General features: G+C 72.3%; 39 protein-coding genes. 20 read left to right on the forward strand and 19 right to left on the reverse strand.

The window, feature by feature from the left end:
- The coding region (locus tag IE200_RS19380; protein WP_308433035.1) for a 3'-5' exonuclease at positions 1-1,102 on the forward strand (1,102 nt) is incomplete at its 5' end.
- A gap of 153 nt (positions 1,103-1,255) precedes the next feature.
- On the opposite strand, the gene IE200_RS19385 is transcribed toward IE200_RS19380, so the two are convergent.
- From IE200_RS19385 to glnA, 3 genes are all read right to left on the reverse strand, one after another.
- Positions 1,256-2,389 (reverse strand): site-specific integrase, encoded by a 1,134-nt coding sequence (locus tag IE200_RS19385; RefSeq protein WP_229856846.1) that lies wholly within the window; start codon positions 2,387-2,389, stop codon positions 1,256-1,258.
- Positions 2,390-2,548: 159 nt separating this feature from the next.
- On the reverse strand, positions 2,549-2,824 hold the full coding sequence (locus tag IE200_RS19390; RefSeq protein WP_229856847.1) for a helix-turn-helix transcriptional regulator: 276 nt from the start codon (positions 2,822-2,824) through the stop codon (positions 2,549-2,551).
- Between the two features lie 380 nt (positions 2,825-3,204).
- A complete protein-coding gene (glnA, locus tag IE200_RS19395; protein WP_191281135.1) occupies positions 3,205-4,626 on the reverse strand; it encodes a type I glutamate--ammonia ligase in 1,422 nt (473 codons plus the stop codon).
- A 190-nt stretch (positions 4,627-4,816) separates the two neighbouring features.
- Here glnA and IE200_RS19400 point away from each other — a divergent pair, with 190 nt between their 5' ends.
- Positions 4,817-5,197, forward strand: a complete 381-nt coding sequence (locus IE200_RS19400) for an RDD family protein (RefSeq protein ID WP_191281136.1) — start codon at positions 4,817-4,819, stop codon at positions 5,195-5,197.
- Positions 5,198-5,259: 62 nt separating this feature from the next.
- On the opposite strand, the gene IE200_RS19405 is transcribed toward IE200_RS19400, so the two are convergent.
- The 5 genes from IE200_RS19405 to lipB all read right to left on the reverse strand — a co-directional run bounded on the left by IE200_RS19405 (position 5,260) and on the right by lipB (position 9,813).
- Entirely contained in the window at positions 5,260-5,967 is a 708-nt protein-coding gene (locus tag IE200_RS19405) for a DUF4191 domain-containing protein (RefSeq protein WP_191281137.1), read from the reverse strand.
- Positions 5,968-6,014: 47 nt separating this feature from the next.
- Entirely contained in the window at positions 6,015-6,959 is a 945-nt protein-coding gene (gene lipA / locus IE200_RS19410; RefSeq protein WP_191281138.1) for a lipoyl synthase, read from the reverse strand.
- A 58-nt stretch (positions 6,960-7,017) separates the two neighbouring features.
- Entirely contained in the window at positions 7,018-7,998 is a 981-nt protein-coding gene (locus IE200_RS19415; RefSeq protein WP_191281139.1) for a hypothetical protein, read from the reverse strand.
- Entirely contained in the window at positions 7,995-8,972 is a 978-nt protein-coding gene (locus tag IE200_RS19420; RefSeq protein ID WP_229856848.1) for an ABC transporter ATP-binding protein, read from the reverse strand. Before IE200_RS19420 ends, IE200_RS19415 begins: the two co-directional genes overlap by 4 nt.
- Positions 8,973-9,060: 88 nt before the next feature.
- Positions 9,061-9,813, reverse strand: coding sequence for a lipoyl(octanoyl) transferase LipB (gene lipB / locus IE200_RS19425; RefSeq protein WP_191281140.1), 753 nt, complete (start codon positions 9,811-9,813; stop codon positions 9,061-9,063).
- A 180-nt stretch (positions 9,814-9,993) separates the two neighbouring features.
- Between lipB and IE200_RS19430 the strand changes: the two genes are divergently transcribed.
- A complete protein-coding gene (locus tag IE200_RS19430; RefSeq protein ID WP_191281141.1) occupies positions 9,994-10,566 on the forward strand; it encodes a hypothetical protein in 573 nt (190 codons plus the stop codon).
- On the opposite strand, the gene IE200_RS19435 is transcribed toward IE200_RS19430, so the two are convergent.
- The 4 genes from IE200_RS19435 to lpdA form a co-directional block, all read right to left on the reverse strand.
- Positions 10,512-11,402, reverse strand: coding sequence for a TIGR01777 family oxidoreductase (locus IE200_RS19435; protein WP_191281142.1), 891 nt, complete (start codon positions 11,400-11,402; stop codon positions 10,512-10,514). The two genes, IE200_RS19430 and IE200_RS19435, sit on opposite strands and share 55 nt — an antisense overlap.
- A 49-nt stretch (positions 11,403-11,451) precedes the next feature.
- Positions 11,452-14,961, reverse strand: coding sequence for an ATP-binding cassette domain-containing protein (locus IE200_RS19440; protein WP_229856850.1), 3,510 nt, complete (start codon positions 14,959-14,961; stop codon positions 11,452-11,454).
- A 134-nt stretch (positions 14,962-15,095) separates the two neighbouring features.
- Positions 15,096-17,015, reverse strand: a complete 1,920-nt coding sequence (gene sucB / locus IE200_RS19445; RefSeq protein WP_191281144.1) for a 2-oxoglutarate dehydrogenase, E2 component, dihydrolipoamide succinyltransferase — start codon at positions 17,013-17,015, stop codon at positions 15,096-15,098.
- 35 nt (positions 17,016-17,050) lie between these two features.
- Entirely contained in the window at positions 17,051-18,442 is a 1,392-nt protein-coding gene (lpdA, locus tag IE200_RS19450; RefSeq protein ID WP_191281145.1) for a dihydrolipoyl dehydrogenase, read from the reverse strand.
- A 131-nt stretch (positions 18,443-18,573) separates the two neighbouring features.
- Here lpdA and IE200_RS19455 point away from each other — a divergent pair, with 131 nt between their 5' ends.
- Entirely contained in the window at positions 18,574-18,933 is a 360-nt protein-coding gene (locus IE200_RS19455; RefSeq protein ID WP_191281146.1) for a hypothetical protein, read from the forward strand.
- A 4-nt stretch (positions 18,934-18,937) separates the two neighbouring features.
- Here IE200_RS19455 and IE200_RS19460 read toward each other — a convergent pair whose 3' ends face one another.
- Positions 18,938-20,446: a leucyl aminopeptidase gene (locus IE200_RS19460; protein ID WP_191281147.1), complete on the reverse strand. Its 1,509-nt coding sequence runs from the start codon at positions 20,444-20,446 to the stop codon at positions 18,938-18,940.
- A 54-nt stretch (positions 20,447-20,500) separates the two neighbouring features.
- On the opposite strand from IE200_RS19460, the gene gcvT reads away from it, so the two are divergent.
- The 7 genes from gcvT to IE200_RS19495 all read left to right on the forward strand — a co-directional run bounded on the left by gcvT (position 20,501) and on the right by IE200_RS19495 (position 25,287).
- Positions 20,501-21,610, forward strand: coding sequence for a glycine cleavage system aminomethyltransferase GcvT (gene gcvT, locus IE200_RS19465; RefSeq protein WP_191281148.1), 1,110 nt, complete (start codon positions 20,501-20,503; stop codon positions 21,608-21,610).
- 1 nt (position 21,611) lies between these two features.
- Positions 21,612-21,863, forward strand: coding sequence for a hypothetical protein (locus IE200_RS19470; protein ID WP_229856852.1), 252 nt, complete (start codon positions 21,612-21,614; stop codon positions 21,861-21,863).
- Between the two features lie 79 nt (positions 21,864-21,942).
- Positions 21,943-22,800 carry a hypothetical protein gene (locus IE200_RS19475; protein WP_191281149.1) on the forward strand — a complete coding sequence of 286 codons (858 nt, stop codon included), beginning with the start codon at positions 21,943-21,945 and terminating at the stop codon, positions 22,798-22,800.
- Between the two features lie 30 nt (positions 22,801-22,830).
- On the forward strand, positions 22,831-23,610 hold the full coding sequence (locus tag IE200_RS19480) for a class I SAM-dependent methyltransferase (protein ID WP_191281150.1): 780 nt from the start codon (positions 22,831-22,833) through the stop codon (positions 23,608-23,610).
- Positions 23,611-23,629: 19 nt separating this feature from the next.
- The gene (locus IE200_RS19485) at positions 23,630-24,439 is read left to right on the forward strand and encodes a thymidylate synthase (RefSeq protein ID WP_191281151.1); all 810 of its coding nucleotides are present in this window, start codon (positions 23,630-23,632) and stop codon (positions 24,437-24,439) included.
- Positions 24,440-24,448: 9 nt separating this feature from the next.
- Positions 24,449-24,943 (forward strand): dihydrofolate reductase, encoded by a 495-nt coding sequence (locus tag IE200_RS19490; protein WP_191281152.1) that lies wholly within the window; start codon positions 24,449-24,451, stop codon positions 24,941-24,943.
- Complete coding sequence (locus IE200_RS19495) at positions 24,940-25,287, forward strand: GntR family transcriptional regulator (RefSeq protein ID WP_191281153.1); 348 nt, start codon at positions 24,940-24,942, stop codon at positions 25,285-25,287. The genes IE200_RS19490 and IE200_RS19495 overlap by 4 nt, the downstream gene beginning before the upstream one ends.
- A gap of 11 nt (positions 25,288-25,298) precedes the next feature.
- On the opposite strand, the gene IE200_RS19500 is transcribed toward IE200_RS19495, so the two are convergent.
- The gene (locus tag IE200_RS19500; RefSeq protein WP_191281154.1) at positions 25,299-25,775 is read right to left on the reverse strand and encodes a hypothetical protein; all 477 of its coding nucleotides are present in this window, start codon (positions 25,773-25,775) and stop codon (positions 25,299-25,301) included.
- 67 nt (positions 25,776-25,842) lie between these two features.
- Between IE200_RS19500 and IE200_RS19505 the strand changes: the two genes are divergently transcribed.
- A complete protein-coding gene (locus IE200_RS19505) occupies positions 25,843-26,259 on the forward strand; it encodes an NUDIX hydrolase (RefSeq protein WP_191281155.1) in 417 nt (138 codons plus the stop codon).
- Here IE200_RS19505 and IE200_RS19510 read toward each other — a convergent pair.
- The gene (locus IE200_RS19510; protein ID WP_191281156.1) at positions 26,246-27,055 is read right to left on the reverse strand and encodes a nucleotidyltransferase domain-containing protein; all 810 of its coding nucleotides are present in this window, start codon (positions 27,053-27,055) and stop codon (positions 26,246-26,248) included. The two genes, IE200_RS19505 and IE200_RS19510, sit on opposite strands and share 14 nt — an antisense overlap.
- Positions 27,056-27,087: 32 nt before the next feature.
- Between IE200_RS19510 and dapA the strand changes: the two genes are divergently transcribed.
- From dapA to IE200_RS19525, 3 genes are all read left to right on the forward strand, one after another.
- Positions 27,088-28,008: a 4-hydroxy-tetrahydrodipicolinate synthase gene (gene dapA / locus IE200_RS19515; RefSeq protein WP_191281157.1), complete on the forward strand. Its 921-nt coding sequence runs from the start codon at positions 27,088-27,090 to the stop codon at positions 28,006-28,008.
- Between the two features lie 31 nt (positions 28,009-28,039).
- Positions 28,040-29,725 carry a ribonuclease J gene (locus IE200_RS19520; RefSeq protein ID WP_191281158.1) on the forward strand — a complete coding sequence of 562 codons (1,686 nt, stop codon included), beginning with the start codon at positions 28,040-28,042 and terminating at the stop codon, positions 29,723-29,725.
- Between the two features lie 62 nt (positions 29,726-29,787).
- Complete coding sequence (locus IE200_RS19525) at positions 29,788-31,572, forward strand: GAF domain-containing sensor histidine kinase (RefSeq protein WP_191281159.1); 1,785 nt, start codon at positions 29,788-29,790, stop codon at positions 31,570-31,572.
- Here IE200_RS19525 and cydD read toward each other — a convergent pair.
- From cydD to IE200_RS19540, 3 genes are read right to left on the reverse strand one after another with little or no spacing between them, the layout of a single operon-like run.
- A complete protein-coding gene (cydD, locus tag IE200_RS19530) occupies positions 31,532-34,921 on the reverse strand; it encodes a thiol reductant ABC exporter subunit CydD (protein WP_191281160.1) in 3,390 nt (1,129 codons plus the stop codon). The genes IE200_RS19525 and cydD overlap by 41 nt on opposite strands.
- Positions 34,918-35,940, reverse strand: coding sequence for a cytochrome d ubiquinol oxidase subunit II (gene cydB / locus IE200_RS19535; protein WP_191281161.1), 1,023 nt, complete (start codon positions 35,938-35,940; stop codon positions 34,918-34,920). Before cydB ends, cydD begins: the two co-directional genes overlap by 4 nt.
- Positions 35,941-35,980: 40 nt before the next feature.
- Positions 35,981-37,426 carry a cytochrome ubiquinol oxidase subunit I gene (locus IE200_RS19540; RefSeq protein ID WP_191281162.1) on the reverse strand — a complete coding sequence of 482 codons (1,446 nt, stop codon included), beginning with the start codon at positions 37,424-37,426 and terminating at the stop codon, positions 35,981-35,983.
- 107 nt (positions 37,427-37,533) lie between these two features.
- Between IE200_RS19540 and IE200_RS19545 the strand changes: the two genes are divergently transcribed.
- From IE200_RS19545 to IE200_RS19565, 5 genes are all read left to right on the forward strand, one after another.
- Entirely contained in the window at positions 37,534-37,896 is a 363-nt protein-coding gene (locus IE200_RS19545) for a BlaI/MecI/CopY family transcriptional regulator (RefSeq protein ID WP_191281163.1), read from the forward strand.
- Positions 37,897-37,915: 19 nt separating this feature from the next.
- A complete protein-coding gene (locus IE200_RS19550) occupies positions 37,916-38,785 on the forward strand; it encodes a M56 family metallopeptidase (RefSeq protein WP_229856853.1) in 870 nt (289 codons plus the stop codon).
- A gap of 64 nt (positions 38,786-38,849) precedes the next feature.
- Positions 38,850-41,489, forward strand: coding sequence for an FtsK/SpoIIIE family DNA translocase (locus tag IE200_RS19555; protein WP_191281164.1), 2,640 nt, complete (start codon positions 38,850-38,852; stop codon positions 41,487-41,489).
- Positions 41,489-43,132: a helix-turn-helix domain-containing protein gene (locus tag IE200_RS19560; protein ID WP_191281165.1), complete on the forward strand. Its 1,644-nt coding sequence runs from the start codon at positions 41,489-41,491 to the stop codon at positions 43,130-43,132. The genes IE200_RS19555 and IE200_RS19560 overlap by 1 nt, the downstream gene beginning before the upstream one ends.
- A 42-nt stretch (positions 43,133-43,174) precedes the next feature.
- Positions 43,175-44,278 (forward strand): serine hydrolase domain-containing protein, encoded by a 1,104-nt coding sequence (locus tag IE200_RS19565; RefSeq protein WP_191281166.1) that lies wholly within the window; start codon positions 43,175-43,177, stop codon positions 44,276-44,278.
- Positions 44,279-44,421: 143 nt separating this feature from the next.
- Here IE200_RS19565 and IE200_RS20965 read toward each other — a convergent pair.
- On the reverse strand, positions 44,422-44,625 hold a 204-nt coding region (locus IE200_RS20965), incomplete at its 5' end, for a hypothetical protein (protein ID WP_229856855.1).

Raw genomic sequence — 44,625 nt, forward strand, 5'->3', positions numbered from 1 at the left:
GTTCCTCGCGACACGGACCACGTCGTCGCGGAACTCCTGGGGGTACGGCTTCGGCACAGTGCACATCCTTCCAGCGGCACCTCTCGGCACCACAGATCAGATGTCACCTATCCGTGCAGCAGTCCCCACCTTCGTGGGCGACCCACTTCAGGGCATCTACTCCTGGGCTGGTGCTGAGCCCGCCAAGGTGGAGGCCGAACTTCGAGAGATCTGCGGCGATCCGATTCCACTCACGGTCTCGTACCGCTCGTCGCCGGCCGTCCTAGCCATGTTGAACGGCGTCTCCGGTCGGCTTGGGGGAGGTGAACTGCAGGCCGCGAGTCCCGAGGACTGGCCCGGCGGTGGTGCCGCGTCTGTCTTCAAGCTGCCCTCGACCACCGATGAGGCCTCGTTCATCGCTGCAATCAGCGAACAGATCGTGAAGGCAGACCCGACCGCATCGGTGGGCGTCATCGCTCGGTCTGGATGGAGACGTGGCGAGATCGATCAGGCCTTCGCTGGCATGGCAGATGTCCCGTGCCGTAGGTGGGATCTTGCCATCGAGGACCCTGCAATCCTCGATCGCCTCCGGGCGGCCGTGGCTGGGATGCCCAAGGGGATCTCGTTCGAGGACGCACTCGCGCGGGTGATAGCGACGACCGACCCCAGCGATGTCGACACCCTCGAGCAGGTGCAAGACGCATTCGAACAACTCGAGGCGGTCGGCGCGGCGGGCGTCCGGTCCGCTCTGCAGCAGTTCCGACTCCGCCAGGATGATGCACCGATCGAACCGGGCGTTCATCTCTTGAACGCGCACACCGGCAAGGGACAACAGTTCGACTGGGTGTTCATCCCGGGTCTGGAGGAGCGCCACCTGCCTGATCGACGCTCCAGCAGCGGCGCGGCTTTGGCCGAGGAGGAGCGCGTGCTACTCGTCATGCTCTCTCGGGCAAAGCATGGCGTCGTGGTGACGTACGCACAGACGCTATCCGGGATGTACGGGCCCTATGCCTCCAAGCCGAGCCGATGGCTGTCCGGGCTCGCAGCTACCGCGACCATGAACTGGGAGCAGTTGGAGGCTCATCTGAATGAGCTCTATCCCAAGCAGGAAGCTGCCAAGTGAACTTCACCCGCAGGAACGTCGAGGCACTGGGGAGCCCGGTTTGCGGCAATGTCGGATCGGTCGATTCCGTGCCCGGCGAAGGGCCGCCTTCCGGCCGCGGTCAGGACATCGCTGCGTCGGTCCAGCCAACTTGTCTTGCCGGACTGGCGCCCGCTAGCTGCGGCACGGTTGCTCGAGTTCTCTGGAGGCTCCTTCTCCTGCGTGGCGCCCGGCTGCAAAGGCGGCATCCACTGCTGCACGGGTTCGCTCGGTGCTGCTGGGCATGAGATGGGTATAGGTGCGCAAAGTGAAGCCGGGGTCGCTGTGGCCGAGGTACTCGGACACGGCGCGAATCGATTCGCCGGCGTCTAGGAGCACGGAGGCGTACCAGTGGCGTAGGGCGTGCATGCCGTTGTCACGGGATTGCTCGATGCCCACATGGGCTTGGCCGGGCTTCCAGAGCCGTGTGTTGAAGTAGTTTCGGTTGAGGGCAGAGCGCTCGCGTGTGGTGAGTATGAGTCCTGCGCTCAAATTGGTGTTCGCCTGGGGAGTTCCCCACGGGAGTGTGACGCTACGTCGCGGGTAGGTGGCGAGGTGGCTACTGAGTTCCGTTGCGACGCTCTCGGGCAGGGGGACGGTGCGGGTCTTCTCGCCCTTCGGCAGGCCAAAGACGAGGCGGTTACCTCCGAACACCTTGACTTGTCGCCTGACCTCGACGACCCCGCGGAGGAAGTCGATGTCCTCGACCGCGAGCCCGAATACCTCGCCTTGGCGTAGTCCCAGCCCCGAACCTAACGTGACTGCGATCCTGTATTGGGGCGGAAGCGCGTCGTGCATGGAGGAGACCCATTCTGACGGCCAAGGCACCACCTTGCGACGCGAAGTTGCTGGCCTTGTCACTGAACTGGCCTTGCATGGATTCTTGGCAATCATGTCGTCGTCGACCGCAGCCGAGAAGATCGCAGACACGTTGGAGAAGATGACGCGCCGGTAGGTCTCGGCCATCTCCATCGAACGCAGGAGCTTCTGAATCGTCGACGGCTTAATCTGTCGCAGTTCGAGGTGTCCCAGCGTCGGGAACACGTGGAGCCTGAGTCGCAACTCAGTCGCCTCATAGGTCAGTGGACTGAAGGTCCGGCTGTCGAGCCACTCCTCGGCATAGGCCCGAAACGAGATCCTGCCGGCGTCGACATCAAGGTAGGTTCCACGGAGCTTGTCCGCCTCAACCGTGTTGCGGAATGCGACCGCCTCGGCTTTGCGTCTGAAGGTCTTGCGGCGCTGCCGCCCCTCGGGATCTCGATAGTTCACAACGTAACGAGGGCTCCCGTCGTCCGCTGGCCTACCGGGACTAATGCTGGCCATGGCTGTCCTTGGCAGAGTCCGACCGGGTGACCAGCAAGGCTGACGAACATCTGCGGCGTGGTGGCGCTAGAACCGATTCCGGCTGAGGCTGATGGCCTCTCGGTGTCACTGATTCTCCTCGAGTTGCACCGTCCAATTGATCACGGTTGCTGCCCGCCAGCGCAGGTGCTTTCCGACACGGAAGCCGGCCGGGCCGTAGCCCGTCGTCCGCCAGGAGTAGATGGTCTGCTTGGTCACGCCAAGGTAGGACGCGACATCGTCGATGTCCCACAGCTCTTCGGCGTCGACCAGCCTGGGTGCCCGGCTGCCGCGGCCTCCGCGCCGCCGCGGCCCAAAGATTCCCGGTTCCATAGCCGGCACGTTCGAGTTCGTTGCCATCATCAAGCCCCTCCTCGCGGCGTTGACGGACATTTGGTCTACGGGCACCTATGTCCGACGGCCGCATGGGAGCGATCACGTCGGAGGAAACGATGTGACGGCAAGATGACTCGGGCATCGCGGCGGTGGTCGCCAAACTGTGCGATGCCAGGCTGGTGGCTCGGGCAACCGACCCGGGCCGCGACCTACCCGAACAGGCCCCTGAGGACCGCGTGGCAGGAGATAGCGCTACCCAAATTTGTACCGGATTTGTAACAGACGAGCGGCTACCAACAGCAAACGCCGCCGAACGACCAAAAGGTCGCTCGGCGGCGTTTATGCAGGTCAGCGGCTGTTCTTTGCGGTCGTTCGGCGTTGCTGAATGACCGCAGCCGGAGGCCCGGTTAGATGTCGTAGTAGAGCTCGAACTCGTGCGGGTGGGGCCGCAGCTGGACCGGGGCGATCTCCTGGGTCCGCTTGAAGTGGATCCAGGTCTCGATCAGGTCGTCGGTGAACACGCCACCGGCCGTCAGGTACTCGTGGTCGGCCTCGAGCGCGTCGAGCACGGCGTTGAGGCTGGTCGGCACCTGGTCGATCTCGGCCATCTCGTCCGGCGGCAGCTCGTAGATGTCCTTGTCGATCGGGGCCGCGGGCTCCGTCTTGTTCTGGACGCCGTCGAGGCCGGCGAGCATGAGCGCGGCGAAGGCGAGGTAGGGGTTCGCCGACGGGTCGGGGAAGCGGGTCTCGACGCGCTTGGCCTTGGGGTTGGCGCCCGTGATCGGGATGCGGACCGAGGCGGAGCGGTTGCGCGAGGAGTAGACCAGCGAGATCGGCGCCTCGAAGCCGGGCACCAGGCGGTGGTAGGAGTTCACCGTCGGGTTGGTGAAGGCCAGCAGCGACGGGGCGTGGGCAAGGATGCCGCCGATGTACCAGCGGGCGGTGTCGGACAGCCCGGCGTACCCGGTCTCGTCGAAGAACAGCGGCTCGCCGTTCTTCCACAGCGACTGGTGCACGTGCATGCCGGAGCCGTTGTCGCCGAAGATGGGCTTCGGCATGAAGGTGACCGACTTGCCCTGCTCCCAGGCCGTGTTCTTGATGAGGTACTTGAACTTCATCACGTCGTCGGCGGCCTTGAGCAGCGTGTCGAAGCGGTAGTTGATCTCCGCCTGGCCGGCGGTGCCGACCTCGTGGTGGGCGCGCTCGACGAGCAGGCCGCTGGCCTCGAGGTTCTTGACCATGTCGGCGCGCAGGTCGCTGTAGTGGTCGTACGGCTCGACGGGGAAGTAGCCGCCCTTGAGGCGCGTCTTGTAGCCCTTGTTCTGGCCGTCGTCCTTGCCGGAGTTCCACCAGCCCTCGACGGAGTCGATGTGGTAGTAGCCCTCGTTGACGCCCGTGCTGTAGCGGACGTTGTCGAAGATGTAGAACTCGGCCTCGGGGGCGAAGTAGGCGGTGTCCGCGATGCCCGTCGAGTCGAGGTAGGCCAGCGCCTTGCGCGCGATGTTGCGCGGGTCGCGGCTGTAGGCCTCGCCGGTGATCGGGTCGTGGATGAAGAAGTTGACGTTCAGCGTCTTGGACTTGCGGAACGGGTCGAGGTACGCCGTGGTGGGGTCCGGGAACAGCGACATGTCGGACTCGTTGATGGCCTGGAAGCCGCGGATCGAGGAGCCGTCGAAGCCGAGGCCGTCGTCGAAGACGCTCTGGTCGAAGGAGGAGGCCGGGACCGTGAAGTGCTGCATCACGCCGGGCAGGTCGCAGAAGCGGACGTCGATCATCTCGACGCCCTCGTCCTTGATGAACTTCAGGAGCTCATCGGAGTTGTTGAACATTCGGTTCCTCCTTGACGGCGGCGCGCGCACGTCCAGTTTGCAGCGTTCGGGAGCGGAGCCTCGTTGCACCGTGCCGCCACGCTAGGTCGGAGCAGTTTCCAGACCGTATCCCGTTTGTTTCGCCCGTGTTACAGGTGCCCGGCGGATGGGCCGCCCCGGAGGCCCTCGGAGCGCCTCCTAGGCTGGGTGCGTGACCAGCGCTGTAACACCGGAGCTCGAGGCGGCCACCTGGGGCCGCCGCGTCCTGGCCCTCTTCGTCGACTGGGTGGCCTGCCTGGCCGTGGTCGAGGGGTTGGTGGCGGCCGGCGTGCTCTCCGGCAACCCCAACGGCCTCGGCACGCTGGCGCTGTTCGTCGTCGAGTCGACGTTGTTCACCGCGGTGGCCGGCGGCTCCTTCGGCAAGCTGGCCACGCGGCTGCGGGTCGTGCGCCGCGACGGTGGCGGACCGGTGTCGCTGGCGCGGGCGCTCGTACGCTCCGTGCTCGTCGCGCTGCTGCTGCCGCCGCTCCTGACCTTCGACGGGCGTGGTCTGCACGACGTGGCAGCGGGGACGCGGACGGTCACGGTCTGACCACTTCCCGCCGGGGTCTCGTGACGGTCGCTGCGCGACCTCCTCGACCAGCGGGTGGTGGTTCAGCGGCCGCGCTGCTGCGAGCGCATGCCCTTCATCGACGTCGGGATCGGTCCCTTGGGCAGCGGCAGCTTGCCGCGCTGGGCGTCGAGCGCCTTGAGCCGCTGGAGGATGTCGGTCATCTCGGCCGGCTTCACGTTGCGGCCCAGCTTCTGCACGTGGCGCACCAGCTTGGGCAGCGGCACCTCGCCGTCGCCGCGACCGCAGACGACCTCGTGGATCGGCACCCCGTAGGCGACGCGCTCGTGCTTCTTGCGCTCGGTGACCAGCAGCTGCCGGACCCGCGCGTTGCTGGAGCCCTCGCCCACCAGGACGATGCCGGGCGGGCCGACGACGCGGTGCACGACGTCCTGCTGCTTGGTGAACCCGACGACCGGGTCGACCTTCCAGCCACGGCGCAGCATCTGCAGCGCGCCGGCGCCCGCGGCGGGCTGGCCCTCCATCTGCGTGTACGCCGCGCGCTGGGCGCGGCGACCGAAGACGAGCAGCGCGCACAGCAGGCCGATCATCAGCGCACCGACCACCGAGATGATCCAGCCGAGGAGACCGTCGCCGGGCAGCACCCACATCAGCGCGAAGCCGAGGGCGGCGCCGAGCACGAAGACGCCCATCACGATCAGGCCGATGCGCGGGTCGCTCCGCTTGGCCATCTGGTAGGTCTGCATGATCTGCCCGCGGCGGGAGCTGGGCGTGGAGGCGGGGGTCGACATGAGGTGGCCTTGTCCGGTCAGGGGTTGAACAGGTTCGTGGGTGCAGGTCAGGCGGTCGCGGCGGCGGCGCGCGCGTCCATGGCCTGACCGTACAGCCGGCCGGCGCGGTAGGACGAGCGGACCAGCGGGCCGGACAGGGCGCCGGCGAAGCCGATCTCGTCGGCCTCTGCCTTGAGCTCGACGAACTCCTCGGGCTTGACCCACCGCTCGACGGGGTGGTGGCGCGGCGAGGGGCGCAGGTACTGGGTGATGGTGATGAGCTCGCAGCCGGCCTCGTGCAGGTCGCGCAGCGCCTGGGAGACCTCCTCGCGCGTCTCGCCCATGCCGAGGATCAGGTTGGACTTCGTCACCAGCCCGAAGTCACGGGCCTGGGTGATCACGTCGAGGGACCGGTCGTAGCGGAAGGCCGGCCGGATCCGCTTGAAGATCCGCGGCACCGTCTCCACGTTGTGGGCGAGCACCTCGGGACGGGACTCGAAGACCTCCTGCAGCAGGTCGGGCTTGCCGTTGAAGTCGGGGATGAGGTTCTCCACGCCCGTGTCGGGGTTGAGCTCGTGGATCGCGCGCACCGTCTCGGCGTACAGCCAGGCGCCGCCGTCGGGCAGGTCGTCGCGGGCGACGCCGGTGATCGTGGCGTAGCGCAGCTGCATCTTCTGCACCGACTCCGCCACGCGGCGCGGCTCGTCGCGGTCGAGGGCCTGCGGCTTGCCGGTGTCGATCTGGCAGAAGTCGCAGCGGCGCGTGCACTGGTCGCCGCCGATGAGGAAGGTGGCCTCGCGGTCCTCCCAGCACTCGAAGATGTTGGGGCAGCCCGCCTCCTGGCACACCGTGTGCAGGCCCTCGGACTTCACGAGGTTCTGCAGCGAGGTGTACTCCGGGCCCATCTTGGCCCGGGTCTTGATCCACTCCGGCTTGCGCTCGATCGGGGTCTCGGCGTTGCGGACCTCGAGACGGAGGAGCTTGCGTCCTTCAGGGGCGGGAGCAGTCGTCACGCCCGCCACTCTACGACGGGGGGCAGGGGCCCCCAACTCACGCCTCGTACGTCCTCGCTCAGGGCACGTCGCGCCTCTGCGTCGCCCACATCGACAGCGCGACCGCGGCGACGACGACCACGCCCAGCACCGTGCCTCCGCCGACCGCCGACAGCACCCGCTCGCAGCTCCCGGTCACCGAGCCGTCGGGTGCCTGCACGCAGGCCGAGGGGTCGTAGTAGGGGAAGCCGCCGAGGACGAAGGCCAGGAAGTTGGTGGGCAGCAGCCACCGCACTGCGTCGTCGCCGAGGATCGCGACGACGAGGAGCGACCCGGCGATCGCCACCCCGAACATCAACGACAGGGTCGCCACCGTGCTGCGGAACAGCATCGTGAGGGCGTAACCGAGCAGGCCGGCCAGCCCGATGGCGAGGACCCCGCGCGCCTGCGTCTCCCAGATGGTGCTCCACACCCCGGGGCCGGCGGCGATGTCGCGGCTCGACGCGAGGAGCGCGGCGCCGCCCCAGAACAGGGCCAGCACGGCGGCGCCGACGACGACGCCGGTCAGCAGCACGGCGGCGCCCTTGGCGATCCACAGGCGACGTCGTCTCGGCTCGAACAGCAGCTGGTTGCTCATCGAGCCGGTGTTCCAGTCGTGGCCGGCGTACGTCGTGCCGATCAGCATCAGCAGGCCGGTGAGGATGGTGATGGCGGCGGCGCCGACGTCGGTGCGCAGCGCGGTGAGCTCGAGCTCGCTGCGGTAGAGGTAGTTCTCCCAGCGGGGGGTCATCGCCTCCGCGCAGTCGCTCGCCACCGCGCCCGGTCCCAGGTACATCTCGGGCTCGGCCTCGCAGGCGGTGATCTCGTCGGCGACCCAGGGCTGGGCGGCGTCGCGTGCGGCCATCTCCCTGGCCTCGGCGATGTCGGCGTCGCTGATCGGGCGGGTCTCCCACGCGTAGCCGCCGAGCAGGACGAGCGGCACGGCGATGCAGGCCAGGAGCAGCACGACGACCGCACGGCGCCAGCGCAGCCGGGTCAGCTCCACGCGCAACAGCCTCATCGGACCTCCTCCAGCATCGTCGTGGCCCCCGGGGCCGTCCCAGGCGTCGCGCCCATCCGGTCGTCGGCGGTGAGGTCGAGGAAGATCGTCTCGAGGTCGGCGCGCACCGGTGTCAGCTCGGACAGGTACAGACCGGCCGCTGCGAGCACGCGGGTGATGTGGTCGCCCGGCTCGTCGGTGACGACGTCGAGGGAGCCTGCCTCATGCCTGACCGTCATGCCGGCGGCCTCGAGGGCCGCTCGGGCCGCGGCCGGGTCGCCGACCCGGAGCCGGTAGGACGTCCCGCCGAGCAGGTCCTCCACCTTGCCCGAGGCCAGCATCCGGCCGTTGCCGATGATGGTGGCGCTGGTGCACACCTGCTGCACCTCGGCCAGGATGTGCGAGCTGAGGAGGACGGTGACACCCGCGTCGCCGAGGCCGCGGATCAGCTCGCGGATCTCGCGGATCCCTGCCGGATCGAGGCCGTTGGTCGGCTCGTCGAGGATCAGCAGGTCGGGAGTCTTGAGCAGCGTCGCCGCGATCGCCAGGCGCTGCTTCATGCCCAGCGAGTAGGACTTGTAGCGGTCCTCGGCCCGCTCGCCGAGCCCCACGCGGTCCAGCGCCTCGTCGACGACGGCGCGACCCACCCCGACCGAGCCGGCGAGCAGGAGCAGGTTCTGCCGGGCGGAGAACGTGGGGGAGAACTTGGGTGACTCCACGACCGCGCCGACGCGCCCGATCACCTCGGGCAGGCGTTCGGGCACCGGCGTGCCGAAGAGCGCCATCGTGCCGGCGGTCGGCCGGGCGAGTCCGAGCAGCATCCGGATGGTCGTGGTCTTCCCGGACCCGTTGGGCCCCAGGAAGCCGTGCACCCCGCCACGCGGCACCGCGAGGTCGAGGTCGGCGACCGCGACCCTGCTGCCCTGCCTGCCGGTGAACTCCTTGCGCAACCCGGTGGTCTCGATGACCAGGTCCTCGCCGCTCGTGCTCGCCACGACGCCCCCTCCCGGCGTCGACCTGACGCCTCCCCGTCGGGAGGGAACTCTGACAGGTGCTGCTGAGGGGTGCCCCGACGACGCGCCGTCAGAGTCCCGGGGTGATGAGCTCGATCCGGGGGCCGCGGCCAGGCTCGGGACGCGGGTCGTAGTCGGGGGTCGCGTCGTAGGGCTGCCACGACAGGTACGCCGCGAGGTGCTCGCGCACGCTCGGCAGCACGTCGTCGACCGTGACGTCGCGACCGAGCTCCCGGCTCAGCGAGGTGACGCCGGCGTCGGCGATGCCGCACGGCACGAACCGGTCGTACCAGCCGAGGTCCACGTCGCAGTTGAGTGCGAAGCCGTGCATGGTCACGCCGCGGCTGACCCGGATGCCGATCGCGGCGATCTTGCGCTCCGGGCCCCGGGTGTCCTCGCGCAGCCAGACGCCGCTGCGGCCGGGGATGCGGGCCGTGGTCACCCCGAGGTCCGTGCACACCGCGATCAGGGCCTCCTCGACGCGGCGCACGTAGTCGACGACCTTGACGTGGTCGGGCAGCCGCACGATCGGGTAGCCCACGAGCTGGCCGGGGCCGTGGAAGGTGATCTTGCCGCCGCGGTCGACGTCGATGACGGCCGCGCCGCCCGGGTCGAGGGGCCGCTCGTGCGGGTCGGTGCGCTTGCCGGCGGTGAAGACGGGCGGGTGCTCGAGCAGCAGCACGGTGTCGGGGCGCGAGGCCGCGACGACCTCCTCGTGGACCCGGCGCTGGACGTCCCACGCGGCCAGGTAGTCCACGGCGTCGTCGCCGAGACCGGCGACCTCGAAGTCCAGCCGGTGCGCGGCGTCCTGGTCGAGGGGCATGTCCCGAGCGTACGCCCGCGGGCGCCTGGGGCATGGTCGGGCCCGGTATCTGAGGACACCCTGGTCGCGCCGGGACCCCGATCACGACCATCACGTCCTCAGACATCCCTTTCGGAGACCTTCGACCGGTGCCTGTGGATGACGCCTGCAGCGATCGCGTGGATCGACCACGCTGGGGAGATGGATCCGCGTCGCCTGCTCCCCGTCCTCACCGCCGCCGCCTGCGCGCTAGTCGTGGCGACGCTCGTGGTCGGCCACGGGAGGCCGGACGAGGTCGGCCGGGCGGCCGCGCCGCGCGCCCAGGTGAGCGGCGCTGCATCCGCCGTGTCGCCGAGCGAGCCGGCGGCGGTGCTCGCCGAGTGGGACGAGCGGCGCTCCGCCGCCTGGGCGAAGGGCGACGCGACCGCGTTGACGGCCCTGTACGTCCCAAGGTCGCGCAGCGGTGCGGCAGACGTACGGCTGCTGCGCGCGTGGGCGGCGCGCGGGCTCCGGGTCGAGGGACTGACGACGCAGCTGCTCGGCCTCCGTGTCGTCGAGCGGTCGTCGCGGCGGCTGGTGCTGCGGGTCACCGACCGCGTCGCTGGGGGAGTGGCCGTCGGAGGAGGCGCACCGGTCGCGCTGCCGGCCGACCGTGCGTCCACGCGCCGCGTGGTGCTCGTGCGGCAGCGGGGGGACTGGCTGGTGGAGGAGGTGCGCGATCAGGAGAGGGCGGCGGCGAGGACCTCGCGGACGTCCTCGTCCTCGAAGTCGTAGCCCGCGCGCTCGAGCGCGGCCGGTCGGGCGTTGACCGAGCCGAGCAGCTCGGGCGCGAGGTCGCCCGCGGCCATCCTCATCAGGGGGGCGGGCACGGCCAGGAAGGCCTTGCGGTGCAGCGCGGCGGCGAGCGCCTCGGTGAACTCGGCGTTGGTCGGGGTGTGCGGGCAGCACAGGTTGAACGCCCCGGACACGTCGCGGGACTCGAGGAGGTAGCTCACCGCGCCGATCCAGTCGCGCAGCGAGATCATCGGCATGAACTGGCGACCCGACCCCAGCCGCGCGCCACCGCCGGCCTGGAACAGCAGCCGCAGCTGCTTGAGCGGCGGCGACGTGCGGTCCATGACAGGAGCGGTGCGGAGCTCGCAGACGCGGGCGCCGGCCTCGCGGGCCGGGTCGGCCGCGGCCGACCAGGCGTGCGAGACCTGCGTGAGGAAGGCCTGGCCCACCGACGCGGTGTCCTCGGTGACGACCACGTCGCCGTGGTCGCCGTACCACGCGATGCCGTTGCCGGCGAGGAACGCCGCCGGGCGCTCGGTCGCGGCGATCGTCTCGGCCAGCAGGCGCGTCGTGGACACGCGCGACTCCAGCACCTCCTCCGACCACTTCCGCGAGTGCGGGTTGCCGGCGATGCTCGCGCCGGCGAGGTTGACCACCGCGTCGGCGCGCTCCACGACGGCCGCGTCGATCCACCCGGCTGCTGGGTCCCACTGGGACTCGTGGGCCGAAGCCGGTGCGCGGCGCACGAGCGCAGTCACCTCGTGCCCGTGCACCCGCAGGTGTTCGGACAGGTGGGTGCCGAGGAAGCCAGAGGCACCTGCGATGACGACGCGCATGCCACCACCCAACCATGCGGCCAAAGCCGCTGACCGGGGTCCGGTCCGCTCAGCCCGCCAGGTGGGCCCAGCGTGCGGAGAGCTCGTGCCAGGGGCCCTCGTCGACCACCCGTCCGGAGTCGAGCACCACGACGCGGTCGGCCTGCGCGAGCGCGGCGGCCTTGCTGGTCGCCCCGACGACCGCGGTGCCCCGGGCGCGCAGGGCCTGCCACAGCTCGATCTCGGTGGCCGCGTCGAGCGCCGACGAGACGTCGTCGGCCAGCAGCATGTCGGCCTCCGTGGCCAGGGCCCGGGCCAGCGCGAGGCGCTGCACCTGCCCGCCGGAGAGGCGTACGCCGCGGTGGCCGACGAGCGAGTCGGGTCCACCGGCCTCCGACACGTCGCGGCCCATGCGCGCGGACTCGAGGGCCGGCATGACCTCGCGGTCGCCGTGGTCGAGCGCGACGTTGCCCGTGAACGTGCCGGACAGCACCCGCGGCACCTGGGCGACGTGGGCCACCCGGCCCGGGCGCAGGGTGGTCTGCGGGTCGTCGACCAGCCGGTCGTTCCACCGGATCTCGCCGGTGCTGCCCACGAGCCCGGCCAGCGCGCCGAGCAGGCTGGACTTGCCGGAGCCGACCTGACCGAGCAGCAGGACCAGCTCACCGGCCCGTACGTCGAGGTCGACGTCCTGGACGCCGAGCGTGCCGTCGTCGTGGACGGCACCGAGCCCGCGGACCGAGAGCGTGCGCAGCGGGTCGCGGTGCGGCACGGGCGGCTCGGGCCCGGTGCCGTGGACGAGGTCGACGCCCGGCGGGAGGTCCATCAGGTCGCCGCCGCCGGCGAGCTCGCTGGTGGCGTTCATCCAGGCGCGGGTGCCGGGGGCCTCGGTGACCACCGACCCGGCGACCCGGCCGAACCAGTCGAAGCCGCTCACGGCGTTGGCGACCAGCAGGGCGGTGGCGAGCTCCCACTGACCGGTCAGCAGGCCGCCCCAGGCGGCGACGACGCCGCACTGGACCATCACGACCGGCACGCCGTCGAGCAGCGCCTGCACCCGGTGCTCCCGCACGGCCGCGTCGACGCGGCCACCGTCGACCTCGCGGAGGTGCCGGTGGACCTGCGGTGTCGCGGCGGCGAGCTTGACGGTGCGCACCGACTCCAGCGCGGAGACCAGCGACTGCCCGAACCTCGCGCGCGCGGTGGAGGCGGCCGCGGCCGAACGGCCCGCCACGCGTCGCCCGAGCGTCGAGGCGAGCGCCGAGGCGACCATGACCGTCAGCAGCACCGCGCCGGCGACCCAGGTCTGCGCGATCAGCGCGGTCACCAGGGCGACGAGGAGACCGTTGACGAAGTCGACCCAGCGGTCGGTGTAGCGGGCGAGGCGGTCGGCGTCCATCGTGCGGGCCACGACCTCGCCGGGCGGCGTGCGCAGCAGGCGGCGCTGCGACGTCTGGCCGTGCAGGACCGCGGCGCGCACCCGCAGGCGCACCTCCACCCACCAGTGGGGGTAGGTGCGGAACGCCTGGGCCAGCAGGAACGGTCCGACCAGGAGCGAGCCGACGAGTGCCAGCACGAGCAGGCCCGGCTGCTGCCCGGCCTGGAGGTCGGTGACCACGCGCCCCCACACCCACCCGGTCACCGCACCGAAGGCGCCGGTGAGGGAGGCGAGGAGGAACAGCAGCGCGCCCAGCAGGCCCCACTGGGGCTGGATGCTGATGGTGTGGAGCACCTGTCGCGCCAGGCTCGGGGTCGGCGCGAGCTCGGGAGGAGCCGGCGGAGTGGTGCTGCGGCGCACGGACCCGATGGAGGAGTCGTCGTGGTGGTGCTCCTCGACGACGGCCTCGTGGGCCGCGGCCTCGAGCAGGTCGCGGAACGGGCCGGCCTCCGTGGCGAGCCGGGCCCGGGGACCCTGCTGGACCACGCGACCCGACTCGAGCACCGCGACCTGCTCGGCGCGCTCGGTCGTGGACAGGCGGTGCGCGACGAGGATGCCGGTGCGCCCGGAGATCAGCCGGTCCGCGGCGCGCACGACGCGCGCCTCGGTCACCGGGTCCATCCGGGCGGTGGCCTCGTCTAGCACGACCACGCTGACGTCGCGCACCAGGAGCCGGGCGAAGGCGACCAGCTGCTCCTCGCCGGCCGAGAGCGTGGTGCCGCCGGGGCCGAGGACGGTCTCGAGGCCGTCGGGCAGGCCGGCGACCCAGTCGGTGAGGCCGAGCTCGGCCACGGCCGCCTCCACGATGCTGCGCGGGACGTCGTCGAAGAGGGCGATGTTGTCGGCGAGCGTGCCGGCGAGGACCTCGGTGCGCTGGGTGACGACGCCGACCGCGGACCGCAGCGCCTGCAGGTCGAGGTCGAGGACGTCGACCCCGCCGAGGAAGACCGAGCCGCGCGGCGGCTCGACCGCGCGGGAGAGCAGCGAGGCCAGCGTGGACTTGCCCGAGCCGGTGCGACCGACCAGCGCGCAGGTGTGGCCGGCGGTGAGGAGCAGGTCGACGTCGCGGAGCGCGAACGTCCCGGTGCCGTAGCCGAACTCCAGGTGCCGGAACTCCACGTCGAGCGGACCGTGCGGCACCGGCAGGCCGCCCACCGGCTCGGCGGGGGAGGCCATCATCGCGCGCAGGCGCAGCACCGCGCCGAAGCCCTCCTGCAGGTCGGGCAGGTGGCGGGCCAGCATGTCGACGCCGCCGACGAACATCGTCGTGACGAGGAACAGCGTGACCAGCCGGGCGGTGGTGAGGTCGCCGGAGAGGACCAGCGCGACGCCGACGACGCCGACGGCCGCGAGGGCGCCGTGGAGCAGGCCGCCGCTGCGCCGGGTGATGCGGACCTCGACGGCGAGCACCGCGTCGAGGGTGCGGTGCACGACGGACGCCAGGTGGGCGTTGCGGCGCAGGACGTGCGCCTGCCCGAGCGACGTGCGCAGGTCGTCACGGGCGGCGACGCCCTCCTCGGTCGAGGCGGCGTGGTCGGTCCAGGCGGCCTCCTCGAGGACCTTCTTCTGCGCGACCTGCGGCAGCAGCCGGCGTACGACGAGGTAGGCCACCACCGCGGTGAGCGGGAACAGGAACGCGGCGGGCCACCACGTCAGCGACGCGACCACCCACAGCGGGCCGGAGGCGAGGAGGGTGCGCGCGGCCTGCCACACGCCCCACCGCATGAGCTGGCCCACCTCCCAGGTGTCGTCGTCGATCCGGTCGAGGACCTCACCGACGGCCTGCTCGGAGAGCTCGGAGAGCGGCTGGGCCATCGCGGCGTCCAGCAGGTCGGCGCGCAGCCGGCCCTCGGCGCGGTCGCAGATCGTCGCCCAGATGGTCTTGGCCACGGTGTCGATGACCGCTCCGCCGACCACGCACACCGCGAGCAGCACCAGCAGCACCCGGGTCGGGTCCTCGGCGAGACGACCCGCGACCATCGAGCCGAGCGAGGCCGCGATCGCGCCGACGAGCGACATCGAGAAGCAGACGTAGGTCAGCGGACGGCGCACGCGGCGCCAGTCGACGGGCACACGACCGGCCGGCAGGCCGTCGGTCGCGGAGGTGGTCGCCGGTGCCGTCTGGGTCTGGATCTCGGTCACCGTCACAAGCACAGGACGTTACGTGTCGGCACCGACACTGCGCGCCTCATTTTCGTGTGACCCTGGCGACTGGCCGGACGAACGACGACGCCCCGTCCGCAGGTGCGGACGGGGCGTCGTACGGGCGGCGGGGCTCAGACCTCGAACTGGCCCGCCTCGAGGCGCTTCTTGACCTCCTGGAGGAACCGGCCGGCGTCGGCGCCATCGACCAGGCGGTGGTCGTAGGTCAGCGACAGGTGGACCATGTGGCGCACCGCGATCGTCTCGCCGAGGTTGGGGTCGTCGATCACGACGGGCCGCTTGACGACCGCACCGGGACCGAGGATCGCGACCTGCGGCTTGTTGATGATCGGGGTGTCGAAGAGTGCCCCGAAGCTGCCGAGGTTGGTGATCGTGAACGTCCCGCCCGACAGCTCGTCCGGGGTGATCTTGTTGGTGCGGGTGCGCTCGGCCACGTCGGCGATCTTCTTGGCCAAGCCGGCGATCGACAGGTCGCCCGCCTCCTTGACGACCGGGGTGAGCAGGCCCTTCTCGGTGTCCACGGCGAACGCGATGTTCTCGCGGTCGAAGTAGGTCACCTCGCCCTTCTCGGTGTCGATCGCCGCGTTGAGCTTGGGGTGCAGCTTGAGCGAGTCGATGGCGGCCTTGGCGAAGAACGGCAGGTAGGTCAGCTTCACGCCCTCGCGAGCCTGGAAGTCGGCCTTCGACGCCTCGCGCAGCCGGGCGATCGCGGTGACGTCGACCTCCATGACCTGCGTCAGCTGCGCGGACTCCTGCAGCGACTCGACCATGCGCGAGGCGATCACCTTGCGCAGGCGCGAGAGCGGCTCGGTGGTGCCGCGCAGCGGCGACGGCGAGGCCGACGACGGAGCGGCGGCAGCCGGCGGAGCACCCGCGGCGGCCGGGGCGGCAGCAGGAGCGGCGGCAGGAGCGGCGGCAGGAGCGGCGGCAGCCTCCTTCGCGGCGGCAGCGGCGTCCAGCACGTCCTGCTTGCGGATGCGACCACCGACACCGGTGCCCTCCACCGAGGCGAGGTCCACACCGTGCTGGTCGGCCATCTTGCGCACCAGCGGGGTGACGTAGGCCGTCTGGTCGCGGCCGCCGTCGGAGCTGCCGGACGAGGGGGCCTGGGGCGAGGGCGCCGGCGCGTCCTGCTTCGGGGCCTCCTGCTTCGGGGCCTCCTGCTTCGGGGCCTCCTGCTTCGGGGCCTCCTGCTTCTCGGACTCCGGGGTCTCGTCGCCGGCGGGCAGCTCGCCCTTCTCCTCGGCGATCTGCTCCTCCTGCTCGGCCTTCTTCTCGGCCTGCTCCTCGTCCTTGGGCTGCGCCTCGGGCTCGGCCTGGGCGGGGGCGTCGTCGGCCGAGCCGATCACGGCCAGCTCGGCGCCGACCTCGACCGTCTCGTCCTCCTCGGCCTTGATCTCCAGCAGCGTGCCGGCGACCGGGGACGGGATCTCGGTGTCGACCTTGTCGGTGGAGACCTCGAGCAGAGGCTCGTCGACTGCCACCTCGTCCCCGACCTGCTTGAGCCAGCGGGTGACGGTGCCCTCGGTGACGGACTCGCCGAGCGCGGGCAGGGTCACCGACGTGCCGGAGCCGCCGGAGCCGCCCGACGAGCCGGATGCGGCCTGCTCGGCGGCGGGCTCGGACTCCGCGGGGGCGTCGTCCTTCTCGGACTCGGGGGTCTCGTCACCGGGCGGGAGCTCGCCGGTCTCCTCGGCGACCTGCTCCTCCTGCTCGGACTTCTTCTCCGACTCCTGCTCGTCCTGGGGCTGGGCCTCGGGCTCGGCGGAACCGGATGCGTCGCCGGCGCTCTCGCCCTCCTCGCCCACGACCGCCAGGACGGCGCCGACCTCGACGGTGTCGTCCTCCTCGGCCTTGATCTCCAGCAGGGTGCCGGCGACAGGGGACGGGATCTCGGTGTCGACCTTGTCGGTGGAGACCTCGAGCAGCGGCTCGTCGACGGCGACCGTGTCACCGACCTGCTTGAGCCAGCGGGTGACGGTGCCCTCGGTGACGGACTCGCCGAGTGCGGGGAGGGTGACTTCGGAGGCCATGTGGTTCCTTCGCTCGCGTGTGGGTGGGGGGTGTCTCAGGAGTGGGCGTGCAACGGCTTCCCGGCGAGTGCCAGGTGGGCCTCGCCGAGGGCCTCGTTCTGGGTGGGGTGCGCGTGCAGGAGCGGCGCGACGTCGTCGGCGTGCGCCTCCCAGTTGTAGATCAGCTGCGCCTCGCCGATGAGCTCGCCGACGCGGTCGCCCACCATGTGGACGCCGAGGACCGGGCCGTCGGTGAGGCCGACGAGCTTGACGAACCCCTGGGTCTGCAGGATCTGGCTCTTGCCGTTGCCACCGAGGTCGTAGGTCACGGTGGTCACCGCGTCGCCGTGCCGCTCGCGCGCGGTCGCCTCGTCGAGGCCGACGGAGGCGATCTCGGGGTGGGAGTACGTCACGCGGGGGATGCCGGTCTCGTCGATCGGACGGGGATCGAGTCCGGCGATGTCCTCGGCCACGAAGATGCCCTGCTGGAACCCGCGGTGGGCGAGCTGGAGGCCGGGCACGATGTCGCCCACGGCGTACACGCCGTCGACGTTGGTGCGGCACCGCTCGTCGGTGAGGACGAAGCCTCGGTCCATCTCGACACCCTGCTCGGCATAGCCGAGCCCCTCGGTGACGGGGCCGCGGCCGACGGCGACGAGGAGCACCTCGGCCTCGATGACGTCACCACCCTCCACGGTGACGGCGACGCCGGTGTCGGTCGTCTGCACGCTCTGGAAGGACGTGCCGGTGCGGAATGCGATCTTGCGCTTGCGGAACGCCCGCTCGAGGGCCTTCGACGACGCCTCGTCCTCGGCCGCGACCAGTCGCGGCAGCGCCTCGACGATCGTGACGTCGGAGCCGAACGACCGCCACACGCTGGCGAACTCGCAGCCGATCACGCCGCCGCCGAGCACGATGGCGGAGGCCGGGACGCGGTCGAGGCGCAGCGCGTGCTCGGAGGTGATGACCTTCTCGCCGTCGACCTCGAGGCCGGGCAACGACTTGCTGTAGGAGCCGGAGGCGAGGACGACGGACTTGCCGGTGTAGGCCGTGCCGTCGACGGTGACCTCGCGCGCTCCGGTGAGGACGCCGGAGCCCTCGATGACGGTGATGCCGCGCGACTTGACCAGCCCGGTCAGGCCCTTGAACAGCCGGTCGACGACCTTGTCCTTGTAGGCGTTGACGCCGGCCATGTCGATGCCGTCGAGGGTGGCGGTGACGCCGAACTGGGCGGCCTCGCGTGCGGAGTCGGCGACCTCAGCGGAGTGGAGCAGGGCCTTGGTCGGGATGCAGCCGACGTGGAGGCAGGTGCCGCCGAGCTTGCCCCTCTCAACCAGGCCGACGCTCAGGCCCAGCTGGGCCGCTCGCAGGGCGCAGGCATAGCCGCCCGAACCAGCCCCGAGTACGAGGACGTCGAACTCACCGTCCGCCACTGATTCCCTCCACATGCTCGACTCGCCCGAGAGTCACGGGCGCGACCATCTTTGCACTCTTCGTGAGCCTGTCCACACCGGGTCGGGTGGGGTGTTCCCGCGTGGTCGGCGGACGTCGTGAGGAACGTCTGGGCAGAATGTGCGTCATGGGCCTGTTCGACAGATTCCGCCGCAAGGGGCGCACCAGTGCTCCGGCGAGGGACGCCGCTCGCACCGGCTCGACCCGCGTCCGCGCCTCCGACAGCGAGGACGCGCGGCACCTGGAGAACTTCGTGCGCACGCGCCAGGGCGTGGAGGGCTTCGTCGAGCCGCGCACCGCCGTCAGTGACGTGACGATCCTGCTCGTCGCGCACGACGGCGAGTGGACCCGTCGCCGCGTGCCGAGCGTGAAGTGGGCGCACGAGTTCGCCAACCGCCACCGCGTGCCGTCGTACGACGCGGCGGTGGTCGGCGTGCCGCAGCGCATGCGCGACTACAACCGCCGCCGCAAGGCCGAGGGGATCTAGGGCCTCAGGCGCGCCCGGCGAGCGAGCGGGCGTACTCGACGAGGGTGGTGACGCCGAACCCGGTGGCACCCGCCGGCACGTGGCCGTAGGGGGAGTTGAGGTTCATCTCCTTGCCGGCGATGTCGAGGTGCACCCACGGCAGCCCGCCGGTGAACTCGCGCAGGAACGCCGCGGCGTACAGCCCGCCGCCCCAGCGGACCCAGTCGTGCTGGAGCAGGTCGGCGACCTTGGAGCTGGTCACCCGCTCCTTCATCTCCTCCGGGATCGGCATCCGCCAGTGCTGCTCACCGGCGGCGGCGCCGGCGGCGAGGACGGCGGGCACGTGATCGTCGGTGCCCATCACGGCGCCGACCTTGTCGCCGAGGGCGAGCTGCATGTGCCCGGTGAGGGTGGCGATGTCGACGACCACGTCGGGCTCCTCGAGCACGGCCAGCGAGAGCGCGTCGCCGAGGAGCATGCGGCCCTCGGCGTCGGTGTTGGCGATCTCGACGGTCGTGCCGTTGTGCATCGTGATGACGTCGCCGGGCCGGGTGGCCGTGGCCGAGACCATGTTCTCGGCCATGGGCGCGAACGCCGTCACCTTCACCGGCAGCCCGAGGCGGGCGATCGCGAGGGTGGCGGCGACGACGGTGGCGGCTCCGGCCATGTCGCCCTTCATGTTGGTCATGCTGGAGGACGGCTTGATGGTCAGGCCGCCGGAGTCGAAGGTGACGCCCTTGCCCACGAGAGCGAGGTGGGCGACGGCGTCGGCAGGGTCCCAGGTCAGCTTGACCAGGCGCGACGGCGCGGCCGAGGAGTCGCCGACGCTGAGGATGCCGCCGCAGCCCATCTCGGCGAGCTGCTCGTGGTCGAAGACCTCGAGCGCCACCTTCGGGGCGCCGCGACCCTTGGTGACCTCCTTGTGTGCGGCGGTGACCAGCTCGGCCAGGAGCGGGGGCGTGCAGTCGCGCGGCGGGGTGTTGACCCAGTCGCGGGTCAGCGCGACCGCGTCGGCGAGGACCTGCGCGCGCTCGAGCGCGGCGACGGCGTCGGCCTTGCGCGCGATCGGGCTGAGCACGACCACGTCGGTCGGCTCGGTCGTCTCGGCCCTCGACGACTTGTAGGCGGTGAAGGTGTAGCCGCCGAGGCGGTGGCCCTCGACGACGGCGGCGACGAGCCCGGGCGTCTCGCTGGGCAGGGCGAGGGCGACCGAGGCGGCGTTGGGGACGCTGCGGGCCGCGACGCCCGCGGCCCGGCGCACGGCGACCTCGTCGGACGGGTCCTCGCCCAGGCCGACGAAGACCAGCAGGGAGGCGTTGACCTCGTCGCGGCTCGTCGCCTTGACGGCCTCGCCGGGCTTGCCGGTCACGCCCAGCGTGGACAAGAAGGGGCGGAGCCGGCGACCGTACGCCGCGCTGACGTCCTCGGCCGCGTCGCACAGCCGCGGTCCCTTCGGGCCGGCGACCACGCCGACGACGACGGCGTCGGCTCGGGTCTTGGCGGGGCTGGCGGTGCGCAGGGAGTACGTGGTCACCCGCGCATGCTAGGCGAGACGTGACCTGCGGCACGCTGCGGTAGGTTGCGCGACATGGCCGGATCGCTGAAGCAGTCGCCCCTCCACGACCGTCACGAGGCCCTCGGCGCGAAGTTCGCCGAGTTCGGCGGGTGGTCGATGCCCCTCGAGTACGCGACCGGCGTCGTGAAGGAGCACACGGCCGTGCGGGAGTCGGTCGGCGTCTTCGACGTCAGCCACCTCGGCAAGGCGATGGTCTCGGGCCCGGGCGCGGTCGACTTCGTCAACGCCACGCTCTCCAACGACCTCGCGAAGATCCACCCGGGCAAGGCCCAGTACACGCTCTGCCTCGACGAGTCCGGCGGCATCGTCGACGACCTCATCGCCTACTGGCACGACGACGAGCACGTGCTGCTCATCCCGAACGCCGCGAACACCGCCGAGGTGGTGCGCCGGCTGCGGGCCGCGGCCCCCAAGGGGGTGAAGGTGGTCGACCACCACGACGACTACGCCGTGCTGGCGGTCCAGGGCACCCGGTCCGACGAGGTGCTGCAGAAGATCGGGCTGCCGACCGGGCACGAGTACATGTCCTTCGTCGAGGCCGAGCTCGGCGACACCGGTGTCGGCGTGGTGGTCTGCCGCACCGGCTACACCGGCGAGCGCGGCTACGAGCTCGTGGTCGTGAACGACACCGCGGGGCAGCTGTGGGACGAGCTGATGGTGGCCGGCGAGGAGTGGGGGATCACGCCCTGCGGGCTCGGCGCGCGCGACACCCTCCGTACCGAGATGGGCTACCCGCTGCACGGGCAGGACATCAGCCTCGACACCAACCCGGTCGAGGCCGGCCTGTCGTGGGCGGTGGGCTGGAAGAAGGAGTCCTTCTGGGGGCGCGACGCGGTGCTGAAGGTGAAGGAGGAGGGCCCGAAGCGTCGCCTGCGCGGCCTCGTCGCCGTCGGGCGGGGCATCCCACGCCCGGGCATGGGGATCACCCTCACCCACGACGTGCCGCTGGCCGACGTCACATCCGGCACCTTCTCGCCGACGCTGAAGAAGGGGATCGGTCTCGCGCTGATCCCGAGCATGGTCGCCGAGGACGCCCAGGTCGGCGTCGACGTGCGCGGACGCCGCGAGATCTTCCAGCTCGTGAAGCCACCCTTCGTCGACCCGTCGGTGAAGGAGTCCTGACGTGCTGCCCGGCCAGCCCCCGACCTTCCGCCAGCCGTCGGCCGCCGAGCGGCCGTGGTGGTGGCGCCTCGAGGACGCCGCGGGCCAGGAGGTCGAGGTCGCCGGACACTCCGACCAGCGCTTCGCCACGCAGGGCGACGCGGAGTCATGGGTCGGAGAGATCTGGGCCGACCTGGCCGAGCACGGCGTCGCCGCGGTGACGCTGTTCGAGCACGACCGCCAGGTCTACGGGCCGATGTCGCTCAGCGCCTGATCCCATCCGCCGCCCGCGGGTCTCCGAAGGACAGACGAGGCTGCGAGTAGCGCGAGGGAGATCGGCGAGGAGGCATCGCATGTCGGACGGGTCGGACTTCGCCCGCTGGGTCGACGCCCGCTGGCCCGACCTCGTCGGCGGGCTCGAGGACGACGGGGTCGCGCCTGACGACGCACGCCTGGCCGTGGCCGAGGTGCTGCTGGCCAGCCGGCGTGGCTGGGACCGTCGCGCCCGCGAGGAGCAGGTCGACCTCGCCGTGTGGGCCGAGGTGCGCGAGCGCGCGGGTTTGGCCGCGCGCCCAAGGGAGCCCGCTCCCCACGCCGTACGCGCCCGAGACCCGCGCGACGGCCCGGAGCCCTGGCTCGCCGAGGCGGCACGGCTGCGGTCCGCCCGCCGACGGCGCACGGCGCGGCGCGGCGTCGTCGCCGCGACGGTGGTGGCCGTGCTGGCGGCAGGGTGGGCCTGGTGGGCGGCCCAGCCGTCGCCGCCCGAGGTGCGCGAGGAGACCAACGAGCTGCCCGTCGCGTGGTACGCCGAGGGCGAGCTGCACCTCGACGAGGTCGTCGTCGAGCTGCCCGGGGTCGAGGAGTTCGTGGCCGACGGCGACGGCGTCGCGGCACGGCTGCGCTCGGGGGACGTCGTCCGGGTCGGCGCCGACGGCGCGGTGGACGCCCTCGACCGGGCGCCCGAGGCGCTCACCGAGCCGCAACCGGCGCCGGCGTACCTGCCACCCGGACGCTACGACGTCCGCATCCAGAGCGTGCCCCTCGCCGACGGCGGGTGGGCCCACCTGATCGACTCCTCGCGCCGCGACGGCGCGCTCGACGCGGTGCGCCAGTCGGAGACGGGGCGCCGCGCGCTCGTGGTGTGCCCGACGGTGTCGGCCTGCGAGCCGCCGGTGACGATCGTGGGTCCCAGCTCGATCCGGCTCCGGTGAGGGGCAACCCGGGCCGTTAGCCTCCCCGACGTGGCTGAGGCACTGTGGACAGGCGTGGCCCGGGCGTACGCGCGGAGCTTCGCGGGACTGTGCGCGGGCGCGGTCCCGGCGCTGCTCGACGGCCTGCCGAGCGGCGCCCGGCTGCTCGACGTCGGGTGCGGCACCGGCGCGCTGGTGCGGGCCGCCCGTGACGCTGGGCTCGACACCACCGGTGTCGACCCCGACCCGGAGATGGCCGCGCTCGCCGCCGACGGGCTCGGCAGCCGGGTCCCGGTCGCCGGCCTGCCCGACCTGCCCTTCGCGGACGACGGCTTCGACGCGGTCGTGGCCAACTTCGTGCTCAACCACGTCGACGACCCCCGGGCCGGCGCGCGTGAGCTGGCCCGCGTCGCCGCTCCTGGCGGCCACGTCCGGGCGACGATCTGGGGGAGCGCCCCACCCCCGCAGGCGGCCATGTGGAACACGCTGCTCGACGCCGCGGGCGCCGTACGGGCTCCCGTCCCGCGGCTGACGGCCGACCGCGACTTCGAGCGCTCCCCCCACGGCCTCGCCGGCATCCTGCGCCAGGCGGGACTCGCGGTGACCCACGCCGGCACCCGTACCTGGACGTGGCGCGTCGCGGCCGACGACCTGTGGGCGGGGCTCACCTCGGTCGGCAGCTTCGGCGTCCTGTGGCGCGCCCAGCCAGGGGACGTGCAGGCCCGCGTGCGCTCGGCGTACGACGCCCTCGGCGGGCCTTGGCGCGAGGGAGAGGACTTCGCCTTCGACGTCGAGTGCGTCCTCGTCGAGGCGCGCGTCCCACGGTCCTGACACGTCGTAGAGTCGTCCCGTGCGCGCCTACCTCGACCTGCTCCAGCGGATCCTCGACGAGGGTGTGGAGAAGACCGACCGCACCGGCACCGGGACGCTCAGCGTCTTCGGCCACCAGATGCGGTTCGACCTGTCCGAGGGCTTCCCGCTCGTGACGACCAAGAAGGTGCACACCCGCTCGGTGTTCGGCGAGCTGCTGTGGTTCCTGCGCGGCGACACCAACGTGAAGTGGCTGCAGGACCGCGGCATCACCATCTGGGACGAGTGGGCCGACGAGAACGGTGACCTCGGTCCCGTGTACGGCCACCAGTGGCGTTCGTGGCCCACGCCCGACGGTCGGCACGTCGACCAGGTCGCGCGGCTGGTCGAGGGGATCCGTACGAATCCCGACTCCCGGCGCCACATCGTCTCGGCCTGGAACGTCGCCGACGTCGACGACATGGCCCTGCCGCCGTGCCACACGCTCTTCCAGTTCTACGTCGCTCCGTCCGAGACCGGTCCGGGCAAGCTCTCCTGCCAGCTCTACCAGCGCTCGGCCGACACCTTCCTCGGCGTGCCGTTCAACATCGCCTCCTACGCGCTCCTGACCCACATGGTCGCCCAGGTGACCGGGCTGGAGGTCGGCGACTTCGTCCACACGCTGGGTGACGCGCACCTCTACCTCAACCACGTCGAGCAGGCGCGGCTGCAGCTGTCCCGCGACCCGCGGCCGCTCCCGCGGCTGGTGCTCGACCCCGACGTCACCGAGATCGACGGCTTCGACCTCGAGCACATCGCGCTCGAGGGCTACGACCCCCACCCGGGCATCAAGGCGCCCATCGCCGTCTAGGAGTGGTGCATGACCCGTCCCGACCAGCGGGTGGTGCTCGTCGCCGCCCACGCCCGCAACCGCGTCATCGGCAACGGCCCGGACATCCCGTGGCGGCTTCCCGGCGAGCAGGCGCAGTTCAAGGAGCTGACCTGGGGGCACACGCTGCTGATGGGGCGCACCACCTTCGAGTCGATCGGCCGACCCCTGCCCGGGCGTACGACCATCGTCCTGACCCGCCACGCCGGCTGGAGCCACGAGGGGGTGCTGGTCGCGCACACGGTCGAGGACGCGCTGGCGCTCGCCGCCGACCAGCCAGGCGACCTGATGGTGGCCGGCGGTGGTGAGGTGTACGCCGCGCTGCTGCCGCACGCGACCCACCAGGTCCTCACCGAGGTCGACCTCGAGCCGGAGGGCGAGGTGCACTACCCGCAGTTCCCGGCCGGGGAGTGGGTCGAGACCGCCCGCGAGAGGTTCGACGGCTACGAGCGGGTGTGGCTCGAGCGGATGGACCCGGCGGCATGATGCTCACGCTCGACCGCGGCTCCGACGTGCCTCCGTTCGTGCAGGTGCGCGAGGGGCTCCGGTCGCAGGTCGAGGCCGGCTACCTCGAGCCGGGCTTCCGGCTGCCTCCCGTACGCGTCCTGGCCGCTGAGCTCGACCTCGCCGCCAACACCGTCGCCCGCGCCTACAAGGAGCTCGAGGCGCTCGGAGTCGTCGAGACTCGCGGACGGGCCGGCACCTTCGTGACCGGACGCGGTGTCACCCGCTCGCTGCGCGAGGCCGCAGCGACCTACGCCGAGGCGGCGCGGTCCCTGGGCGTGTCGGAGGCGGAGGCGCTCGAGGCCGTGCGCCGAGCGCTGGGCTGAGCGGGTCCGCCTCAGCCCTCGTCGGGGGAGTAGGCGAGGACGAGCGCGGTGATCCCGGTCGCGCCGGAGCACGACTCGATCGACCGGCCCGGGTCGCGCCCGAGCCAGGACCGGACGTCGAGGGGGCCGCTGTCGTCACCGCGCAGGTCGAAGTGGCCACCGCCGCCGACGAAGTCCTCGCCGAGCCCGACGGTGTCGTCGTTGTCGAGGACCACCGCCTCTGACTCCGGGTCCCATCGGGTGCCGTGCTCCCAGAACACGATCTCGCTGTCGAGCAGCAGGCAGCCGTCACGCATGGTGAGCCGGCCCTCGACCTCGGCGGCGGGCAGGCTCTCCCACGGCGTCTCGGGCGTGATGACCGGCAGCGGCCCCGTCGTGGGCACCTCCGGCTCGGCGCCGGCGCCGTCGATGGCGAACCAGAGCGCCAGCGTCCCGGCCGCCACTCCGATCGCGGTTCCCGCTGCCTGTCCCAGCTGCGCTCGACGCACCCCAGCCCCCGTCGTCCTGAGTGGCCCACCGTAGGGCAGCGGCGCCCGGCGTGCCACAGTCGTCCCCGTGGACACCCCGGGCGCCGACGACAGGCACATCGTGGTCGCTGCGGTCGCCCTGGTCCGCGACGGGCACGTGCTGACGGTCCGCAAGCGCGGCACGCAGCGCTTCATGCTCGTCGGCGGCAAGCTCGAGCCGGGGGAGAGCGCCCACGACGCGGCGCTGCGCGAGACGTACGAGGAGGTGGGCCTGCGGATCGCGTCGGCCACGCTCCTGGGCGAGTTCCTCTCCGAGGCCGCCAACGAGCCCGGCCACACCCTGCACTCCACGGTGTTCTGGGTGGAGTCGGACGACGAGCCTGTCGCGTCGGGCGAGATCGCGGAGGTGCGCTGGACGCCGCTGCGCGACCACCCGGACGACCTCGCCCCGATGCTGGAGCACCACGTGCTCCCGGCGATCGTCGAGTCCCTCAGCCGCCGCTGACCGGCTCGAAGATCGCGAGCTCGGTGCCCCAGCCGTAGATCATCTCGCTCGTGCGCGTGTGCCCGCGCCGCTCGTCGTACGCCGCACAGGCCGCGCGCACGCGGGCGAAGGTCTCCCGGAGGGCGGACGCGTCACCGTTCAGCGTGCGCTGCACCAAGCCCAGCAGGTCGTCGGCCGTCCAGGCGTCGAGTGGGTGCTCGCGCAGCTCCCAGGGGAGGTACTTGTTGTAGGGACGCACCCGCCCGGCCATCGCGAACACCACGTCGAGGAGCCACGGCACCGACTCGGCCGCGTCGAGCCGGGCCTCCAGGGCGCGCCCGTCCCGATCGTTCTTCAGCGCGCGGTAGGCGAAGTTGAGCCACCCGTCGAGCCGGTCGTGGTCCACGAGCACCGCGTCGGCCTCCTCGGGCGGCAGGGTCGCCTGGCGACGTACCGCCGCGGCGAGCTCGCCGTTCGTGCGGTCGAGCAGCACCGGCGCCCACGCGTAGGACCAGCGGTACCACCAGTGTTCAGTGCCGAACGGGGGCACCGTCGTCAGCTCGGACCAGGAGTCGACGATCTCGTCGACCTCGTTGGACTTCACGGTGGACCGGTCGGCCGCGGCGGCGTCGGTGAGCACGACCATCACGTCGAGGTCGGAGCGCTCGGTGGCCATGCCGCGGCCCGCCGACCCGCTCAGCACGAGGCCCAGCAGGTCGTTGCCGTGCGCGGCGTGGTTGCGCTCGGCGAGCGCCACGATCGTCTCGCGCTGGGAGGTGGTGAGCCAGTGGGGGAGGTCGAGGGTCAGGTGAGGCACGGGGTGGAGCCTAGGGGCGATAACCTTCGTCCATGAGCGAGCGGAGCGAAGCGAGCACGAGCCCGAGCACCGACCTCCCGTTCGGCCGACTGCTCACCGCCATGGCCACCGCGTTCGGCGAGGACGGCAGCGTCGACCTCGACGGCACGGCCCGGATCGCCGCCCACCTCGTGGACCACGGCAGCGACGGCGTCGTCGTCAGCGGCACGACCGGCGAGAGCCCGACGACCTCGGTCGCCGAGGACGGCGAGATCCTCCGCGCGGTCCAGGACGCGGTCGGCCACCGCGCCACCGTCATCGCCGGGGTCGGCACCAACGCCACCGCACACTCGGTCGAGCTGGCACGTCAGGCCGAGAAGATCGGCGTCGACGGCGTGCTGCTCGTCAGCCCCTACTACAACAAGCCCGGCCAGGTCGGCCTGCGCCACCACTTCGGCTCGGTGGCCGAGGCGACCGATCTCCCGGTGATGCTGTACGACGTGCCCGGTCGCACGGCGACCACGATCGAGCTCGAGACCTACGAGGCGATGCGTCGCTACGACCACGTGACGTCGGTCAAGGACGCCACGGGCCTGCTGTCGCGCACTGCGCAGCTGGTCGAGATGGGCTACACCGTCTACTCCGGCGACGACGCCAACACCCTCGGCTACCTCGCCTACGGCGGGGTCGGGCTGGTCTCGGTGGTCGCGCACGCGGCCGGCGACCAGCTCGCCTCGATGATCGAGGCGTGGGTGCGGGGCGACCACGCCGAGGCGCTGCGCATCCACACCTCGCTGGTCCCTGCCTTCGACGCCGTCATGGGCGTCGCCAACTACGGAGCCACCACCGCCAAGGCAGCCCTGGAGCTGCTCGGCGTGCTCGACAACCGCCGCGTCCGCGGCCCGCTGGTCGCCCTGGCCGACGACGAGGTCGCGGCGCTGCGCGCCGGTCTCGCCGCCGCGGGCCTCCTGTGAGACACATCCTCTCCACGAACGAAGGAACCCCTTGAGCCACCCGCACCCCGAGCTGAGCGCGCCCGCCCCCCTCCCGGCCGGAGGCCTCCGGGTCATCCCGCTCGGAGGGCTCGGCGAGGTGGGCCGCAACATGACCGCCTTCGAGTACGACGGCCGTCTGCTGCTCGTCGACTGCGGCGTGCTGTTCCCCGAGGACCACCACCCGGGCGTCGACCTCATCCTCCCCGACTTCGACCCCATCCGGGACCGGCTCGACGCCGTCGAGGCGCTGGTGCTGACCCACGGCCACGAGGACCACATCGGCGCGACGCCCTACCTCCTGCGCGAGCGCGGCGACATCCCGCTGGTCGGCTCCAAGCTGACCCTGGCGCTCCTCGGCTCCAAGCTGCGCGAGCACCGGCTCAAGGAGACCGCGCAGTACGAGGTCGCCGAGGGCCAGACGATCACGTTCGGGCCGTTCGTGCTCGAGTTCATCGCGGTCAACCACTCGATCCCCGACGCCCTCGCGGTCGTGATCCGTACGGGCGCCGGCGTCGTGCTGCACACCGGCGACTTCAAGATGGACCAGCTGCCCCTCGACGGGCGCATCACCGACCTCAACGAGTTCGCCCGGCTCGGCGACGAGGGCGTCGACCTGTTCCTCACCGACTCCACCAACGCCGAGGTCCCGGGCTTCACGACGTCGGAGAAGGACATCTCCCCGGTGCTCGACCGGGTCTTCGGCAAGAGCGAGAAGCGGATCATCGTGGCCTGCTTCGCCTCCCACGTGCACCGCGTCCAGCAGGTGCTGGACGCCGCGGTGGCCCACGGCCGCAAGGTCGGCTACGTCGGCCGCTCGATGGTGCGGAACATGGCCATCGCCCAGGACCTGGGCTACCTCACCGTCCCACCGGGCGTGATGGTGGAGGCCAAGGAGCTCGCCGACCTGCCGCCCCACAAGCAGGTGCTGATCTCCACCGGGTCCCAGGGCGAGCCGCTGGCGGCGCTGAGCCGCATGTCGCAGAACAACCACCACTTCGTGCACCTCGAGGAGGGCGACACCGTCGTCCTGGCCAGCTCGCTGATCCCGGGCAACGAGAACGCGGTCTACCGCGTGATCAACGGCCTGTCCCGCCTGGGCGCCAACGTGGTCCACAAGGGCAACTCGCTCGTCCACGTCTCCGGGCACGCGAGCGCCGGCGAGCTGCTCTACTGCTACAACATCGTCAAGCCGCGCAACGTGATGCCGGTGCACGGCGAGGTCCGCCACATGCGGGCCAACGCCGACCTGGCCAGGGCCACCGGCGTGGAGAACGTCGTGCTCGCCGAGGACGGCGTCGTCGTCGACCTCGTCGACGGCGTCGCGAAGATCGTCGGCAAGGTTGACGTCGGCTACGTCTTCGTCGACGGCACCACGATCGGCGACATCAGCGAGGCCTCGATGAAGGACCGCCGGATCCTCGGCGAGGAGGGCTTCCTCTCGGTGATCGTGGTGGTGGACTCGGTGACCGGCAAGGTCGTGTCCGGCCCGGAGATCCACGCCCGCGGCTTCGCCGAGGACGAGACCACCTTCGACGAGATCAAGCAGCCGATCGTCGACGCGCTCGACGCCTCGATCGCCGACGGCGCCACCGACTCCTACCAGCTGCAGCAGGTCGTGCGACGTGTCGTGGGCCGCTGGGTCAACCGCGCCCACCGCCGGCGCCCGATGATCATTCCTGTGGTGATCGAGGCCTGAGCGTCCTAGCATCGAGCGACGGCGGCGTCGTGGGAGATGCAGGCCCGGGTGGGGAGGTGGAGATGCCGCGCAACCAGGGCGCGCTGAGCCGGCTGGCCGAGCTGATGCGCCGCGTCAACTCCTCCACCGACACCGAGGTCATCCTCGAGGAGATCGCGCACGGCGTGGTCGACGTCCTGGGCTACGGCGTCGCCGCGATCGCCCGGCTCGAGGGCGACGTGCTGGTCATGACCCACGTGGCCGGCCCCCCGGACGTCGTGGCCCAGATCCTGCACCGCCGCACGCCCGCCGAGCAGATCCTCGACGAGTTCCGCGAGGCCGACAAGTGGGGGATCCTCCGGTTCGTCCCGGCCGGCCGGATGTCAGCCCAGCGGCTCGAGGCGGCCTGGATCCCCGAGCTCGAGGTCAGCGACGACCCCGACGCCTGGCACCCCGAGCACGCGCTCTACGCACCGCTGTACTCCGCCGCCGGCGAGCTGCTCGGCAACATGGCCGTCGACCTGCCGGCGAACGGGCGGGTGCCCGACGAGGCCGACCGCGAGCTGCTCGAGATGTTCGCCGTGCAGGCCGGCGTGGCGCTGTCCAACGCCCGTGAGCGGGAGCGGCTCACCGACCGGGTCCGCCTCGACCGGATGCTCACCACCGTGGCCGGCGCCTCGACCATGGCGCAGAACCTGTCGCAGGCCCTGAGCACCGCCGTGTCGGCCGTCGCGGACTCGTTCGGGACGGTGCAGGCCGTCGTGCGCACCTTCCCGCACGACGCGCAGGGCGACCAGCTGGGCGTCGGGACCCCCTACGCGTTCACGCCCGACCAGGACGTGCCGGAGATCCGCGAGGACCTCGCCGACCTCCCCGACCTGCCGGTGCTGGTCGAGCTCGGGGTCGACGACCCGGGCTCGCCGCGCCTGCCGCGCAGCGCCGCGCACATGCAGCGGCTGATGCGGGGCATGCGGGTGGACCGCGTCCTGGTGTGCCCCCTGGTCTCGCAGGACGACCTCGTCGGCTACCTCGTGCTCGGCTTCGCGCGCCACGCCCGGCCGGTGACGTCGACGGAGGCCGACGCGGTGCTCGAGGTCGGCCGCCTGCTCGCGCAGACCGTACGGGCGTCGCGGGTGCTGGAGACCGAGCAGCGGCTCGTCCAGGAGCTGCGCGAGCTCGCCCGCTACCGCAGCGAGCTGATCGCGACCATCTCCCACGAGCTCAAGACGCCTCTCACCGCGATCCTCGGCCACGCCGAGCTGATCGCGGACCGGCACCCCGACCTGACGTCGATCGACGCGATCATCCGCAACGCCGGACGGCTCAACAACCTCGTCGCCAACCTGCTGCACTACTCCCGCCTCCAGGGTCGGCGCGAGACCGTGCGCCGCGCGGTGGACCTCGCGGAGCTCTGCGAGGCCAGCGTCGACCTGCTCGGCATCCGGGCCAAGCAGGCCGGGGTGGCGCTGCGCTTCGAGCACCCCGGCTCCGCGCCGGTGGTGGTCTTCGGCGACCCCGAGGAGCTGGCCCGGGTCATCGACAACATGGTCGACAACGCGGTGAAGTACACCCCCGAGGACGGCACGGTGGCCGTGGCGATGACGGTCGCGGACGACGAGGTCAGCGTCGAGGTGACCGACACCGGCCTCGGCATCTCGGTGACCGACCAGCAGCACGTGTTCTCCGCGTTCCACCGCTCCACCAACCCCAACGCGCTGTCGGTGCCCGGCACCGGCCTGGGCCTGCCGATCGCGCAGCGGATCGCCGAGTCGCACGGCGGGACCCTCTCGGTGACCTCCGAGCTGGGCCGGGGGAGCACCTTCCGCTTCACCCTGCCGTTGCGCTCGCCACGGGAGCAGACCGGCTGACGCCCGTGCGTCCTGCCGCGTCGAGCTGCACCACGCGGTCCATCGCCTCGAGGCCGACGGTGCCGTGGGTGATCCACACGATCGACCGCCCGGCGCGGGTGGCCGAGCCGAGCATCTGGCCGGCCACGGCACGGGCGGTCGGCCCGTCGAGGTGGGCCGTCGGCTCGTCGAGGACCAGCACGGGCGGGTCGGCCAGGAGCGCGCGGGCCAGCGCGAGACGGGCCCTCTCCCCGCCGGAGACGTCGCGCCGGCCCTCGCCGACGTGGGTGTGGATCCCGTCGGGCAGGGCGTCGACCCACTCGCCGAGGCAGGCCCGCTCGAGGGCGTCGCGCACCTCGTCGTCGCCGGCACCCGGCCGGGCCAGCCGTAGGTTCTCGGCGACGCTGGAGGCGAAGACGTGCGGGTCGTCGTCGACGAGTCCCACGTGACGGCGTACGTCGTCCAGCGCCAGCCGGCGCAGGTCGGTCCCGCCGAGCAGGACCTCGCCGGAGACCGGGTCGATGAACCGGACCAGGGTCGCGGCCAGGGTCGACTTCCCCGAACCGGACGGCCCCGTCACCCCGACGTGCTCCCCGGCGCGCAGGGCCAGGTGCTCGAGCGCGAGCACCGGCCGTCCGTCCCAGCCCAGTCCGACGTGGTGCATCGCGACGTCGTGGGAGCGGGGTGCAGGCTGGGCTGCGGCGGGCTCGACCACCGCCGGGGCGGTGGCGGCGATGCGGTCGAGCCGTTCCCGGGCGGCCCTGCAGCGCACCGACAGGGCGCCGGCGTCGGCCAGGGGCCCGGTGACGTCGGCGAGGGCGAGGGGCACGAGCAGCAGCAGCGCGAGCCGCGCGGGGGTGGTGGCCGCCGGGTCGACCAGCGCGGCGACGGCCACCACGCCGAGGCCGGCGGCGACGCTGGTGAGGGCGGTGGCCGCTGCGACCGTGCGGGAGGAGCGGCGTACGGCGCGGGCCAGCGCCGCGGACTCGGCGCGCACCAAGGCGAGGGCCCTCTCGGTGGCGCCCCACTGCTCGAGCTCGCGCATCCCGTGGGCGAGCTCCTCGACGCGGGTGCCGAGCGCCGCGCGGTGGGCCAGCACGAGCGGCTCGGCGGACGCGGTGCCGCGCCGGGCCAGGACGTGGGCGAGACCACCGGTGGAGGCGACGGCGAGCACGACCAGCCCGGCGAACGGTGAGACCAGTCCGGTCAGCAGGGCGGCACCGGCGCCGACCAGCGCGGCGGTCACGAGGGGCTGGCGCACCCGCAGCCGCTCGTCGAGGAGCGCGTCGACGTCGTCGACCACCCGGGTCAGGAGGTCGCCGCGCCGCGGCCCGAGCCGACCCGGGACGAGCGGCACGAGGTCGGCGAAGACCCGGGCACGACGCTCGGCGAGCTCGCGCAGCACCACGTCGTGGCTCAGCACCCGCTCGACGTGCCGAAGCACCGGTCGGGCGAGGCCGAAGAGGCGTACGCCGACGATGGCGACCATCAGGTGGAGCACGGGCGGCTGCTCGCTGGCGCGGGTGATCAGCCAGCTGGCCGTCGCGGTGAGAGCGACGCCGGACGCGGTGGACAGCGCGCCCAGCACCGTCGCGGACCGCAGGCCCCAGCGCGGTCGGGGGTCGTCGTCGAGGCCGGCTGCCCGGACCGGCGTGGGGTGGCGGCGGATCGCGATCTCCGACGACTCGTCCCCGCGATGCGCCGCCACCCCGGGGGATCGGGGGAGGTCAGGCGCGGTGTTGGACGGTGCGACAGGGGCGAGCTCGACGACCCGGTCCGCGGCCCGGAGGACGGCGGGCCGGTGCGCCACGACGACGACGAGGCTGCGGCGCGCGAGCAGCGCGAGGGTGTCGAGCAGCACCTGCTCGGTCTCCTCGTCGAGGTGCGCGCTGGGCTCGTCGAGCAGCACGACGGGTCGGGCGGCGAGGACGACCCGAGCCAGGGCGACGCGAGCCCGCTGCCCGGCCGAGAGCCCGGCGCCGTCCTCGCCGATCTCGGTGGCGAGGCCGTCGGGCAGGGCGCGTACGACGTCGTCGAGGTCGACGCTCGCCAGCGCCGCCCAGACCTCGTCGTCGCCGGCGTCGGGTCGCCCGAGGCGGACGTTGGCGCCGATGCTGTCGGCGAGCAGCCACGGCCGCTGCGGCGCCCAGGCGACCCGGGACCGCCACCAGGCCGGGTCCACGTCGGCCAGGGACGTCCCGCCGACGAGGACGTCGCCGGCGATCGGGTCCAGCTCGCCGCGCAGGGTGGCCAGCAGCGTCGACTTGCCGCACCCGGAGGGGCCGGCCACGGCCACCAGGCCGCGGGTCGGGAGGACGGTGTCGAGCGGCACGGTGAGCGGCCGGTCGTACCCGACCGCCAGGTCGCGGAGGACGAGCGCGGTGGAGGCCGGCCGGTCCCCGCCCGGCTCGCCGGTCGAGGAGCGGGCGAGGACGGCGTCGGCCTCGGCGAGCGCGGCCGTGCCCTCGGCCGCGGCGTGGAACTCCGCGCCCACGCGGCGCAGCGGCCAGTACGCCTCGGGTGCGAGCAGCAGGACGGTGAGGGCCACCTCGAAGCCGACCGACCCGGAGGCCAGCCGCAGCCCGACCGTGACGGCGACGAGGGCCACCGACAGGGTCGCGACCAGCTCGAGCACCGTCGAGGACGCGAACGCCACCTTGAGCGTGTCGACCGTGGCTCGGCGGTAGCGGTGCGTGACGGCACGGATCGTGTCGACCTGGGCCTCGGCGCGGCGGTGGGCGACCAGGGTCGGCAGCCCCCGCACCACGTCGAGGAAGTGGCCCGACAGCGCCTCGAGCGCACGCCACTGTGTCCGCGCCCGGTCCCGGGTGGTCAGGCCCACGAGCACGGCGAAGACCGGCACCAGGGGCAGGGTGAGCGCGACGACGAGCCCCGACAACGGGTCGAGCCAGGTGATCGCGGCCAGCGTGACCACCGGGAGCACCGCGGCGGGCACCAGCGCCGGGACGTAGCGGGTGACGTAGGGCTCGACGCCGGCCACCCCCCGCGTCGCCAGGACGGTCAGCCGGTCCGGGTCGAGACCGTCGGGACCGCTGCGACCGTCGGGTCGGCGTGCTGCCTCGAGGAGCCGGTCGCGCAGCGCCGCGGAGACCTCGCCCGCGGCGCGGGCCGCCGCGCGCTGGCCGACGTACGCCGCGGCTGCCCGCACGCCGACGATCGCGGCGAACGCCCAGGCCGCCCGCTCCCAGCCACCCGCAGGCGGGGTGACTGCGGCCACCACGAGGGCGCCGAGCGCGAAGGCCTGCGCGACGGTGGCCAGCCCGGCGGTGACCCCGCTCGCCACGACGAGCGAGAGGGCTCCGCGGGCAGGCCGGAGGTGGCCGAGGACGGCCGGGTCGAGCGGCCTCACGACGCGCGGGCGTCGGCCAGCTCGGCCGTCGGGATGTGGTGCACCGAGATCCGCCTGCGGAAGACCCAGTAGGTCCAGGCTTGGTAGCCGAGCACGATCGGGGTGAAGACGACCGCGACCCACGTCATCACCTTCAGCGTGTACGCCGTCGCGGCGGCGTTGGTGGTGGTGAGGGAGAAGGCCGGGTCGGTCGTCGACGGCATGACGTCGGGGAACAGCGCGAGGAACAGGCCGGCGACCGCGAGGCCGATGGTGACGAACGTGCCGACGAAGGCCCAGCCCTCCCGTCCGGCGCACGCGGCGACGAGCCCGCCGACGAGGGCCAGTGCCGCGGCGGCGAAGACCACCGCGGTGGTGGCCGTGCCGGTCCTCACCTGCGTCCAGACCAGGAACAGGACCGCGAGCACCGCGGCGACGACGCCGATCCGTACGGCGAGGTCCCGGGCGCGGTGGCGGATGTCGCCGTCGGTCTTGAGCGCGACGAACATCGCGCCGTGGGCGGCGAAGAGGGTCAGGGTCACGAGGCCGCCGAGCAGGCCGTAGGGGTTGAGCAGCGTGAACAGGGTGCCGGTGAACTCCTTGTCGGCGTCGATCGGGACGCCCGCGACGATGTTGGCGAACGCGACGCCCCACAGCAGCGCGGGCACGGCCGAGCCGACGATGATCGCGAGGTCCCAGCGCGCCTTCCACTCCGCCTCGTCGCGCTTGTGGCGGTACTCGAAGGACAGCCCGCGGACGATGAGCGCGACGAGGATCAGCAGCAGCGGCAGGTAGAACCCGCTGAACAGCGTGGCGTACCACTCGGGGAAGGCGGCGAAGGTCGCGCCGCCCGCGACGAGCACCCACACCTCGTTGCCGTCCCACACGGGGCCGATCGTGTTGATCATGACGCGGCGCTCGGTCTCGTTGCGGGCCAGGACCGGCAGCAGCATCCCGACGCCGAAGTCGAAGCCCTCGAGGCAGAAGTAGCCGACCCACAGCACGGCGATCAGGGCGAACCAGACGGTGGTCAGTTCCATGGTGGTCTCTCTCGGTCTCTCGCTGAGGTCTGGCGGCGGGTCAGTAGGCGAAGGTGAGGGGACGGTCGTCGTCGGCGCCCCCGACGGGCACGTCCGGCGGCTCGACGAACGGGTCGGCGCCCTTGCGGATGTAGGTCACGAGCAGCTTGACCTCGACGACGGCCAGCACGGCGTACAGGCTGGTGAGCACGATCAGCGACGTGGCGGCCTCGAAGGTGCTGACGCCGGGGGAGACCCCGGACTCGGTGGTCATCAGTCCGAAGACGACCCACGGCTGGCGACCCATCTCGGTGAAGATCCAGCCCCACGACGAGGCCAGGGTGGTGGCGATCGGTAGGCTCAGTCCGAGGGTGCCGAGCCAGCGCACGCCCGGCGTACGGCCCCCGCGGGTCAGCCACAGGATCAGCGCCGCACCGGCCGCGGCGAAGAAGCCGAGGCCCATCATGAAGCGGAACGACCAGTAGGTGACCGGGATGACCGGCGTGTAGTCGCCCTCGGTGTAGGCCTTCGAGGTCGGGTCGGAGCCGTACGTCTCGGCGTACTCGTCGCGCAGCGGGTTGATGCCCTCCACGGTGCCGTCGAAGGACCCGGTGCCGAGGAAGGACAGCAGGCAGGGGATCGTGACGGCGAACTTCTCCTCCGTGCCGTCGGGTGTGCCGATCGTGAAGACGGAGAACGGCGCGCAGCCCTCGCTCGTCTCGTAGAGGCCCTCAGCCGCGGCCATCTTCATCGGCTGGACCTCGGTCATCACCTTGCCCTGCAGGTCTCCGGTGACGCCGACGCCGATCCCGGCGAGCAGGGTGACGACCGCGCCGATGCGGATGGCGCGGTGGTACATCGGGCGGTCGGCCTCGTGCTTCTTCTTCATGTAGAGGTAGGCCGCGACGCCGAGCAGGAACGTGCCGGCGGTCATGTACGCCGCGAAGATCACGTGCGGGAACGTCACGAGCTGGACCTTGTTGAACATCACCGCCCAGAAGTCGACGAGCTCCGCACGGTCGGTCTCGGGGTTGAACCGGTAGCCGACGGGGTGCTGCATCCACGAGTTGGCGGCCAGGATGAACCACGAGGACGCCAGCGTGCCGAGGTGGACCAGCCACATGCAGCCGGCGTGGAGGCCCCGGGGGAGCTTGTCCCACCCGAAGATCCACAGCCCGAGGAAGGTCGACTCGAGGAAGAACGCGAGCAGGCCCTCCACGGCGAGCGGTGCGCCGAACACGTCGCCGACGAAGCGGGAGTAGTCCGACCAGTTCATCCCGAACTGGAACTCCTGCACGATGCCGGTCACCACGCCGATGGCGAAGTTGATGAGGAACAGCTTGCCGAAGAACTTCGTCAGCCGGAGGTAGTCCTCCTTGCCGGTGCGCACCCACGCCGTCTCCAGCCCCGCGATGACCGCGGTGAGCCCGATCGTGAGCGGCACGAACAGGAAGTGGTAGACGGTGATGATCCCGAACTGCCAGCGGGCGATGTCGAGGACATCCATGGGCACACCCTTCGTGTGATGACGCTCCGGCGCGGAAGTACTACAAAACGTCGTAGATACTACGCGGTGTCGTAGTTGCGGCCACAGGGGCCCTAGACTCCACTTCCATGAGTCCAAGGTCCCGGATGGGTGAGCTCGAGCAGGCCGTGCTCGAGGTCCTGTGGGAGGTCGAGTCGCCGGCCAGCGGCCGCGAGGTGCACGGACGCCTCGCGGGCCGGGACCTCGCGTACACGACCGTGACGACGGTGCTCGACCGTCTGGTGCGCAAGGACGTGGTCGTGCGCGAGCGCGACGGCCGGGCCTTCCGCTACGCCCCCCGGCGCACCCGCGCGGCGATGACGGCGGAGCTGATGCACGAGGCGCTGGAGGCCACGGCCGCCGACCGCGAGCAGGCGCTGGTGTCGTTCGTCGGCGAGGCCAGCGCCGAGGACCTCGCCGCGCTGCGTCGCGCCCTCGACGACCTCTCCTGAGCCGGCGGTCGGGACCGCCGTGTCGACGACGCTCGTCCTGGGCTCGCTCGCGGTGGTGCTCGCCGGCCCGCTGCCGTGGGGGCTGTCGCGCTGGAGCGGGCTGAGGCGTACGCCCGCCGCGGCCATGCTGCTGTGGCAGAGCACCGCGCTGGCCGCCGTGCTCGCGGCCCTCGGCGCCGGGGTCTCGCTGGCTGCCGAGCGCCTGCGGGCGGCCCCGGTCACCGCGATGGACGTCGTCGTGGCGGCTCTCGCTGGAGCCGTGACGCTGGTCGTGCTGGTCCGCCTCGCCGTGAGCGGTCACCGGACGGGCACGGCCCTGCGACGCCTGCGGCGCGCCCACCGCGACCGCGTGGACCTCGTCGCGCGGGTCGACCGGGGCGTCTCGGTGCTCGAGCACGAGGTTCCGGTGGCCTACTGCGTCCCGGGGATGACCGGCTCGCGGATCGTGGTCTCGCGCTCGACCCTGACGACCCTGGCGCCGGCGGAGCTGGCCGCGGTCCTGGAGCACGAGCGCGCCCACCTGCGCGCCCGGCACGACCTGGTGCTGGAGGCCTTCACGGTGCTGCACCGCGCGTTCCCGCGCTGGGTGGCCAGCGCCGCCGCGCGCCGCGAGGTGGAGGTGCTGGTCGAGGTGCTCGCCGACCGCGCCGCCTGCCGCACCGGCGACCGGCGCGCACTGGTGTCGGCGCTGCTGGCCCTCGCCGGCGCGCCGACGCCGGCCGGGTCGCTCGGGTCCGCGGGCTCCCTCGCGGCCCGGGTGGAGGTGCTCCGCGACCCCCGGCCGCGCCGGTTGCAGTCCGCCGCGGTCGCCCTCCTGGCCGCCGCGATCCTCGCCCTGCCCACCCTTCTGGTGGTGGTGCCGTGGCTGACCGGGCTCCACGGACGCTGACCCGTCCACGACACGCATGCGTGTGGTCCCTGTGACTGGTGGGGCGTGGCCGTAGGGTCGGACCATGGCGACCCGTACGTCTTCCCCGCCGGGGTCGCGGAGCTCGAGCACGTCTGGAACCAAGCGCACCACCAAGGGTTCGAGCACCCGATCACGGAGTACCAGCAGCAAGCGTCCTGCCCCCCGCTCGTCGGCGAAGGGCAGGTCGGGCGCCTCCGCGCGCCGACCCGCTCCCCGGGCGGTGCGCAACGGACCCGGTCCGGTCTCGCGCGCCTTCGGCGCGATCGGCCGCGCGCTGGCCGCCGTCTGGCTCGGCATCGCGCACGCGGTCGGCGCCGTCGCCCGCTCGATCGGCCAGTCGGCCCGCGACCTCGACCCCGAGCACCGTCGTGACGGGGTGGGGCTGTTCCTCTTCGGCCTGGCGATGGTGGTCGCCGCCGCCGTGTGGTGGCAGCTGCCAGGCGGGGTCATGGACTTCGCCCGGTCGGTGACGTCGGGCGCCGTGGGCAAGGTGGGCTGGTTCGTGCCGCTCTTCCTCGTCTACGCCGGGTGGCGCACCCTGCGCGACCCCGAGCGCAACGGCCCCGCGGGGCGACAGGTGATCGGCTGGGGGGCGTTCACGCTCGGCCTGCTGGGCATCGTCCACATCGCCAACGGCAACCCGCAGCCCGTCCTCGGTGACGCCACCAACCTGCAGGAGGCCGGGGGAGCGGTCGGCTACGTCACCTCCAGCCTGCTGCTCGACCTGATGCAGACCCCGTACGTCGTGGTCCCGCTGCTGGTCCTGCTGGCGGTCTTCGGGATCCTGATCATCACCGCGACGCCCGTCTACCAGATCCCGGTCAGGCTGGCCGCGCTGCGCGACAAGGCGCTGGGCCGTACGCCCGCCGAGGACGTCGCGGCCGGCGAGGAGCAGACGAAGCCGGTGCGCACCCGCCGCCGCTCGATGCTCGACGACGAGGTCGACCCCGACATGGGCGACCCGGCCTACGACAGCCCGGTGCTGTCCGACCGCGAGCTGCGCAAGCGCCGGAAGAAGGCGGAGGCCGAGCCGCAGGAGGACTACGGCATCGACCTGTTCGCCGACCCGGCCGACCTGATGGCCGACGCGCCCACCGAGGTCACGCCCGCCGTTCCCGGCGCGGCCGTGACCGGCAAGGACGACACCGGCCCGGTCGAGCCGCCGCCGCACACGCCGCTGCCGGCTCGCGTCGAGCAGCTCGCGCTGTCGGGCGACATCACCTACTCCCTGCCCGACAACTCCTCGCTCAAGCCGGGCTCGCCGCACAAGGCGCGGTCCAAGGCCAGCGACGCGGTCGTCGAGCGGCTGATGCAGGTGATGGACGAGTTCGGCATCGACGCCACCGTCACCGGCTACACCCGCGGCCCGACCGTCACCCGCTACGAGGTCGAGCTCGGCCCCGCGGTGAAGGTCGAGAAGGTCACCGCGCTGTCCAAGAACATCGCCTACGCCGTGGCGTCCGCCGACGTCCGCATCCTCAGCCCGATCCCCGGCAAGTCGGCGATCGGCATCGAGATCCCCAACACCGACAAGGAGATCGTCTCCCTCGGTGACGTGCTCCGCTCGAACACCGCGCGCTCGGACCACCACCCGATGGTCGCCGGGCTCGGCAAGGACGTCGAGGGCGGCTTCGTCGTGGCCAACATGGCCAAGATGCCGCACCTCCTGGTCGCCGGTGCCACCGGCTCCGGAAAGTCCTCGTTCATCAACTCGCTGATCACCTCGATCCTCATGCGGGCCACGCCCGACGAGGTGCGGATGATCATGGTGGACCCCAAGCGGGTCGAGCTGAACGCCTACGAGGGCGTCCCGCACCTGATCACCCCGATCATCACCAACCCCAAGAAGGCCGCCGAGGCGCTGGCCTGGGTCGTGCGCGAGATGGACATGCGCTACGACGACCTGGCCAACTTCGGGTTCCGGCACATCGACGACTTCAACAAGGCGGTGCGGGCCGGCAAGGTCGAGGTGCCCGCGGGCAGCGAGCGCACGCTCACCCCGTACCCCTACCTGCTGGTCATCGTCGACGAGCTCGCCGACCTCATGATGGTCTCGCCGCGCGACGTCGAGGACTCGGTCGTGCGCATCACGCAGCTGGCCCGCGCGGCCGGCATCCACCTGGTGCTCGCCACCCAGCGGCCCTCGGTCGACGTCGTCACCGGACTGATCAAGGCCAACGTGCCCTCCCGCCTGGCGTTCGCGACGAGCTCGCTCGGCGACAGCCGCGTCATCCTCGATCAGCCCGGTGCGGAGAAGCTCGTCGGCCAGGGTGACGGACTCTTCCTGCCGATGGGTGCGTCCAAGCCCGTACGTGTGCAGGGGTCCTGGGTCACCGAGGCCGAGATCCACCAGGTCGTCAAGCACTGCAAGGACCAGCTCGAGCCGACCTACGTCGAGGACGTGACGGCGCCCAAGGAGTCCAAGCGCGAGCTCGACGACGACATCGGCGACGACATGGAGCTCGTGGTGCAGGCCATCGAGCTCATCGTCACCACGCAGTTCGGCTCGACCTCGATGCTCCAGCGCAAGCTGCGCGTGGGCTTCGCCAAGGCCGGGCGCCTGATGGACATCCTGGAGAGCCGCGGGGTCGTCGGACCCAGCGAGGGCTCGAAGGCGCGCGACGTCCTGGTCAAGCCGGACGAGCTCGATTCCGTGATCGCCACGTTGGAGGGGGGAGCCTGATGAGCACGGTCCTGAACGAGAACGAGGTCTTCGACGAGGACTCCGCGGGGGTGGGACCCGCTGTGGTCCCGGACCACGTGGAGGTACGCCGCCACGCCGGCGTCGCGGCAGGCGTCGGCCTGACCGCGTCTGCGGTCGCCATCGCCTACCTCGCCCGCGCCACCCAGTCCGGGTCCGCCCTCGACTGGGCGTTCGTCGCGGTCATGGGGCTGCTGGGTGCGTACTGGCTCGTCGGTCTCGTCGACGCCCGGACACCGCTGCTCGTCGCGGACGCCCAGGGCATCCGGATCCGTCTCGGCCGCACGTGGCGCGGCCTGCCGTGGACGGCGGTGCACCACGTCGAGCACACGCCGCGCCAGGGCCTGCTGCGCGACGGCCGGCTGGTCGTCGTGCCGCACAACCTCGAGCTGATCGAGGCCGAGCTCACCGGTGCCGGCAAGCGCCACACGAGCATCTCCCGCCTGCTGCACGGCGCCCCGCTCGCCGTCCCGCTCGGTCTGTCGACCCGGGTGGTCGGCGCCGACGGCGACCTCACCGAGGCGCTGGGCCGGGTCGCGCGCGACGCGAGCCAGATCGTCGTCCTGGCGCCGGAGGTCGAGGAGTCGGAGGTCGAGGAGTCGGAGGTCGCGGAGCAGGACGTCGTCGAGACACCCGCCGAGGACCTCGCGCCGGAGGTCGAGGTCGCACCGGTCGCCAGCCCCACCCCGTCCGCGCTGCGCGAGACCGGAGCCGGGCGACGCTCGGAGGTCCGTCGCGAGTTCGTCGAGACGACGAGCGAGGAGCTGGAGGGTCGCGAGCTGCGCCGGCCCGGCCGGGTCAGCCTGGTCGAGGAGACCCAGTCCTGGGGCGACCGCGTCCGGGCGATCGCGCGTCCCGGAGAGCCGGTCGAGCCGCTGGTGCTCGACGACTTCGAGGTGGAGCCCGCCGAGGACCCGGTCATCGGCCCGGAGCTCGCTGCCGCCCGTACGCGCCTGGGGCTGACGGTCGACCAGCTCGCCGACCGTACGCGGATCCGTCCCCACGTGATCGAGGCCGTCGAGGTCGACGACTTCGAGCCGTGTGGCGGTGACTTCTACGCCCGTGGCCACCTGCGCACGCTCGCGCGTGTCCTCGGCATCGACGTGGCGCCGCTCCTCGCGACGTACGACGAGCGCTACGCCCACGCCCCGATCAACCCGCGCCGCGTGTTCGAGGCCGAGCTGGCGACGGGTGCCAACGGCTCCATCCGCAGCACGCGCGGCGGCCCGAACTGGTCGGTGCTCGTCGCCGTCGTGATGGCGCTCGTGCTGGCGTGGTCGATCGCGCGACTCGTCATGGACACCCCGCCCGAGCTGCGCGGCGCCACCCCGGTGCTCAACGGCTCCGGCGGTCCGCAGGGCGCCGGCAACGCCCCGCCCGCCGAGGCGGTCCCGGTCGTGGTCAGCGCCCCGAGCGGTGGTGCCAGGATCGTCGTGCGCGACGGGGCGGGCGAGGTCGTCCTCAAGGGCACGCTCGCCGTCGGCCAGACGCGCGAGCTCGAGGCGTCGCCCCCCGTACGCGTGCAGTCGACCGACGGCGCGGTGACCGTGTCCGTCGCCGGCGGCGAGGCGCGGCCGGTGGGCGAGCCGGGCGTGGCCGGGCAGGGCACGTTCGTGGCGGGCTGAGCCCTCCCGTGTGGCGCCGCCCCGTGTGGCATCGTCGGCTCCGTGGACCTCGACCCGGCGACCGTGCTCGACGCGCTCGACGTGCTCGACGCGCTCGTCGCGTCGGGCCGGGACCCGGGGTGCGCCGTGGCGGTGGTGCGCGACGGGGTGGTGGAGGTCGATCACGTGGCCGGCACCACCGACGGGCACCGAGCGTGGACGTCGGACACCCTCGTCATGACCTACTCGGTCGCGAAGCCCTTCGCTGCGCTGACGGTGCTCGACGTCGTGTCCGAGGGCGCGCTCGGCCTCGACGACACCGTCGCGACGGTGTGGCCGGAGTACGGTGCCGCCGGCAAGTCGGGCACGACCGTCCGCCACGTGCTGTCGCACCAGTCCGGCCTGCCGGTCTTCGGCGAGGAGGCGTCCGGTCTCGCCTTCGACGACCGTGAGGCGCTCGTCGACCTGCTCGCCCGGTCCGCGCCCGCGCACGAGCCCGGCGCCGGAGTTGCCGAGCACGCCCTGACCTACGGCCACCTCCTCGACGAGCTGGTGCGGCGGGCGACCGGCGAGGACCTGGCCACCCGGTTCGCCCGCATCTGCGCCGGCGCGGGATGGGACCTGCACCTCCGCGTGCCGGAGACCGACCTCGACCGGGTTGCCACCGTCGAGGAGGTGGCACCGGGCTGGCGGCAGGACTACGAGCGCGACCCACGGTGGGGGCCTGCCCTCGGTCGCCCCCCGGGGCTGCTCGACCCCGACGTGCTCAACTCCGCCCGCTTCCGCCGTACGTCCTTCCCGGCCGTCGCCCTGCACGCCTCGGCCCTGGCGCTCGCGCGGTTCTACGACGACGTGCGCCGGTCCGACGGGCTCGTGGCCCAGCGACTCGGGCACGAGCTCTGGAAGGCGTACCTCGAACCGGCTGCCACCGGGCACGACCTGGTCCTCGACCGCGAGGTCGTGTGGACGCTCGGGTTCCAGCGCGACGTGGAGGACGGTCGCCTCGAGATCGGCATGGGCGGCGCGGGCGGGTGCTCGGCCTGGGCGGAGCCGGACGCCGGCTACGGCGCAGCGTTCGTCAGCCGCGGGCTGGGCCGCCACGACCGGGGCGGCGACGTGTGGGAGGCGGTGAGGCGCGCGTACGCGCCGAACGACCGGGCTGGCTGAGGCTCTTCGCACCCTCGGGGAGGAGCGCCGAGGATGCTCGGGTACGCGGCACGCCGGTCGGCCATGGGCGCCGACGGTGATGTCCTGACCAAGGCGTGACGACGTCCCCGCCATCGTGGGGACTGGCGGGGTGTGGGGCGGGGTCATCGTCGTGGGGGTCGTGGGATGCCGGGCGGGATGCCGGATGGGTGGCCGCTGGTCGAGGAGGGCGCTGGCCCGGTGGTCGAGGAGGGCGCTCTGGCGCCCGTCACGAGACCCAGGTCGTCCAGGTGGTGCGCGTCGAGCTCGGTGGTGCCGTGTCGGTCGCGGCGGTAGCGGTAGCCGTGGGGAGCCGTCCACTCGAACAC

Origin of the sequence: Nocardioides flavus (ex Wang et al. 2016), from assembly GCF_014653115.1 — a bacterium.
GTDB classification, from domain to species: domain Bacteria; phylum Actinomycetota; class Actinomycetes; order Propionibacteriales; family Nocardioidaceae; genus Nocardioides; species Nocardioides flavus.

What these genes read in the sequence shown, in the direction of transcription:
- IE200_RS19435 (WP_191281142.1), bottom strand. Translation starts at nt 11,402, where the DNA reads ATGCGCGTCGTCATCGCAGGTGCCTCTGGCTTCCTCGGCACCCACCTG.
- dapA (WP_191281157.1), top strand. Translation starts at nt 27,088, where the DNA reads ATGAGCGAGCGGAGCGAAGCGAGCACGAGCCCGAGCACCGACCTCCCG.
- gcvT (WP_191281148.1), top strand. Translation starts at nt 20,501, where the DNA reads ATGGCCGGATCGCTGAAGCAGTCGCCCCTCCACGACCGTCACGAGGCC.
- IE200_RS19405 (WP_191281137.1), bottom strand. Translation starts at nt 5,967, where the DNA reads ATGTCGACCCCCGCCTCCACGCCCAGCTCCCGCCGCGGGCAGATCATG.
- sucB (WP_191281144.1), bottom strand. Translation starts at nt 17,015, where the DNA reads ATGGCCTCCGAAGTCACCCTCCCCGCACTCGGCGAGTCCGTCACCGAG.
- IE200_RS19390 (WP_229856847.1), bottom strand. Translation starts at nt 2,824, where the DNA reads ATGATGGCAACGAACTCGAACGTGCCGGCTATGGAACCGGGAATCTTT.
- IE200_RS19430 (WP_191281141.1), top strand. Translation starts at nt 9,994, where the DNA reads ATGGATCCGCGTCGCCTGCTCCCCGTCCTCACCGCCGCCGCCTGCGCG.
- IE200_RS19555 (WP_191281164.1), top strand. Translation starts at nt 38,850, where the DNA reads ATGGCGACCCGTACGTCTTCCCCGCCGGGGTCGCGGAGCTCGAGCACG.
- IE200_RS19415 (WP_191281139.1), bottom strand. Translation starts at nt 7,998, where the DNA reads ATGAGGCTGTTGCGCGTGGAGCTGACCCGGCTGCGCTGGCGCCGTGCG.
- IE200_RS19560 (WP_191281165.1), top strand. Translation starts at nt 41,489, where the DNA reads ATGAGCACGGTCCTGAACGAGAACGAGGTCTTCGACGAGGACTCCGCG.
- lipB (WP_191281140.1), bottom strand. Translation starts at nt 9,813, where the DNA reads ATGCCCCTCGACCAGGACGCCGCGCACCGGCTGGACTTCGAGGTCGCC.
- cydB (WP_191281161.1), bottom strand. Translation starts at nt 35,940, where the DNA reads ATGGAACTGACCACCGTCTGGTTCGCCCTGATCGCCGTGCTGTGGGTC.
- lpdA (WP_191281145.1), bottom strand. Translation starts at nt 18,442, where the DNA reads ATGTGGAGGGAATCAGTGGCGGACGGTGAGTTCGACGTCCTCGTACTC.
- IE200_RS19525 (WP_191281159.1), top strand. Translation starts at nt 29,788, where the DNA reads ATGCCGCGCAACCAGGGCGCGCTGAGCCGGCTGGCCGAGCTGATGCGC.
- glnA (WP_191281135.1), bottom strand. Translation starts at nt 4,626, where the DNA reads ATGTTCAACAACTCCGATGAGCTCCTGAAGTTCATCAAGGACGAGGGC.
- IE200_RS19475 (WP_191281149.1), top strand. Translation starts at nt 21,943, where the DNA reads ATGTCGGACGGGTCGGACTTCGCCCGCTGGGTCGACGCCCGCTGGCCC.
- IE200_RS19495 (WP_191281153.1), top strand. Translation starts at nt 24,940, where the DNA reads ATGATGCTCACGCTCGACCGCGGCTCCGACGTGCCTCCGTTCGTGCAG.
- IE200_RS19545 (WP_191281163.1), top strand. Translation starts at nt 37,534, where the DNA reads ATGAGTCCAAGGTCCCGGATGGGTGAGCTCGAGCAGGCCGTGCTCGAG.
- IE200_RS19455 (WP_191281146.1), top strand. Translation starts at nt 18,574, where the DNA reads ATGGGCCTGTTCGACAGATTCCGCCGCAAGGGGCGCACCAGTGCTCCG.
- IE200_RS19490 (WP_191281152.1), top strand. Translation starts at nt 24,449, where the DNA reads ATGACCCGTCCCGACCAGCGGGTGGTGCTCGTCGCCGCCCACGCCCGC.
- IE200_RS19540 (WP_191281162.1), bottom strand. Translation starts at nt 37,426, where the DNA reads ATGGATGTCCTCGACATCGCCCGCTGGCAGTTCGGGATCATCACCGTC.